Annotated in this window: 38 protein-coding genes and 6 tRNA genes; 21 read left to right on the forward strand and 23 right to left on the reverse strand. The window is 47.9% G+C overall.

Annotated elements, in window-relative coordinates; all coding sequences use genetic code 11:
- The first annotated feature begins 383 nt into the window (after nucleotides 1-383).
- On the forward strand, nucleotides 384-1,712 hold the full coding sequence (hcp, locus tag Q0198_RS06845; protein WP_297896387.1) for a hydroxylamine reductase: 1,329 nt from the start codon (nucleotides 384-386) through the stop codon (nucleotides 1,710-1,712).
- Nucleotides 1,713-2,601: 889 nt separating this feature from the next.
- Here the strand turns inward: hcp and Q0198_RS06850 are convergent.
- A complete protein-coding gene (locus Q0198_RS06850; protein WP_297896388.1) occupies nucleotides 2,602-3,432 on the reverse strand; it encodes a pyridoxamine kinase in 831 nt (276 codons plus the stop codon).
- Nucleotides 3,433-3,604: 172 nt separating this feature from the next.
- On the opposite strand from Q0198_RS06850, the gene menA reads away from it, so the two are divergent.
- A complete protein-coding gene (gene menA, locus Q0198_RS06855) occupies nucleotides 3,605-4,507 on the forward strand; it encodes a 1,4-dihydroxy-2-naphthoate octaprenyltransferase (RefSeq protein ID WP_297896389.1) in 903 nt (300 codons plus the stop codon).
- A gap of 419 nt (nucleotides 4,508-4,926) precedes the next feature.
- Here the strand turns inward: menA and maeA are convergent, their stop codons facing one another.
- The 4 genes from maeA to Q0198_RS06875 all read right to left on the reverse strand — a co-directional run bounded on the left by maeA (nucleotide 4,927) and on the right by Q0198_RS06875 (nucleotide 8,630).
- The gene (maeA, locus tag Q0198_RS06860; RefSeq protein ID WP_297896391.1) at nucleotides 4,927-5,796 is read right to left on the reverse strand and encodes an oxaloacetate-decarboxylating malate dehydrogenase; all 870 of its coding nucleotides are present in this window, start codon (nucleotides 5,794-5,796) and stop codon (nucleotides 4,927-4,929) included.
- A gap of 9 nt (nucleotides 5,797-5,805) precedes the next feature.
- Complete coding sequence (locus Q0198_RS06865; protein WP_297896393.1) at nucleotides 5,806-6,357, reverse strand: hypothetical protein; 552 nt, start codon at nucleotides 6,355-6,357, stop codon at nucleotides 5,806-5,808.
- Nucleotides 6,311-6,556: a hypothetical protein gene (locus tag Q0198_RS06870; protein WP_297896395.1), complete on the reverse strand. Its 246-nt coding sequence runs from the start codon at nucleotides 6,554-6,556 to the stop codon at nucleotides 6,311-6,313. Before Q0198_RS06870 ends, Q0198_RS06865 begins: the two co-directional genes overlap by 47 nt.
- A gap of 226 nt (nucleotides 6,557-6,782) precedes the next feature.
- Nucleotides 6,783-8,630 carry an aryl-sulfate sulfotransferase gene (locus tag Q0198_RS06875; protein WP_297896397.1) on the reverse strand — a complete coding sequence of 616 codons (1,848 nt, stop codon included), beginning with the start codon at nucleotides 8,628-8,630 and terminating at the stop codon, nucleotides 6,783-6,785.
- Nucleotides 8,631-8,864: 234 nt separating this feature from the next.
- Between Q0198_RS06875 and Q0198_RS06880 the strand changes: the two genes are divergently transcribed.
- Genes Q0198_RS06880 through Q0198_RS06895 form a run of 4 tightly spaced genes read left to right on the forward strand, consistent with a single transcriptional unit; the run spans nucleotide 8,865 to nucleotide 12,524 of the window.
- On the forward strand, nucleotides 8,865-9,521 hold the full coding sequence (locus Q0198_RS06880; protein WP_297896398.1) for a thiol:disulfide interchange protein DsbA/DsbL: 657 nt from the start codon (nucleotides 8,865-8,867) through the stop codon (nucleotides 9,519-9,521).
- Between the two features lie 8 nt (nucleotides 9,522-9,529).
- Nucleotides 9,530-10,153 carry a protein-disulfide oxidoreductase DsbI gene (gene dsbI / locus Q0198_RS06885; protein WP_297896400.1) on the forward strand — a complete coding sequence of 208 codons (624 nt, stop codon included), beginning with the start codon at nucleotides 9,530-9,532 and terminating at the stop codon, nucleotides 10,151-10,153.
- Between the two features lie 39 nt (nucleotides 10,154-10,192).
- The gene (locus Q0198_RS06890; protein WP_297896401.1) at nucleotides 10,193-11,842 is read left to right on the forward strand and encodes a sensor histidine kinase; all 1,650 of its coding nucleotides are present in this window, start codon (nucleotides 10,193-10,195) and stop codon (nucleotides 11,840-11,842) included.
- Nucleotide 11,843: 1 nt separating this feature from the next.
- Nucleotides 11,844-12,524, forward strand: a complete 681-nt coding sequence (locus Q0198_RS06895; protein ID WP_297896403.1) for a response regulator — start codon at nucleotides 11,844-11,846, stop codon at nucleotides 12,522-12,524.
- Between the two features lie 337 nt (nucleotides 12,525-12,861).
- Here the strand turns inward: Q0198_RS06895 and Q0198_RS06900 are convergent, their stop codons facing one another.
- The 3 genes from Q0198_RS06900 to Q0198_RS06910 form a co-directional block, all read right to left on the reverse strand.
- Nucleotides 12,862-13,512, reverse strand: a complete 651-nt coding sequence (locus Q0198_RS06900; RefSeq protein ID WP_297896404.1) for a thiol:disulfide interchange protein DsbA/DsbL — start codon at nucleotides 13,510-13,512, stop codon at nucleotides 12,862-12,864.
- Nucleotides 13,513-13,767: 255 nt separating this feature from the next.
- The gene (locus Q0198_RS06905) at nucleotides 13,768-14,622 is read right to left on the reverse strand and encodes an aldo/keto reductase (protein WP_297896405.1); all 855 of its coding nucleotides are present in this window, start codon (nucleotides 14,620-14,622) and stop codon (nucleotides 13,768-13,770) included.
- Between the two features lie 128 nt (nucleotides 14,623-14,750).
- The gene (locus tag Q0198_RS06910; RefSeq protein ID WP_297896406.1) at nucleotides 14,751-16,523 is read right to left on the reverse strand and encodes an aryl-sulfate sulfotransferase; all 1,773 of its coding nucleotides are present in this window, start codon (nucleotides 16,521-16,523) and stop codon (nucleotides 14,751-14,753) included.
- A gap of 188 nt (nucleotides 16,524-16,711) precedes the next feature.
- On the opposite strand from Q0198_RS06910, the gene Q0198_RS06915 reads away from it, so the two are divergent.
- Nucleotides 16,712-16,921: a 4-oxalocrotonate tautomerase family protein gene (locus tag Q0198_RS06915; RefSeq protein ID WP_005872687.1), complete on the forward strand. Its 210-nt coding sequence runs from the start codon at nucleotides 16,712-16,714 to the stop codon at nucleotides 16,919-16,921.
- Between the two features lie 8 nt (nucleotides 16,922-16,929).
- On the opposite strand, the gene Q0198_RS06920 is transcribed toward Q0198_RS06915, so the two are convergent.
- From Q0198_RS06920 to thiD, 8 genes are all read right to left on the reverse strand, one after another.
- On the reverse strand, nucleotides 16,930-17,529 hold the full coding sequence (locus Q0198_RS06920) for an NAD(P)H-binding protein (protein ID WP_297896408.1): 600 nt from the start codon (nucleotides 17,527-17,529) through the stop codon (nucleotides 16,930-16,932).
- Nucleotides 17,530-17,641: 112 nt separating this feature from the next.
- Nucleotides 17,642-18,400 (reverse strand): SDR family NAD(P)-dependent oxidoreductase, encoded by a 759-nt coding sequence (locus Q0198_RS06925; RefSeq protein ID WP_297896410.1) that lies wholly within the window; start codon nucleotides 18,398-18,400, stop codon nucleotides 17,642-17,644.
- A 196-nt stretch (nucleotides 18,401-18,596) separates the two neighbouring features.
- The gene (locus Q0198_RS06930) at nucleotides 18,597-18,992 is read right to left on the reverse strand and encodes a hypothetical protein (protein WP_297896412.1); all 396 of its coding nucleotides are present in this window, start codon (nucleotides 18,990-18,992) and stop codon (nucleotides 18,597-18,599) included.
- 270 nt (nucleotides 18,993-19,262) lie between these two features.
- Complete coding sequence (locus Q0198_RS06935; protein ID WP_297896413.1) at nucleotides 19,263-19,730, reverse strand: hypothetical protein; 468 nt, start codon at nucleotides 19,728-19,730, stop codon at nucleotides 19,263-19,265.
- 21 nt (nucleotides 19,731-19,751) lie between these two features.
- Entirely contained in the window at nucleotides 19,752-21,335 is a 1,584-nt protein-coding gene (locus Q0198_RS06940) for a tannase/feruloyl esterase family alpha/beta hydrolase (RefSeq protein WP_297896414.1), read from the reverse strand.
- Nucleotides 21,336-21,455: 120 nt separating this feature from the next.
- Nucleotides 21,456-21,647: a DUF1440 domain-containing protein gene (locus tag Q0198_RS06945; protein ID WP_297896415.1), complete on the reverse strand. Its 192-nt coding sequence runs from the start codon at nucleotides 21,645-21,647 to the stop codon at nucleotides 21,456-21,458.
- A 109-nt stretch (nucleotides 21,648-21,756) separates the two neighbouring features.
- The gene (locus tag Q0198_RS06950) at nucleotides 21,757-22,908 is read right to left on the reverse strand and encodes an MFS transporter (protein ID WP_297896416.1); all 1,152 of its coding nucleotides are present in this window, start codon (nucleotides 22,906-22,908) and stop codon (nucleotides 21,757-21,759) included.
- 584 nt (nucleotides 22,909-23,492) lie between these two features.
- Nucleotides 23,493-24,608, reverse strand: a complete 1,116-nt coding sequence (thiD, locus tag Q0198_RS06955) for a bifunctional hydroxymethylpyrimidine kinase/phosphomethylpyrimidine kinase (protein WP_297896417.1) — start codon at nucleotides 24,606-24,608, stop codon at nucleotides 23,493-23,495.
- A gap of 173 nt (nucleotides 24,609-24,781) precedes the next feature.
- On the opposite strand from thiD, the gene Q0198_RS06960 reads away from it, so the two are divergent.
- From Q0198_RS06960 to Q0198_RS07005, 10 genes are all read left to right on the forward strand, one after another.
- Entirely contained in the window at nucleotides 24,782-25,915 is a 1,134-nt protein-coding gene (locus Q0198_RS06960) for an efflux RND transporter periplasmic adaptor subunit (RefSeq protein WP_297896419.1), read from the forward strand.
- A complete protein-coding gene (locus tag Q0198_RS06965; RefSeq protein ID WP_297896421.1) occupies nucleotides 25,915-29,073 on the forward strand; it encodes a multidrug efflux RND transporter permease subunit in 3,159 nt (1,052 codons plus the stop codon). The genes Q0198_RS06960 and Q0198_RS06965 overlap by 1 nt, the downstream gene beginning before the upstream one ends.
- Entirely contained in the window at nucleotides 29,060-30,517 is a 1,458-nt protein-coding gene (locus tag Q0198_RS06970) for a TolC family protein (protein WP_297896423.1), read from the forward strand. The genes Q0198_RS06965 and Q0198_RS06970 overlap by 14 nt, the downstream gene beginning before the upstream one ends.
- Before the next feature lie 397 nt (nucleotides 30,518-30,914).
- Nucleotides 30,915-31,002, forward strand: a tRNA-Ser gene (locus tag Q0198_RS06975).
- A 231-nt stretch (nucleotides 31,003-31,233) separates the two neighbouring features.
- A complete protein-coding gene (locus tag Q0198_RS06980) occupies nucleotides 31,234-32,187 on the forward strand; it encodes a Dyp-type peroxidase (RefSeq protein WP_297896425.1) in 954 nt (317 codons plus the stop codon).
- A gap of 27 nt (nucleotides 32,188-32,214) precedes the next feature.
- Nucleotides 32,215-32,829, forward strand: a complete 615-nt coding sequence (locus Q0198_RS06985) for a hypothetical protein (RefSeq protein WP_297896427.1) — start codon at nucleotides 32,215-32,217, stop codon at nucleotides 32,827-32,829.
- Between the two features lie 79 nt (nucleotides 32,830-32,908).
- A complete protein-coding gene (locus Q0198_RS06990) occupies nucleotides 32,909-33,154 on the forward strand; it encodes a hypothetical protein (protein WP_297896429.1) in 246 nt (81 codons plus the stop codon).
- A 163-nt stretch (nucleotides 33,155-33,317) separates the two neighbouring features.
- The gene (locus tag Q0198_RS06995) at nucleotides 33,318-34,007 is read left to right on the forward strand and encodes a nucleotide-binding protein (protein WP_297896430.1); all 690 of its coding nucleotides are present in this window, start codon (nucleotides 33,318-33,320) and stop codon (nucleotides 34,005-34,007) included.
- Between the two features lie 516 nt (nucleotides 34,008-34,523).
- Nucleotides 34,524-34,754 carry a hypothetical protein gene (locus Q0198_RS07000; protein ID WP_297896432.1) on the forward strand — a complete coding sequence of 77 codons (231 nt, stop codon included), beginning with the start codon at nucleotides 34,524-34,526 and terminating at the stop codon, nucleotides 34,752-34,754.
- A gap of 2 nt (nucleotides 34,755-34,756) precedes the next feature.
- Nucleotides 34,757-34,972 carry a hypothetical protein gene (locus Q0198_RS07005; RefSeq protein ID WP_297896434.1) on the forward strand — a complete coding sequence of 72 codons (216 nt, stop codon included), beginning with the start codon at nucleotides 34,757-34,759 and terminating at the stop codon, nucleotides 34,970-34,972.
- 290 nt (nucleotides 34,973-35,262) lie between these two features.
- Here Q0198_RS07005 and Q0198_RS07010 read toward each other — a convergent pair whose 3' ends face one another.
- From Q0198_RS07010 to Q0198_RS07040, 7 genes are all read right to left on the reverse strand, one after another.
- Nucleotides 35,263-37,989 (reverse strand): TonB-dependent receptor plug domain-containing protein, encoded by a 2,727-nt coding sequence (locus tag Q0198_RS07010; protein ID WP_297896436.1) that lies wholly within the window; start codon nucleotides 37,987-37,989, stop codon nucleotides 35,263-35,265.
- A 327-nt stretch (nucleotides 37,990-38,316) separates the two neighbouring features.
- Nucleotides 38,317-41,058, reverse strand: coding sequence for an insulinase family protein (locus Q0198_RS07015; RefSeq protein WP_297896438.1), 2,742 nt, complete (start codon nucleotides 41,056-41,058; stop codon nucleotides 38,317-38,319).
- Between the two features lie 724 nt (nucleotides 41,059-41,782).
- Nucleotides 41,783-41,870 (reverse strand) — tRNA-Ser (locus Q0198_RS07020).
- A 58-nt stretch (nucleotides 41,871-41,928) separates the two neighbouring features.
- The gene (locus tag Q0198_RS07025; RefSeq protein WP_177387338.1) at nucleotides 41,929-42,084 is read right to left on the reverse strand and encodes a hypothetical protein; all 156 of its coding nucleotides are present in this window, start codon (nucleotides 42,082-42,084) and stop codon (nucleotides 41,929-41,931) included.
- A 20-nt stretch (nucleotides 42,085-42,104) separates the two neighbouring features.
- A tRNA-Cys gene (locus tag Q0198_RS07030) sits at nucleotides 42,105-42,178 on the reverse strand.
- Nucleotides 42,179-42,194: 16 nt separating this feature from the next.
- A tRNA-Leu gene (locus Q0198_RS07035) sits at nucleotides 42,195-42,281 on the reverse strand.
- Between the two features lie 28 nt (nucleotides 42,282-42,309).
- Nucleotides 42,310-42,384 (reverse strand) — tRNA-Gly (locus Q0198_RS07040).
- Nucleotides 42,385-42,519: 135 nt separating this feature from the next.
- Here Q0198_RS07040 and Q0198_RS07045 point away from each other — a divergent pair.
- The 4 genes from Q0198_RS07045 to Q0198_RS07060 all read left to right on the forward strand — a co-directional run.
- Nucleotides 42,520-42,595: transfer RNA gene (locus Q0198_RS07045), tRNA-Ala, on the forward strand.
- A 449-nt stretch (nucleotides 42,596-43,044) separates the two neighbouring features.
- On the forward strand, nucleotides 43,045-43,413 hold the full coding sequence (gene imm40 / locus Q0198_RS07050; RefSeq protein ID WP_297896440.1) for an Imm40 family immunity protein: 369 nt from the start codon (nucleotides 43,045-43,047) through the stop codon (nucleotides 43,411-43,413).
- 259 nt (nucleotides 43,414-43,672) lie between these two features.
- Nucleotides 43,673-44,047 (forward strand): hypothetical protein, encoded by a 375-nt coding sequence (locus Q0198_RS07055; RefSeq protein WP_297896442.1) that lies wholly within the window; start codon nucleotides 43,673-43,675, stop codon nucleotides 44,045-44,047.
- A 40-nt stretch (nucleotides 44,048-44,087) separates the two neighbouring features.
- The coding region (locus Q0198_RS07060; protein WP_297896444.1) for a hypothetical protein at nucleotides 44,088-44,777 on the forward strand (690 nt) is incomplete at its 3' end.

The raw sequence follows: 44,777 nt of genomic DNA on the forward strand, positions 1-44,777 counted from the left end.
AATAATTTACTTATATTTAAACCCATATCGCAGGTTCCGATTAAGTGCTAGGATATAATGCGGAGCCGCGTTTAGGTTGGCTTAGATACGATTTAACTCAAGACACTTGACTAGAGGAGAACGTCTCGTCGCGAAATCGCGTGCTCGACAGCGGTTTGGTCTTAAGCGCTTATTTCGTGATAGTGCCCAGCCGCAGGCGTTTGCTTCACAGCAGCACGCTCGTTGCGCTATTCGCACCGCACGCCGCATAGATTTAAATTTCAAATCGTTCTCATTTTAGAAGCAACTTTGATAAAATTTAGCCATTTATTGATTATAATCAATTTTTTTGCCTAAATAAAATCTTAAAATTACCAACTAAATTTTTTTACAAAGGATTTTCTATGAGCGACAATCTAGAGATGTTCTGTCATCAGTGCCAAATGAGCGCGCCCGAGGGCTGCGGCGCAAAGGGCCAAGACAAAGGCACCTGCGGCAAAACCTCGACGCTGGCGTTACTTCAGGACACTATGGTTTTCGGACTTAAAGGCCTTAGCGCCTACCGCCACCACGCGCACGAGCTCGGCGCCGATACTAGCGCGGTCGATACCGTTATGGCGGACACGCTGTATTTTACGCTGACGAACTCAAATTTTAACTTTGACGAGCATATCGCGCAGCTGATGGCTGTCGGAAGCGCGGGCGTGCAGATTATGGATATCTTAAGCGAGGCGCATACCGCAAAATTCGGCGTACCGACCCCGGTTAAAGTTAGTCAAAACAAGGTCGAAGGCAAAGCGATTTTGGTTAGCGGACACAACCTGCATGCTCTTGAGGCGCTGCTAAAAGCGACCGAGGGCAAGGGCATCAATATCTACACCCACTCCGAGATGCTTCCTGCGCACGGCTATCCGCAGCTTCGCAAGTATCCGCACCTAAAGGGCAACGTCGGCAAGGCGTGGTTCGATCAGACCAAGCTTTTCAACGAATTTAAAGGCGCGATTTTGATGACCACGAACTGCATCGTGCCGCTTCGCTCGTCCTGTAGCTACGCAGACAGGCTGTTCGGCTACTCTATCGCTGGCACAGACGGGATCAAACATATCCAAAACGACGATTTTACGCCGCTCATCGAGTGCGCGCTTGCGTGCGGCGACGTGAGCATGGACAGCGACGAGAGCTTGGTGACGGGCGGACACTACAAGACGATTTTAAGCCTCGCGCCGCAAATTTTAGACGCGATCAAATCTGGCAAAATCCGCCGCTTTTTCGTCATCGCAGGCTGTGACGCACCCGGCAAGGGACGCGAGTATTACCGCGAGCTAGCGCTTAGCCTGCCTAAGGACTGCGTGATTTTGACCTCCAGCTGCGGCAAATTCCGCTTCAATGACGTGGATTTTGGAACCGTGCCCGGTACCGAGCTTCCGCGCTACATCGATCTAGGTCAGTGCAACGACAGCAACGGCGCGGTCAAGATCGCTCTGGCGCTTAGCGAGGCTACGGGCATCGCGGTAAACGATCTGCCGGTCTCGATCGTTCTGATGTGGATGGAGCAAAAGGCGGTCATCATTCTGCTTGCGCTGTTTAGCCTAGGCGTTAAGAATATCAACGTGGGACCAACCGTGCCTGAGTTTTTCAACGACGAAATTTTGGGCTTTTTGGTGCAAAATTTCGGACTTCGCCTAATCAGCGGCGACGCGCAGGCGGATCTGAAATACTTCCTGGGCGAATAAATTTCATAGCGAGGCAAATCGGGTAAATTTAAAATTCGGCAAAGCTTAGATTTTAAATTTACCCTTTATACGTATACGGCGGTTTTAATAGATCTAGCCGATCCGCGGCTATTTTGCGCCGACGCTCATATTTAAATTTCACGACTATGCCGTCCTTCTTAATTTAAATTTTAAAATCATATAATCTCAACTAAATGCTTCGAAAAATTTAATTAAGTGCTTTTTTACACATTCAAATTCCAATCGTCTTTGCTATTACAATCCCTCTTTTTCTGTGTAAGTATTTATCTTATCCGTATCGCTGCCGCTTATAGTAACCGCTATAGTGTAGCCGTCTTGATTGCTTGGTATCTCATAAAATTTTCCGTATCATCTCATTTTTCGCTATCAGATATTGCAATTTAGTGCCGTTAAAATTTTAAATAAATATAGTATTTTCACAGGATTTTTAATCGGAATTTAAATACGGATTTTAATCTAAATTTTACTCATAAATTTTGAGATTATTTTATAAGTGCATAGCGCACGACTCGCAGGAATAAAATTTTAAGCAGATTTTGTACGAAATTTCAAAATGCAGCTCAGCTCACAAGCAGATAAATTCGCTGTAGCCTTGCGTTTAGAATTCAGCGCTAGTGATAAATTTCGCATCTTTACTTCGGTGCAAATTTTAAAATTCTATACAGGAGATAAAATTATAAGCCCGCGCAATGCATGAATTCTAAAATTCCACATCGCCTATAGAATTCCATGCCGCACGACACATAAATTTTGAAATTTTAAAATTTCACGCCGCAGATAAAATTTAAGAATTTCCTTTTGCGGTAAAATTTTAAAGCTCTACCACAAATCCTCTGTCCGCGCGGCGAGTTCCAAATCCGTCTAGAACTTAGATTTTCCTCACCAGCTCAGGGATTATCGCTTCGAAATCTACCCCCTCGTAGTCCTTACGCTCCTCGTCGCTCATCGTCTCTTTGATCGTGCTGACGACGAAATCTGCAGCGATGCGAACCGCCGTTTCCAGCGACTTGCCGCGCATTATTGCGCCGAAGGCTACGGCTGCGAAAATATCGCCGGTGCCGTTAAATTTAACCGGCAGCAGCTCGTGAAAATACTCGTTCGTTCTGCCCGTGCGCGCATCGTAGCTGAAAACCCCGCACTGATCGGCGATGTAGCCGATACCCTTTAAAATAACCTGTCTAGCGCCCAGCTCTCGAAGCCTTGCAAGCAGATCCATGATGAAATCCCTATCCGCATCCTCTCGGTACGGCACGCCTGTAATCGCGCAGGCCTCGGTGATATTGGGCGTGATGACGTCGGCCTGAGCGCACAGAAGCGCCATCATACGGGCAAAATCCTCGTTAAAGCCAGGATAAAATACGCCGTTATCGCCCATGCAAGGATCTACCAAAATAGTTTTGCCCGCGCCGCCGAAGCTCGCAAATAGCTCGCCCATAATCTCGATCTGCGCTGCCGAGCCCAAAAAGCCCGTGTAGATGCCGTCAAATACCACTCCGCGGTCTTTCCAATGCGCCATGATCGCGCGTATTTGAGAGCTTAGATCGCAAAAGGTGTAGCCCGAAAAGCCCGTATGCATTGATAAAACCGCCGTAGGGATCACGCTCGTACTGATCCCCATCGCGCTTAGTATCGGCAAGGCGACGGTCAGCGAAACCTTGCCCACGCAGGATATATCTTGAACGGTAAGAACTTTTTTCATCACAATTCCTAAAATTTTTGGCTCTATTTTACCGCTATTTATATTAAAAAGGCGAATTTAAATAAAATTTACTCTACGAATAGTCTAAATTTATGATATTTTTGGCGTTTTTCCGCTAAATTTTAAGTTGAGTTCGCCGCAAATTCGGCGTATAAATTTAAAAAGGCAAAAAATGATAACCGCAAAAGCTCTCTATGCATCCGCGCGCCTTAGATCGCTGCCGCTTAGCGTCTCGGGCGTACTGCTCGGCAGCGGCGCGGCATACGGTGCGGGCGTATTTAGAGCGGATATTTTCGCGCTGGCGCTGCTTACGACGCTGCTGTTTCAGGTGCTAAGCGACTACGCTAACGACTACGGCGACGCGGTAAAGGGCACCGACGACGAGGGCAGGCTGGGACCACGTCGCGCGATACAAACGGGACAGATGAGCGCGGAGCAGATGAAGCGCGTCATCGTCGCTACGGCGCTACTTGCGGCATTTTCTAGCCTCGCGCTAAGCGTTTTGGCATTCGGCGAGCGGTTTTATCTCGTGGCTCTATTTTTGACGCTTGGCGGCGCGTCGATATACGCCGCGATCCGCTACACCGTGGGCGCCGGCGCATACGGCTATAAGGGGCTTGGCGACGTTTTCGTGTTTTTGTTTTTTGGGCTTTTGAGCGTACTGGGCTCGTATTTTTTATATGCCCGCTCGCTTGATGCGGCGCTACTGCTGCCTGCGTGCGCGTGCGGGATGCTAAGCACCGCCGTGCTAAATCTAAACAACATGCGCGACATCCAAAACGACGCGCTCAAGGGCAAGCGCACGATCCCCGTTCGTATCGGACTGCGCGCAGCCAAACGTTACCACTACGCGCTGATCGCGGGCGGAGCGGGATTGATGCTTTGCTACTCGCTTTTGCGCGGCGGCTCGGGCGTGAGATTGCTCTACGCGCTGAGCTTCGCGCCGCTACTTCGGCATCTCTTTTTCGTCTCGCGCGTGTGGGAGTGCTGCCACTTCGACGGGCAGCTCAAGGTCGTCGCGCTCTGCACGTTTGCTATGTCGGCGCTATTTTTCGTCGGGGAGATTTTGGGCTAAATTTGAATTAAATTTAAAATCAAGCGCGCCTCTCGGCCCGTTTCGAGGCGCTTAACCGAGATAAAATTGAAAACACACGCACATTAAACCTACGCCCGATCACTTAGTACTCCAAATTTGATTGAGTTTTGAGCGAATTTGCGCGAAGCGACCCCTAAGAATCATGCGACAAAGCGCCGCGCCACCCGAGCTTTCAATGTATCAAATTTCAGCGATCTCGCGTCAAAATTCGCGCACGTTTATGCTGCTTTGACCGCATTTTGCTCTGCGCGAGTTTGCGCCGCCTCGTTTTGTGATAGCTCCCGCCATTCATCGAAGCGGCGCTTAAGGATTGTGAGCGCGTAGAATACTTGCCAATAGAATCGCTTGCTGAGCGTATTGTTACCAGCCGCCATTTCTATTATCGGCTTTTCCGTGCTTTAGTACTCCGGTTTCCAGATACAGTTTTTGACCGTTTTTTCCACATCATCCGTTGCAACGCGGTTTAATTTTTGACGGACGGCACAAGAGGCGACTGCGACGGCAACCGCTTCGGAAAATTCCGTCAGCTGTGCTACCGGCGGTAAAACCACTTCTCCGGGTTTTCCAGTTTCAAGAAAGGCTCCAAGCGAATGTGCAGCTGCCGAGATCATTTCATCCGTCACGAGCTTTGAATTTACCACGATACTGCCTAATCCCAATCCCGGATAAATCAGCGCGTTATTTGCCTGCCCGATTGTGTACGTGACGCCCTTGTATTCCACCGGATCGGCAGGAATTCCCGTTGCCACCATTGCGCGGCCATCCGACCAATGAATTAAGTCTGAAGCCGTAGCTTCAGCCAGCTCTGTAGGATTACTGAGCGGAAAAATAATCGGGTGCTCGCACCATGACGCCATAGCGCGAACGATCTCTTCCGTAAAGGTTTTCGGCGCTGTCGATGTTCCCACAAGGATCGTCGGACGTATCGCCATAACCGCTTTTGTAAGAGAGACGGGCTCTCTCACATTACCAAATTCGCTACGTTTTCGCGCAAACGGTTTTTGTTCGGGCGTCAGGTCGTCCATGTCGTCAAACAGCAGCCCCTGCTTATCCACCATATAAAAACGGCTGCGGGCTTCGTCTTCGGAAAGACCTTGCGCGACCATTTCTCTGAATATGCGATCCGTGATTCCCGCTCCTGCCGTTCCCGCGCCGAAGCACAGATATACCTGCTCCGTAAGCTTTTGCCCGTTGATTTTCATAGCGCCGAGAATTCCCGCAAGTGTAATAATTCCGGTTCCTTGACAGTCGTCGTTGAATACAGGCAAAGTTTTCTGTTATGTTTGTAAAACCTTTGCGGCATTCGATCTGCCGAAGTCTTCAAAGTGAAGGTATAAGTCGGGGGAAAGTTTTTCCGCCGTCGTTACAAATTGATCGATGAAGCGGTAATATCTATCGCCGTATATTCTCTTGTGGCGATTTCCGAGATAGAGCGGATCATTCAGCAGCGCCTCTCTATTTGTTCCGCAATCCAGCACGACCGGCAGTACCGATTTCGGGTCAATTCCAGCGGCGGCAGTATAGACCATCAGTTTTCCTACGGAGATATCAACGCCGTTCGTTCCCCAGTCGCCGATACCGAGAATTTCTTCCGCGTCGGTCGCAACGATAAGTCTGATGTGTCTGTCACCGGCGGCATGACGGAGCACATCTTCAATTTGCTCAGGAGCATCGATTGACAAAAATGCCGCACCCTGCGTATCGACAAACTGCTCACTATATTGCTCGATACTTTCCGCGATAACCGGATCATAAACAATCGGCATCAACTCTACAATATGTTCATGGAATACGTTGATAGAAAAGCGTTCGGTTGTGATTGAAAACATCCATGAGGAATCTTCTTTTTTCTATTTTGGAAGTTTTCCGTTCCATCTGGCGGTAAATTCTATCGGCTTGCGTTTCAATATCGTCAATACACGGAGGAAGCAGTCCTTCCAGATGATACTTTTTCCTTTCTTCGGCGGAGAATGCCGTTCCCTTGTTCAAAAACGCATCATTGATGCGGTCATAGCCATACTTTTCCATACGCGCTCCTTTGTTTTATTTGAGTCTTGCTTTTCGACTTGAATAAATTATACTGCTTCAGTCTAAATTTATATACAATCAAAATTTTACCGCGCGAAGGTGTTTTGTATGGATAAATTCAATCAATCGAGCGAAATTTTACCATAAGCAGAGATGATGAAAATGCAGCAACAGGCAATGCAAATTTACAAGCGGCTCTGCCAAACAGAGCCGCTCAATTTAAATTTTACTTCTCAAACGCCTTTTCTAGGCTAAACGGAAACGCCTGATAGCCCATCGCGTTAGTCATTTTGATTTCGATTGACGGCTCTTTTGCGCCCCACTCAAACTCGTTGATGTGAGGGCTAGGCACGCCGACCGGGCGGCCTTTGGCGATGTCAAACTGCATGCCGGCAACCGCGGAGTAAACCATCACGCTATCTAGGTCGTCTTGATACTGCGCGAGCGATGTGACCGAGCTGTACCACTCGCTGCCGCGCTGTTTGCCGTACTCCCAGACCTGCTCGACGGTTTTAGCTTTTTCGTCGATTTTATAGACGACCGCGCGGGAGTATTTCATACCCGCCATCGCAGGCTGCTCCATGCCGCGCGTATCGCCGTTGTCAAAGACAGTGAGATACACTACGCCTTTTTTGGACTTGCTGTCGATTCTAAATGCCGTGTGCTGCGTCCACTGCCAGTCAAATCCGCCCTTCTCGCTCTCATATCCCGGGCATTTTGAGTACTCGTCCTCGCAGACGATTTTTTTGCCGTCTTTATCTACAGGCTGGAGCAAGTAGCCCTTAAACTGATCTTTCCAGCCTTTGTGCGCACCCATTATCCATTTGACTTTTTTGTCGCGGCCGATCTTTATGACGGCGTCTTGGTGGCGACTGGAGATGATGATGCTATCGTCGCTTGGATCATAATCCACGCTATTTACGTGCGCCCAGTTGCGTCCCGGGCCCGAGCCCACGATGTCGCCCCATTTTTCGTTCGTATCCATCGCGGCTAGTTCGTCCGTGCTCGCGGTGTGGCCCGCCTTGCTAGCGTCGATGTTTAGGCACACTGCGCCCTGATCGAGCGTTTTTAGCACGATGTCGCGGTACGGATCTAAAATTTCATACAGCCTAAAATCATCCACGACGTTGCCGTCTCTATCGACTTCGACGATTACGTCGCGCACGGTGCGGACGTTTTTACCGTCGGCGCGTTTATAGTTGGCGTTTGCCGCGCGCAGGAAATAGTGTCCGTTTTGCGCTACGTCCATGGAGTGCGAGAAGTCGTTGTAGCCGGCCGGTAGCTCGCGGTTAAAGATTTCGCGGCCCATTATGTCGTATTTGGCATATCGCTGGCCATATCCCCACGTCATCGCGCCGTCGTCGTTTTGCTTAAAGCCCATCATGACGCCCGCGCTAAACGGCTGTTTGAGGTCGTAAATTTTACTCGGCTCCAGATACCAGCGCACTTCGCCTTTGGTGTCTAGGATGAAGTTGTTCGGGCTGTAGTTCCACTCGATCGCGCCGCCGGCCGGGTTGTTCCACACGACTTTTGTGCCTTTGCCGGTTTTGTTTACGAAGTTATTTACGTAGTAGAGGCGGTTAGCAAATTTCGCGCTCGGAGCCTTTACAACCTCGATTTTATCAAACAGCGCGCCCTTTTGAGACGGCATGCCCGAGCTCTCTAGATAAATCGCCGGAGCGTAAATTTTATAGCTTTCTTTTATGTGCTCGGTCCCACCCTTATAAATTTTATCATACTCGACCTCGACGGTGTTTTGATAGTCGGGATATAGTCCGAAAACAGGGATTCCGCCGTGAGTGCGCAGGTGTTTATCGGCAACTTTATAGCTGATAACCTGACCACCCGGCTTCGGCACGATGGTGACTTTTGCATTTGCTAGCGTGTAGCCGCCGTTTTTGATGACCGCCGTTAGTGGCGCGATGTCGTATGGATTTACGACTACTTCGCCGATCTTGCCCGGGATGCCGTAGTCTATGTGCGCGCCGCTAGGTCCGCCGATAGCCAGCGCCGCCGTGTTTAAACCGCCTAAAAGCGCCGCAGCTAGCGCAAATGAAGAAAGAGTTCGCTTCATCTTATTCTCCTTTGAATTGGTTTGATACCGTAATTTTAATCAACCTCGCTAACGTAGAAATCACGCGTTTATTAAAACTTGCTTAATTATAAAAAATAATTTCAAATTTTGGCTTTTGTGCCAAAATTTAGTCGAAATTTTATAAATTTAATCTAAAATTTATCTTAGCGTGAGTTTTGCGGCGGCGAGAGAATATAAAATTAACGCAAACAAAATCATTTTAAGGAGCACTCTATGAACCTACTTTCTAAATTTAGCAAAGGCTTTCTAGCCGTAGCGATGTTCGGCGCAATGAGCGCAGCCGCGTTTACCGAGGGTGAGGACTACGTAAAGCTCGAAAAGCCGTTATCAGTGGAGCAAAACACGCTAGTTAAGGTCTTTAGCTACGCATGCCCGTTTTGCTACAAATACGACAAAACCGTCACGCCGAAGGTCGTAGAAAAAGTCGCGGGGCTAAAATACGTGCCGTTTCATCTAAAAACCAAGGGCGAATACGGCGAGGCGGCGAGTAAAATTTTTGCCGTTTTAGCCGTGATGGACGAGGAAAAGGGCGTGAGCCTGCTAGATGAAAACTCGCTGTTTAAAAAAGCAAAATTTGCCTACTACAAGGCCTATCACGATCAAAAGCAGCGCTGGAGCGACGGCAAGGACGAGGCTGCGTTTTTAAAGACTGGGCTTGATGCAGCGGGCATCAGCGAAGCGGACTATCAAAAAAAACTAGAGGATCCAAAAGTCGCCGAACTGCTTAAAAAATGGGACGAGAGCTACGACGTAGCCAAGATCCAAGGCGTGCCGGCGTTTGTCGTAAACGGCAAATACCTCATCATGACGAAGTCCATCAGCTCTATCGACGGCATGGCGCAGCTAATTGAAGAGCTGCTTAAAAAATAGGGCGCGGCATGAAATTTGCGGAAAAAATAGCAAAATTCGCAGACAGCCGCCTGCCGTGGGCGATCCTTATAGCGGTGAGCGTCGGGCTTGTTATCCTAGCGCACTCGCTGTTTCAAAACTACGTCTATATGCCGCCTTGCGAGCAGTGCGTCTATATCCGCTTTGCATTTTTGTGCATGGCGCTAGGAGGCCTGGTCGCGATCATAAATCCTAAAAATTTACTCCTAGCCGCGCTTGGCTACCTGCTAGCCTTTTGGGGCGCGATTCAGGGCATAATGTATAGCGTCAAGCTCGCCAAGATCCACGACGCCGTCCACGGAGACGATCCGTTTGGCGTGCAGGGCTGCTCGACCGAGCCGCACTATCCGTTTGGTTTGCCGCTTGAGCGGTGGGCGCCCGATTGGTTCTTGCCTACGGGCGACTGCGGCTACGATAATCCGATGGTTCCGGACGGCGTCACGCTAAGCGGATTTCAAAAATATCTCGTCGATCTTTACGAGGACGGCTGGTACCTGATCCCATCAAGCAAATTTATGTCGATGGCCGACTGCACGCTCATCGGCTTTGGCGTCTGCTTCGTCGTGCTCGCCGCGATGTTTATTTGCAAAATTTTAACTCTGAAAAAAGCTTAAATCGGTCTAAATTTAGGCCGATTTTGCTATACTCGCCGCATGAGAGCCTTACGCGAGCATAATTTTAAAATTTACTTCATCATCATTTTCGCAAGCCTTTTCGTGGTGCTTTTGGGCGTGAAAAACTACGAGGACGCCAAGGCGCAGATCATCGCTCTCGCGGATAAAAACAAGATCGCCGCGAGCGAAAATATGGTCGGGAATTTCTCGTTTTGGCTGGATGAGCGACTGCACTCGCTGGTGCGCGCGGCTAAATTTATGCAAAACGCAGGCGCGATACGAGACGACGAAAAGCTCGGCGGTTTCATACGGCTTTTTAAAGAAAACTCCGCGGAATTTGACGCTTTGCAGTTTTTGCGCGAGGACGGGGAGATCTTCGTAGACGGCAAAGAGCTAGCAGACGACGAAGCGATGCCAAAGAGCCTGCGCACGGGGCTTGTTTGGTTCGAGGAGACCAAAAGCACGCTGGCGCCCACGGTAAATTTTATGCAGCGCCATAAAATTTTAGGCGAGCCAACGCTAAATTTATGCGTGCCGGTGCTGGACGGCGGCTCGTTTGCGGGGGTGTTTTGCGGCGTGGTGAAGCTGCAAAATATACTAAAAAATATGGAAAAATTTAAGCTAGCGCCGGATACCTACGCCTTCATCGTCACGCACGGCGGCGAAATTTTAACCCCGATGAAGGATGCAGCGCTAAAAAAGCAGATCGAGGATAAATTTAAAGAGCTTTTCCTGCGGAGCGAGGATATCACTAGCATAAATATCGGATCAAATTTCATCTCCGTCGCCGAGATCCCCACGCTAAACTGGTTCATCGGCGCAGGCACCGATAACGAAAAGGAGCTCGCAGCGCTGCTTAACTCCGTGCTAAAAAACGCCCTCATCCTGCTTTTTGCGTTCGCGGCGCTGGCGCTCGTGGCAAATTTCCTCCATACCTTTATGTACTCAAAAATCAAAAACCTGCAAGACGACTACGAGGCCCTGCTCAAGCACAAAGCCCGCATGAGCGAGGCGGGCGAGCTAATCAGCGGCATAAATCATCAGTTTATCCAGCCTGTAAATTCGCTAAATTTGATGATCTCAAGCCTGCTCATGCTGCAAAAAGACGGCAAACTAGACGCCGCGACGCTAGAGCATATGCTGCAAAAGGGGCAGGCTGCGACCGTGCTTTTAAGCGATACGATCGAGATTTTTAGAAATTTTTACAAAAGCAGCGACAGCCCGCAAAAATTTAGCGTGCAGCGCTGCATAAAAGACCTGCTAAAGCTCATGCACACCGAGCTTAGCAAGGCAAACGTCGCGGTAAGCTTGCGCGAGTTTAAAGACGAAGAGGCCACGCAGCGGATGGGCATCGTACAGCAAATTTTACTCATCCTCATTCACAACGCCAAAGACGCGGTCGTGGAGCGATACAAAGACGAGATTGCCAAACGGCAAGTTTTTATCGATGTCAAATTTGAAAACGGAATGTGCAAAATATCCGTCACGGACTACGGCAGCGGCGTGAGCAGAGCGGCTCGGGATAAAATTTTGACCCAGCCAAAAACCACCAAAAAGCAAGGAAGCGGCATCGGGCTGTATTTCGGCAAAAAGCTAGCAAACGAAAAGCTTTCAGGCGACGTCAAGCTGCTAAGCGCGGGCGATCCGACGACGTTTGAGCTCGGCTTTGAGATAAATTTAAAGGAGTGAGATGCAAGAGCACTTAAAGCTGCTTAAAGACCTGAGCGTCCTCATCGTCGAGGACGACGAGATCGCAAGGGAGCTGCTAATAAGCGGGCTAAAGCCCTACTGCCTAAGCGTCTGGGGCGCGGCGGACGGGCTAGAGGGGCTGGAGCGCTTTAAAAAGCTAGCCCCAGCCGTCGTCATCACCGATATCCACATGCCCGCGATGAACGGCTTTGAGATGATGAAGGAGATGATACGCATCAAGCCCGTGCAAAAATTTATCGTCTTTACCTCCTACGACACCGACGACAACCTCATCAAAAGCATCGAGCACGGCGCGGCGTCTTTTCTAAAAAAGCCGGTCGATATCACCGCGCTGCGCCGCCTACTCGTGGCTCTGACCTACGAAAAGGACGAGAAGCTCGTGCGCTTAAGCCCGCAAACGAGCATAAATCTCGCCAAAGAAAAGATCTACAAAAACGGTAGAGAAATTTATCTCTCGTTTTTGCAAAACAAGCTCTTTTGGCTCTTTGCGTATAACCTAAACAAGCTCGTGAGCTACGAGATGATCGAGGAGTTCGTATATGAAAACGAGCTTTCGAGCAAGGGCGCGATACAAAACGTCGTGCTGAGGCTGAAGCGGGAGCTGGGGGTTAAATTTAAAAACATTAGCGAGAGTGGGTATATCCTACTAAGCGGCGAATAGTCTAAATTTGGCGGCTTGCCTTTTTGCCCTATACTTCGTTGGATCTCGCTGCGGGCTGCAGTCACGTATTATATATACGCTCCTTTGCCCTTGCTTATCCGCCTTGTCTATGACAAAAATACTTCACCTTGAAATTTTACATTTAAATTTAAAGTCAAATTTGTAAATTTTGGCTCAAATTTTACCCGCCGAAACCCGCGCTTTGAAAACATAAAATTTAGTCGCTATCGTGCCGCAGGGCTTAGCGATAAAATTTACTGGAAGCCCCGCGGCCAAATTTAACGCTACGCATAAAACAAAGTTTGCTTTGGCGCGACTAAATTTAATGCGACAAGGCCTATTTCGCCAGCAGCTCCTTTACCGCGGCGACCATTTCATCTAGCGAGCCGAACGAAGCCGTGTTTAAGAGATACTTGCCGCCCACGACGAAGGCAGGCACGCCCGAAATCACCGCGACTTCGTAGCCTCCGTCCCACTGCGTAAGCAGAGCCTGCGCCTTTTTGCTGGCAAGCGCCGCTTCGTATTCGCTCATGCTCACGCCCGCGGCATCCAGCGCGGTTTTGATGAATCTTTGTTTATCGCTACCGCCGCCAAAATCATCCTTTTTGTCGTGGACCGCTTTGTAAATCGCAAATTTCGCCTTTTTAAATTTCGACTCGTCGCTTAGCGGGCCGACGTCATCCTTTTCATCAAGCACGATAAGGGCTGCGAATATACCGCTTGCGGTCTGCCCAAACACGCCTTTGGTCTTTAGATGCCACGGCAAAAACTCCGTCCCTTCGAGCTTTTTCATCAGCTGCGGCGTGACCGTCCTGTCGAACGCATAGCAGTGCGGGCACTCGTAGTTAAAAATTTTAACGACGCTGTTTTTCGGCACATTTAGCGGCTTTTGCAACACTTGATAATTAACGCCCTCCTCTAGCGCGTTTACACCTACGCTAAGCAAGCAAACGGCGGCTAGAGCTTTAAAAATTTTAGCGATTTTCATAAAATTCCTTTGCGGTAAATTTCAAAGATTGTATAAAATAAAGGGTAAATTTGAGATTAAAGCGGACAAAGGCAAGGTGGCTTCCCACAGAAAATATATAAATAGCAGGCTACGCCATCACGCCGCTTGAGCAAGTAAGTTAATTTATCGCCACAAGCACTATCTCTGATCTCGCTCAAGCTCAAATTTAATAGCAAGGATTGCACGCTCGCGGCTTAATTTTAAAGCATGCAATCCGCTTTAATTTAATAAATTTTACTTATCAAAGGCATGGATTATCCACTTTACGCGCTCAGGATCTGCGTGATCGAAAAATAGCGTCTTGCCTGTATCCAGCGCAGCGATAGCAGCCATATCATCGGGCGTAAGCGCAAAATCAAAAATGTCGAAATTTTGCTTCATTCGCTCTATTTTTACACTCTTTGGAATGACGATGATGTCGCGCTGAATTAACCAGCGCAAAATAACCTGAGCTGAGCTTTTGCTGTATTTTTCACCGATACCGCTTAGCACGGCGTTTTTAAATATATCGTTTTTACCCTCGGCGAAGCTAGCCCACGACTCAAATGTTATGCCGTAGCCCTCAAGTACGCATTTTAACGCTTCACGCTGATAAAACGGATGGCACTCAAGCTGATTTACCGCAGGGATCACGCCGCTGTTTTCGCACAGATCGACGATCCGATCGGCGTAGAAGTTGCTAACGCCGATAGAACGAACAAGGCCCTCATCGCGCAAACGTTTCATCGCTCGCCACGAGCCGTAAATATCGCCATATGGCTGATGAATGAGATAAAGGTCGAGGTAGTCAAGTCCTAGCTTTTTCATCGACGCATCAAAGGCCTTTAGCGCGCGCTCCTCACCTGCGTCGCTGATCCAAAGCTTAGTAGTGATAAACAGCTCCTCGCGCTTTAACCCACCTGTGAGAGCCGTCTTAATTGCTGCACCTACGCTTTCTTCATTAAAATACGCCTTTGCCGTATCGATGCTGCGGTAGCCGACCGAGATCGCATCCTCAACGCATCTTTGCGTCTCTTTCGGATATACCTGAAATACGCCAAATCCCAAAATCGGCATCTTGTTGCCGTCGTTTAAGCTTACAAATTCCATTTTTGCTCCTTTGCTAAAAAATTCATCTTATATAAAAATTTAAAATTTCGCGCTTAATTTGCAAAATTCTATCCACACCAAAGCAGTAGGTGAAATTTAAAAGCTAAATTCCAACCTATCGCGAAATTTTAATAATCAAAGATATTCGGATCGATCACCATCGCGCGGTAGGCCACGTCGTCTCTCGAGGCAGACTCCACGTCCATCTCAAATTTGATGTCGTTTGTCTTCGGGTCGATCTCGACGAGTACCATTTTGATCGTCTTATCAGGCTTTAGCAGATAGACGTTCGAGCTTGAGATGAAATACGTGCTTTTATCCTTTTGCCACTCCACGACGCTAGTAACCGCGCTGTAAAAGTCAAATCCGCGTTCCTTGCCAAACTCCCACGTCTGCTCGACGGTACCTTTTTTCTCGTCGATCTTGTACTCGACCGCGCGAGAGTATTTTTCCTCTTTTAACGCAGGCTGCTCCATGCCGCGGCCGTCGCCGTTGTCAAATACGCTGATGTGCTTTACAGTGCCCTTGTTATCGTAGCGCGGAGTGAGCCATGCGGTGTGCTGCGTCCACGACCAGTCGAAGTCGCCCTCGCATTTTGAGTTTTCGCATTTGATCTTGTTGCCGTTTTTATCCACGGGTATTAGCACTTTTTCTTTAAAGTCCGCGCTCCAGCCTTCAGGAGACGCTAGGATCCATTTTACCTTTTTGTCGCGGCCGATCTTGACGATGCCTTGGTGGCGAAGCGAGAGGATGATGCCGTCGTCGCTAGGATCGTATGAGATCGAGTTTACGTGCGCCCAGTTGCGTCCAGTGCCGGTCGAGGTCACGTCGCCAAAAGGAAGATCGTCGCTGATTTTGATCTCTTTGGCGTCCATATCGATATTTAGGCACACGGCACGAGCGTCAAGAGCCTTGATGAGGTTGCTGCGATAAACGTTTTTGCCGAAAATTTCATTCAGATCCCACTCGTCCACGACCTTGCCGCTGCCGTCCACTTCGATGATGTGATCTCTGATCGTGTGCGAGAGCCTGCCGTCTGCGTGGTGGTAGTTGTATTTGCCGACGCGAAGCAGCAGATGATCGCCCTTTAGCGGCATCACCTCGTGGCTAAGATCGATGTAGCCGCGCGGCAGCTCGCGATTATACACCTCCTTACCCATCATATCGTAGCGCATATATCGCTGCGCCATGCCCCAGCTCAGATCGCCGTTTGGCAGCTGATGAAAGCCCATCATCATGCCGCCGTCCATCACTCTGCGCTCGCTGCGGTCGTAAAATTTCTGATAATCCAGATACCATCTGACCTCGCCTTGGGTATCGACGACGAAATTTTCGGTGAAGTCGTTCCAGCTAGCGGCACCCCCGTTTTTCCAATCAAGCGGCTTATGGACGCTCGTGATCGTGTTGTTGATGAGATAGAGCCTGTTTTTAAACGCTGGATCGACCTTTTTAACCTTCATCTTTTGCATATGGCTAAATCTATAATCTCGGCTATACGTCACGATCGGCTGAGCGTAAATTTTATACTTTTCGACCTTCTTTTCGCCGTTAAAAACGTAGCTTACTTCGACCTCGTTTAGATAGTCTGGATACAGTCCCCAGATCGGCACACCGTCGTGCGTCAGCAGCGCATGCTCGGAGACGTTATAGGCGATGTCGATGCCGCCGTTCGGCTTACCGAGCACCCGCACGTGGATATCCTTGATGTCCTTGCCCGCCCTATCGATGATCGCAGTCAGAGGCGCTACGTCGTAGGGGTTGATAAACACCGAGCCGAGCTCGCCTTGGGTTTTTACCTGATGCGCCAAAACGCCCGCACTCGCAGCCTGCGGCACCACTATAAACGCGCCGCTTGCCAAGGCCGCAGCCAAAACGATAGAACCGAAAAAATTCTTACGCATATTTGCTCCTTTTGGGTAAATTTATAAAATTTTACTACTACCGAATCACATAATAATCATACTAGCTTTAAATCAAATTTAAAGTTAAATTCTAATATATCTACTTAAATTTTAGAACGCAAACGAGACGGGTAACAGGCTAAAATTTGATATAATTAGCCCTGCTTTATCAAATTTAAGGAGAGAAAATGCCATTCGTAAATATAAAAGTAGCCGCTCCGGAGCCTACAAAAGAGCAAAAAAAGCAAATCATCGCCGAGATTACGAATACGCTAGCACGCGTATTAGGCAAAGACCCAGCCGCAATACTCGTGATGATCGAAACGCTCGGTATGGACAGCATCGGTAAAAGCGGTCTAAGTCTTGAGGAGATCAAACAAAATAAAGAGAAAAAATGAGTGAATTTTTATAGGATTTGAAGCCAAAAATCACGCTCGCAGCGCACACTACTTGCGCCGCTAAGCGGTCTAAATTTGCCGAACACGCAGGCGGGCAGCAGTTTAAAAACCGCCGCCGCGAGCCGTTCTATCGGGCGAGTATCCGATCTCTCGCCCAAGATTGTCGGCGGACGGACGATCTGAAGGCTGTCAAAGCCAAGCTTGCTCACGCGCCGCTCGATACGTCCTTTAGCGCGCAGATAAAAGCTTAGCGAATCCTCGCTCGCACCCGGAGCTGATACGAGCACGAAGCGCCGTACGCCCGCTGCTTTGCCCCACTTCGCCGCTGCATAGACATAGTCCACATCCACGCGTAAAAACGCCTCGTGCGAGCCCGCCTGCTTCATCGTCGTGCCCAGCGCGCAAAAAATTTCGTCAAATTTATGCGGCGCGATATCCGAGATACCCTCAAAATCAATGATCCGCGCGCGAAACTTAGGGTGGCAAAAGCCTATCTCGCGGCGCACCCATACCTCTACCTCATCGTAACCGGGACTCTCGCAAAGCTCGCGTACCAGCTCCCTGCCCACGACGCCCGTAGCGCCCAGCACCAAGGCGGATTTACCCATTTTCGCTCCTTGAATTTCTTTAAATTTTATCGCGCTTTGCGGTCAAATTTAACTCCGGCGCTACGTTACTCAAAATTTTACGCTTCGTCGCGCGGCGCGTAATGCATAAATTTTAGCGTTTGTCCGCGTAATCAAATCGCGCAGCTTGCAGGCTAAACTCGAAGTTGTTTCGATCCACCGCACCCACGCACGCGTCGCTATCGTAAAGCGTAAGCAGGAATTCCGCCATCTCCTCGCTTGAGTGATAGCGCTTAAAAGCCGCGTCGTAGTCGTAGTCCGCGTCATCCGTCGCCACGGGACCGAACTCCGTCCTAGTCGCGGCAGGCGCTAGGACTTTAGCCTGCATTTTGGCCTCTTTATCCTGCACCAGCTCTCGGTGCAAGCCCTCCGTAAAGGCGCTTACGAAAAACTTGCTCGCGCAGTAGGTGACGGCGTTTGGCACCATGCTGTAGCCGCCTGCGGAGGAGATATTGATGAGTTGGGCGGGCTTGCGCTTGTAGTCGCGTACGAAGAGGTGGCTTAACAGCGTAAGCGAAATGATGTTGAGCTCCAGCATCTGCGAGACTTTGGATAGATCGCGCTCGCCGACCGCGCCGTAATCTCCAAAGCCCGCGTTGTTTATGAGCGTCTTTAGCTCATAGCTTTTTAGCTCGTCCCAAAGCGCTAAGACGTTCTCGCTGCGCGCAAGGTCGCAAATTTTAACGACTACGTCCGATTCGGGCGCGATCTGCGCGATCTCGTCCTTTAAACTTTGCAGAAGCTCCGCTCTGCGCGCGATTAGGATCAAATTTTCTCCGAGCCTAGCAAACGCCTTTGCCGCGGCTGCTCCGATACCAGAACTTGCGCCGGTGATGACGATATATTTTTTCATTTTCTATCCTTTTTTAGATTCTTTAGTTTGAAATTTTACCGAAGCCCGCCGCGTATTCACGCGTGCGCTCGTCTTAAATTTACAAATTTGCCGGCATTTTGTGAGGCGGCTTACTCGCCGCTTATGGGCGTGCGTTTGGTGTCTACCGCTTTGCCGTCTAGATAGTACCGAACGCCGGCGACGTAGTGAAGCGTTTTTAGCTCGTCAGGGATCTTTTCAAACAGCCAGTGCCCGCTGTCAAAGATCCTCTCGTCCGCATACGCCGCGACGACCTCGCCGATGAAAAGATCATAACTCTGCTCGTTATGAGGCTCGGGGGTACGCTTGCAAACGAGCCATCCGCGCAGCCCGCGATCAGCGGTACGCGGAAGTCATCTTTATAAAAAATTTCCACGTTTTTCATTTTATCCGCGTTATCAAAGCGCGAGTTGTTTTCGGCGCCCATCTCGCTAACTAGCTCCGCCTGCGCTGCCGTGGGGATCTGCACGGCGAAATACCCACTCTTTTCGATGAGCGTCCTCGTGTATGAACTGTTGTGCGGCACAATAGTAACCTTGTCGTAGTCAAGCGCCTGTGCCCACGTTATCGCCATCGCATTGACGTCGCCATCGTATTTGGCCGATACGAGCGTGGTCGCGCCCGGGTTTGGGATATGATTTTTGTAGACCTACTTTTATGACCTCAATTTTTGCTCCTTTGATTAAATTTTTATAGACGGCAGATACCGCGAATAATCGAATCAGCTTGGTATTGATTTGCTCTAAATTTACGTCTTAGCCTGCTGAGCAGGCCTAAGCCTTGGCGCGCTTGGATTAAATTTCTCCGCAGCGCGCGAAATTTGGCGGGCTTAAAATTTCACCCGCTATTTTCTACGGATCTTATAGCCCTTGCCGCTTTTTAGCAGCGAAATTTTTCCGTTCTTCGAGACGTAGCAGCCACCCTTAACTTTGCTTAAAATTTCGCTCTGCGGCAAGCTCGCCCAAAAAATTTCGACCCTGCTTTTATCCGCGGAAAATATCCCGTAGATCGCGAGCGTAGCGTTATCAGGGTCGTGCAGCCTCACGTCCGCGACGTCAAAGACCTGCATGCAACCATTCTTGATCTTTGAAAAGCTCTGCCCCGCGGCAACCAAGCAGCCGTGCTCATCCGTGCCGCCGCCTACCATCGGCCCCTGCACGGCGGGCACCTTGCAGACGCCCTCGCTCGTGCCGCAGTCCGCAGCCACGCTTTCGCCCCTATTATCCGCCTCCCTGCCCAGCTTTGCATCGTGCGCCGCGCAGCCGCACAAAAGCGCCGCTGTAAAGGCCGCGGTTAAAATTTTGCCTCTCATATTTACTCCTTTAAATAAATTTTATCTGCACTCAAAGCTACTCGCGCTATTTTCGTCGCCGCCTACGTAGGTAGCCACTTTTGGATACGCGCAGATAGGGATCTGCTTGCCCGCGCGGCTCGTGCTTTTGCCTAGCAGGCTAGATGGAGCCGTTCCCTGCTCGCGCCACGCCTCAAGCGCGCTTAGCGGATCGACGTCATCGATGCCGTTACCGCCGCCGCAGTGATTCATCCCCGGCAAGGCAAAAAATCGCGCAAATTCGTCCGCATTCGCGTTGGTTTCCACTAGCTTTTTAAACCAATCGCGCTGATCCATCGCCGAAAATACGGGATCGGAAACGCCCGTTACAATGATGAGCTTACCGCCGTTAGCGCGGAAGCTATCTAGCTTGGTCGAAATCGCATCGTTTATCGCCGCGGTTTCGAATGTTCGCTGCACGTCTTTATCAAAATCAAAGCTCATCAGATCAAACTCCGGTTGCGGCGGCGTCAAGAAATAATAATTCATCGAACCCTTTGAGAGCACGATATTTCTAGCATTTGGCTCTGCCGTTTGCGAGTCGCCAAGCTTCCACATGCGCCAGCCGGGCTGATTTACTCCGGCATCGTAAAACCAGCCGCTGTAAATTTGCTCGCCCTTGCTGTTTTTTGCGCCCTCAAATATCGCTTTTATCGCGGAAATTTTATCTTTTGGCAGATCAAGGCCGCTAGGATCAAATTTACAACTCTCCCAAGCGCCAATAATGCCGTCTTTTAGGCCATCCAGCGCATCACATTTATCAAGCACCGCCCTACTTAGCTTATCCAGATCCTCCTGCGTAAGGGCGTTTGCAAAAATTTTCTCTCCAGCAGCGTTTTTAGGCGCGATATTCATCAACTGCTTATTATCCCACTGCTCTGCGATCGCCGCGCGCGAAAGCCTAAAGCCAGGATTTGCCGCAATCACGCCGTCAAATTCCAGTGGATACCTCTGCGCCGCCATCAGAGCCGAGCGCCCGCCGTTTGAGCAACCCATAAAATAGCTGTGCGCGGGCTCTTTTTTATACGCCGCAAAAACCAGCTGCTTTGAGACGCTCGCGACCTTGCCGATAGCCTGATACGCGTAATCTAACCGCGCCTGTTGCTCGAGCCCAAACTCCGGCGTCGGCGTCGGATGACCAGAATCGGTCGTAACGACCGCGTAGCCCCTCATTAAAGCGGGCGTTGCGCTGCTCGCGCGGATAGGTACGGCGCCAAGAGCCGGCGCGACGAAGCCGTCCAGACCGCCGCCGCCCTGAAATAGCAGTTTGCCGTTCCAAACTCCCGGCAGGCGTAGCTCAAATTTTATACCGTAATGTTTGCCGTCCGAGCCCGTGCGCGAGGCTATCTCACCGCGGACTATGCAGTGCGGTGCGGCTTTTAGCGTCTTTTTCGCTCCGCCGGTTAGCGCGGACATCCTATCGGCGCTGATTTCGCCGCTTTGATTCCAGATCGCTTCACTGATCTTTGTATCGTAAATTTTCGTGCTCTTTAGCGCCGCGCAAGCTTGCTCGCCAAAATCGCTCGCAAACGCGCCATGTAAGCCCAAAGCAGCCGTAAAGGTTGCAACTAAAATTTTATATTTCATTGCCGCTCCTTTTGAAATTTTATTAATCATAATTTTAACATAAAAATTTATCGTGAATTTCAAGCGTATTTGAGAAATTATGGAATTCCTAGCGGAGCCATGCGGAATTTCAAATTTTAATTAAAGGGACGAAGCACTTGGGCGATCCGCAGAATCTGGCTCGTCGGTTAAGCGGTTTCGTGGATCGCGACGAAATACTTCGATCGCCCAAAACCAAACCGCGTGCCCGAAAAATTCCGAAACGTGTTCATACCACGGAAGCTGAAAAATCGGTGGTGTAAGTCCTAAAAGCGGCAGCGTGATGCAATGCACTGCGATATTTACGACGATGCCAATGCGACGCCCTGAAATAGCGTAATTTTAGGAAATTTTTCGGTAGCGAAGTGTGCTTAATTTTAAATTTTGCTATTGTTGCGGAGCATTAAATTTCACGCGTGCCCTTAAAGCTTGCACGGTAAAAAATCAGCAGCGCGGCGGCTAACGCAGCAAAGCCGCAAAATAGCCCTTGGTAGCTTAAATATTCAAGCGCCTTGCCACCTACGGCAGTACCGATACCACCTCCGAAAAATATCGCCGTGCCTATGATCCCAGAGGATAGACCTTTGGCGGAGCCGCAACGAAGCGCTGCGCTTGCTAGGACCGACTGCGCACAAACATAGCCAAATCCCAGCAAAAACGTCCCTACATATGCAGTGGCAGCGAAGCAACTCGCCAAAAGGCACAGCGCCGAAGCGGACGCCAAAAAGCCGAGGGATAGAATTTCTTTTGGCGGCAACTTCTCTTTTAAATATCTAGCAGCGTTTCCTGCCAAAAAGCAAGCGACGCCGTAAAGCATAAGGCAGACTCCGGCGAAATTTGAACTCAAGCCTAGCTTTTTAAGTAGATAAGCGCCTATGAATGAGTACGCCCCAAGCACGATTACGCCATTACATAAAGCCAAAAAATAGCTTCTCAAAAGCGTAGCATCGCCGCGCAAGCTAGCTAGGGATTTTACGAAACTTTCGCCTCCGCTTTTCGGAGCGTCTTTGAAATTTAGCGTAAATAGTGATACGAAAGATACTGCAGACAGCGCAGAAAAGGCTAAAAATATCTCCCTCCAAGAAAATCTAGCCACTGCCCATCCGCCTAAAGCCGCACTCAGCCCCTGCCCTAAAAATACCGAACCCAGAAATATCGCTACGATTTTTTGTCTATCCTTCTCGTCATATGCATCGCCTATAACGCCGAGGCAGACAGCGATTATACCCGCTGCCGCGCATCCCGTGCAAAAGCGAAATAAAACAAGCCACGCTAAACTTTTTGCAGTGGAACAAAGAAGCGTAAATATCGCCAAAAAGAGCATTAGCGAGATTAAAATTTTACCTCTGCCGTAGCGATCGCTAAGATGTCCGTAAACCGGCTGAAGTAAGCCATAGGGGATCAGATATGCCGTCAAAACTGCGGAGGCGGCGCTTACCTGCACCCCAAACGTATCTGCGATGCTAGGTAGCAGTAGCGATGCGATCCAGTTATCTGCGGCAGAGATTGTCCCTGAGGCGATGATTAAGAGTAGTAGTCCTTTTTTGCAGCGCATTTTAAATTCCTAAATTTACGTAATTTTAGCCATTATAACTCTTTTGCTAGAAAATTTGGAATTTTAGCGAACTCAGCAAATATGAGACGAAAGGAATGGATCGCGAATTCGCAGCGGTGTCGCAATGCTGCGGCAAGTATAGCGCAATGGTCGGCATACAATGATGCATCTACCTTGAAGGGGCGAAGGCAGGTAGTAACGTGAGCAGTGAGTGCATGACTAGCTTATATTTATAATCCACTTTTTTCGCGTATAAAGACCTATAAGAAATAACGCAAATTTAACAATGCCACGAAGCAGGGCTATAGCATAAGGCAAATAAGGAAAGCCCTAACTTGCAACGCGAACCCTACAATAAAATTCAAAAATTCTTTAAAATTCTACGCGGATTATGATGCCTAAAAATCAACTAAAATTTTAAGTACGCATATCCCCGTAGCGCACGCTTTTTAGCCGCGCAATCCCGCCGTTTATCACAAGTCGCGACAAGCCATTCGGACGATCTCGTGCCGCTAGGTTAAATTTAATAGCAGCGGAGCTTTGAAATTTTACGAATGCAGGGATCTAGGCGAGCGCTTGAAATTTTAATCCGGGGCGATGATTTTGATTTCATTCGCGCAAGATCTGCCAAAGTCCGCGCTGAAGGGATCGCGTACCGTAAAATAATGATCTATCGCGCCGCATCCGTGCCCTATCTGCTCACCCCAGCCAAGCGCCCTGCGCACGAAGCCCTTGGCATGGGAAACAGCTGCGGGCAGGCTAAGCCCCGCTGCCAGCGCGCATGCGATCGCGCTTGAGAGCGTGCAGCCCGTGCCGTGGGTGTTACGCGTAGCAATTTTCAGCGCGGAAAACTCGTAAAATTTGCCGTTTTCATACAAAATATCGACTGCTAAATTTCTCAAATCCGCGTCCTCACTATTTGATTCAAAACCTGCATCTAAAGGCGCTGCGGATAAATTTTGCCCAAAAGAAGGCTCCGCACCCGCCGTTAAATTTCCGTCTTCGCTGGTAAAATTTTCATCCGCAGAATTTGCGCTCTTAGTCGAACCGGCGAAATTTTCGCATGCGCCATTTTCGCCTGTCTCGCGCTGCGAAGCATTAAAATTTCGCGCCGCATTCATTTTAGCTGCGCCCGCTTCCGCCGCAATGCAAGACGCGCTCGCAGCCGTCAGATCGCCACCTTTTATCAAAATCGCGCCGCCGAAAAACTGCGAAATTTTAACCGCAGCGGCGCGCATGTCGGCTAAACTTGAAATTTTTATCTCCGCCAAGACCTCGGCTTCGCGCACGTTGGGCGTGATGATATCCGCGGCGGGGGCGAGCTTGTATTTTAGCGCATGCAGCGCGCTTTGTTTCATCAAAACTCCGCCACTGGTGGCGACCATCACGGGATCTAAGACGACGTTTTTCGCGCCGTGCTTGCTCAGGCTCTTTGCGATGGCCTCGGCAACCCCCTTATTGGAGATCATTCCGATTTTAACGGCGTCCGGAAAGATGTCGCTAAAAATCGCATCTAGCTGCGCCTCCACAAAATCTGGTGAAACGTCCAGCACGCCGAATACGCCGCGCGAATTTTGCGCCGTAAGCGCCGTAATAGCGCTCATTGCAAACATCTTGTGCGCGCTAATCGTCTTGATATCGGCCTGGATGCCGGCACCGCCGCCGCTATCAGAACCCGCAATAGTAAGAATTTTTCTCATAAAAAGCCTTTAAAATTTTAGCGCGATTATATCGAAATTCCGCTATAATTCCCCAGATATATTATTTTACGGGCTAAATTTAAGTTTTATTTATATAGTTTTTATTATAATTTATAATTTATTCGTAATAACTATTACAAATACAAAATTTTAACCCAAATAGAGGAATTTACATGAAAAAAGTCGCCAGTTTGATTTTCGCAGCGTTTTTAGTTTCGGGCTGCTCCTATTTCGAAAAAAAGAAGGAAAGCGGCGCGAAGCAAGGCGGCGAGACCCCCGCGCTGCCGGTAGGTGTATTTATCGCCAAATCCGCCGACGTGCCAATAATTTTGAAATTTAACGGACAGACCGTGAGTGAGCTTGAGATAATGCTGAAGCCGCAGGTTTCGGGCACCATCGAAAAGCAGCTTTTCGAGCCTGGCCACAGCGTCAAAAAAGGCGACGTGCTCTACGAGATCGACCGCTCGCGCTACCAAGCGGCGTTTGACAGCGCAAACGCTAATCTGCAAAACGCCTCGGCGGACTACAAAAGAGCTAAAGCGCTAAAAGCTAGCAACACGATCTCTCAAAAGGACTTCGACACCGCAAAAGCCGCATTTATGGTAGCCGAAGCAAATTTTAAAAGCGCCAAGATCGATCTTGATCACTCGCTCGTGACCGCGCCTTTTGACGGCATGGCGGGCGATACGCAAAAAGACGTAGGCGCATACGTAAACGTGGGCGAGGATCTGGTGCGTCTTAGCAAATTTGATCCGATCGACGTGGAATTCGGCATCGCAGACGTCGATAGACTGGAACTTGATGCAAATTTAAGAAACGGGCAGTGGAAGCAGCTGGGACGTCAGGTAAGCATAAATCTCGGCGGCAAGGACTACAATGGCACGCTAAGCTTCATCGATAGCGTCATCAATACAAACACAGCGTCAGTCAGCGCCAAAGCTCAAATTCCAAATCCAAGCTTGGAAATTCGCCCGGGGGTTTTTACCAAAATAAGCGTCGATGGCTTTTATCAGAAAAACGGCTTTAAAATTCCGCAAGTTGCGCTCAAACAGGATCTTAGCAACACCATAGTCTACGTCGTGCAAGACGGCAAGGTCGCTAAAAAGGTGGTCAAAATCGCAGCGCAAGATACCCGCACGGCGACGATCTCAAGCGGACTGCAAGACGGCGATCAGATCATTTTGGATAATTTTAAAAAGATCAACGTGGGCTCCAAGGTCACTCCCGTACCAGCAAGCACCGATCCTTACGTAGCGGGGCAGCCTAACGAGCAACCGTCTCAGAGCAATGCGGAAAGCGGGAAATAATGTTTTCTAAATTTTTCATCAACCGTCCCGTTTTTGCCTGCGTCGTTTCGATCATAATCGTAATCGCGGGCGTTTTGGCTCTTAAAAATTCCTCCGTCGAGGAGTATCCGCAACTCACGCCGCCGCAAATCGTCGTAAGCGCTACGTATAGCGGCGCGGATGCGCAGACGATCGCCGACGTCGTCGCAGCCCCTCTTGAAAACGCAATCAATGGCGTTGAAAATATGATCTATATGGAAAGCTCAGCAAGCTCCTCCGGCGACGTTCGTATCAACGTATATTTTCAAATCGGCACAAATCCAGCAGATGCGAAAGTCAATGTAAACAACCGCGTCACGCCAGCTCTTACGCTACTTCCCGACGAAGTGCGCCGCTATGGCGTAACCGTTACCGAGCGTAGCAGCACGATGCTGGAAGTGCTTGCGTTTTACGATCCTAGCGAGCAGATGGATGTCGTAGAGATGCAAAACTACGTAGCTATCAACGTCGTAGATGAGCTAAAGCGTGTGCCAGGCGTCGGAGAGGCTCAGGCGCTGGGCACGAAAGATTATGCGATGAGGATCTGGGTTAAGCCTGAGCTGCTTAAGAAATTTAACGTTACGACCGCCGAGATAATCGCCGCAATAAGCGAGCAAAACAGCCAATACGCCGCGGGTAAGATGGGCGAGCAGCCGATGAACTTAGGCAATCCCTACGTCTATGCGATCAAGCCTGAGGGTCGTTTAAAAACCGTCGAAGAGTTTGAAAATATCATCATACGCGCGCAAAAAGATGGGAATTTCTTGCGCGTAAAAGATGTCGCCGAGGTCAAACTTGGCGGCGCAAGCTACAATATCTCGGCGAAATTTAACGGTAAAGAGATGGTGCCTGTGCTTATCTTTATGCAAAGCGGTGCCAACGCCCTAGCCGTAGTTGAAGCGGTAAATAAGCGCATAGACGAGCTTAAACCAAATTTCCCAGGCGAGCTGACCTACGACGTCGCCTACGATACGACGAGCTTCGTAAAAGTCTCGATCGAAGAGGTCATTCATACTTTCATTGAAGCGCTAATCCTCGTCATCATCGTTATGTATATGTTCTTAGGCAATCTTAGAGCGACGATCATTCCGACGCTTGCTGCGCCTGTATCGATCTGCGGAGCGTTTATCGGAATTTACGCCTTCGGATTTTCTATAAATTTAATTACCCTTTTTGCGCTTATTTTAGCTATCGGCATCGTCGTGGACGACGCGATCATAGTAATCGAAAACGTGGAGAGAATTTTGCACGAGGAGCCGGATCTTAGCGTCAAAGAAGCTACCACGAAAGCGATGGGCGAGATCGTAGCGCCCGTAATCTCCATCGTGCTCGTGCTTTCGGCGGTTTTCGTGCCGGTTGCGTTTATGGAGGGCTTTACCGGGGTTATGCAGAGGCAATTTGCATTAACGCTCGTAGCCTCGGTATGTTTTTCAGGCTTCGTAGCCCTTACACTAACACCCGCACTTTGCGCTCTAATCTTGCAAAAAAAGGAATCTGAGCCTTTTTTCTTTATAAGATGGTTTAATAATCTTTTTAGCATCTCAACTAAAATTTACGCCGCAGGCGTCGGTATGGTTCTTCGCCACGTACTAATCAGCCTCGTTTTTGTAGGCATCATCATCTATGCGATGGTGAAGCTTCTTGTGCTCACTCCTAGCGGCCTAGTGCCTAACGAGGACAAAGGCTCGATTGTGGCGATGACTACGCTTCCGTCTGCATCTACTCTACCTAGGACGGAAGCCGATCAGGATTTCATCGCAAGCATCGCTAAAAAGTATCCAAACGTAAAAGATATAACCCAAATCACGGGATACGATATGCTAGCCGGAGCGCTTAGAGAAAATGCGGGAGCTTTTTTTATGAAGCTAAAAGACTGGAAAGATCGCCCGGGCGATGAAAATTCCAACTTCGCCTTAGCTGCCGCGCTAAACGGGCAGCTCTACGGCGCCGATCGCAACTCGATGACCTACGTCGTCACGCCGCCGCCTATTATGGGTCTTTCGCTTACGGGTGGATTTGAGCTCTACGCGCAAAGCACGACGGGCAAAAGCTACGATGAAATTCGCGCCGATATGGATCGCGTAACTGCCAAAGCCAATCAACACCCCGCTTTAAAGCTCGTTCGAACGACACTGGATACCGATTTCCCGCAGTATAAGCTCTATATAGATAAAGAGAAGGTAAAAATGCTAGGCGTTAAGATAGCCGACATTTTCACCGTGCTAAATTCCACCATCGGGCAGTATTATATCAACGACTTTAACCTTATGGGGCGCACGTTCAAGGTCTATATCCGCGCTACGCAAGACTACAGAGACGATCCTAACGATCTAAAATCGCTCTACGTCCGCAGCGCTAGTGGCGATCTGATACCGTTAAATTCTTTAATGAGACTTGAGCGCTCGCTGGGTCCTGATTCCGTTAATAGATTTAACGCCTTCCCGGCTGCGCAAATTATGGGCGAGCCAAATACGGGTTATACCTCGGGTCAGGCGATTGCAGCGATCCAAGAGGTTATAAAAGAGGAGCTTCCTAGCGGATATTCTATCGGCTGGGCGGGCTCCGCGTATCAAGAGGTCAGCGAGACCGGCAAAGGCTCGCAGGCGTTTGTATTTGGAATGATCTTCGTGTTTTTGATCCTGGCGGCTCAATACGAAAGGTGGCTCATGCCGCTTGCCGTACTTACCGCCGTGCCGTTTTCGGTATTCGGAGCGCTCGTATTTACATATTTCCGCGGGCTGAATAATGACATATATTTTCAGATCGGACTTTTGCTTCTAATCGGTCTGGCGGCGAAAAACGCGATTTTGATCGTAGAATTTGCGATGAACGAGCACCTAAATAATCATCGCTCTATCGCCGATGCCGCCATAGAAGCCGCCAAGATGAGGTTCCGCCCTATCGTGATGACGAGCCTTGCGTTCGGTCTTGGCGTGCTTCCGATGGTTATCGCCACCGGCGCTGGCGCTGCTAGCCGCCACGCGCTGGGAACCGGCGTAGTAGGCGGAATGCTCGCGGCATCTACGATCGCGATCTTTTTCGTGCCGCTGTTTTTCTACCTGCTCGAAAGCTTCAACGCTTGGCTTGATAGACGCGGTAAAAAAGTCCAAACTAACGAGGTGAACGATGAAAATAAATAATGCTCTTTTAAGCGCCTTGACGCTTGGAATTTTACTCTGCGGTTGCAACTTCAAGCCCGTTACGCCGCAAAAGCAGACCGACTTTAAGGCGGATTACGCGAGCACGAATGTTAGCACGCAGTGGTGGAAAAGCTTTAACGATCCGCAGCTAAACGCCCTTATCCAAAGCGCGCTGGAGCAAAATTCCGACCTGCAAACCGCATTGAATAACGTCGAGTATGCGCGGGTAAATTTAGGGCTGAACAAGCTCGAATATCTGCCGAACGTAAATTTAAGCGGCAGCGCGGTGCGTCAAAATAATTTCGGCAACCAACCCGATCGCAACTCCCACGGTTCGTATCAGATCGGCGCCGTGCTAAGCTACGAGGTCGATTTTTGGGGGCGCGTGCGCAACAGCGTAGATTCAGCGCAGGCGAAATTTAACGCTACGAAATACGACTACGAAACCGCCAAAAATACGATTACTAGCACGGTTGCGACGACCTATTTTACGCTACTAGCACTAAAGCAGCAGGAGAAAATTTTAAAAGACAGCCTAAAAAGCTATCAAGATACGCAAAACTACCGCAAAAAGCAGCTCGATGCGGGCGCGGTTAGCGAGATCGTATTTTATCAGGCCAAAGCCGCGGTCCAAAGCGCCGAGGCAAGCCTGATAAGCGTGCAAAATCAGCTCTCTGCGGCGCAAACCTCGCTAAATATCCTAACTGGCAAGAGCTACGATGAAATTTTACGCGGCACGCCGCAGACCGCCGCGAAAATGCCTAGCGCTCCGCAGATTCCAAGCGGAATCCCAAGCGACGTGATCTTGCACCGCCCGGACGTCGCAAGCTCGCTCGAAAATCTGCGCTCGAGCAACTTCTTAGTAGGCGTCGCCAAGGCGGGCTACTTCCCTACCTTCTCGCTTACGGGCTCGGCGGGATACGCAAGCGGCGAGTTTGACAGGCTGTTTACAGCAAGCGCAAGCACGTGGAATATAGGCGGCTCGCTCGTAGGACCGCTACTTGACTTCGGCCGCCAAAAAAGGCGCGTAGAGCTTGCGAATTTAGAGCAAAACGCGAGCTTCATCGCATACGACAAGGCGCTTAAAACCGCTTTCGGAGACGTTCGCGACGCGCTTGTAGGCGTGCAAAACGCCAAACTAAGGCAGGCAAGCCTCGCCGATCTCGTCGCTTCGCAGAGCAAAATTTATTCAAACGCCTCAAGCAGGTATCAGGCGGGCTACAGCGACCATCTGGAGTTTTTGGATTCACAGCGAAACCTGCTTAGCGCGCAGCTAAATAAAGTGCAGGCAGATCTTGACGTGCTAAGCGCGACGGTAAACGCCTACAAGGCGCTCGGCGGCGGCTTTAGCATAGAAGATAGCGAAATAAAGGCGCTTATCGGCGCGGAGAAGGACGTGCTGCCCGATATGTCCGCTTTCCCGAAGGATAGAATTTTTAATTAGCTTTAAATTTACGGGCGGCGCGAAATTTTAAAATACCCGTAAATTTAAAGCGCAGCTCGGCTTTTACGGCGCAAGCGGATCGTTAAAAAATCTGCTTGCGCTTTTTAAATTTAGCCCTGCGGCGGGCGACAAATCCAAATTTCAAAGATAATCTAAATTTTAAAATATCCGTAGCAAGGTAAAATCGCCGTTCGGCTAGGAAGCGCAAAGCGGCTTGGCTTAGTGGCGCGGTAGAATTTTAGGCACGCGGCGAAATTTCTAGGCAGCACGGCGAAATTACAAGCAGCGCGATAAAATTCCAAACGCTGCGTTTTAAATTTAAAGGCAAAACGGATTGCGCGCCGAAACGGAATTTGGCAAAATTTTAGATTTTCGCTATAATCGCGACTTTTAATTTAGATGGGTGTCCGAGCGGTTGAAGGAGCACGCCTGGAACGCGTGTAAAGTGCAAGCTTTCGAGGGTTCGAATCCCTTCCCATCTGCCACTGTCTTAAAATTTCATCCCCGTAAAGCTATGAAATTTCGCTTTTCAACTCGGCGCAAATTTTATAAATTTAAAGCCAAAATTCCATCGCCGTCGCAAATTTAACGATCAAAGATAAAATTTCCTCTGCCAAAAATCAAACACGAAAACCGCCTAAATTCTATCTCTGCGCCCGCCGTTTACCGATATTGCGCTAAAATTCCTTTTAAATTTTACTTTGAAGGAGAGAAAAATGAGTGAAGAAAAAAGTTGCGCCTGTGCGCATGTCAAATCCCAAAACGTAACCGACGCGCCCGGCAACAACACCGTATTTATGATCTGGCGTTTTAACGCAGACAAAGCCGCCTGCAAAAAGACTTTCGAGGGCCTTTGCGCTCTGGTGATAAATTTAAACAAAACCGCCGTTACGAGATTCGGCGCGGCTAGCGAAACAAGCTGTGTGCTCGGCGTGGGCTTTGAGGCATGGAAAATGCTAGACCTGCCTAAGCCTTTGCCGAAGGAGCTGAAAAATTTCGAAGAGATTAGAGGTGACAAGCACACTGCGCCCGCTACCGGCGGCGATATTCATATCCACATCAGAGCAGGGAATCAGGCCGTTTGCTACGATATGGCAAGCGAGATCAGAGCCGCGCTAAAGGATGTCGCGACGTGCGAGGAGGAGATCTGCGGCTTTAAATACTACGACGGGCGCGCTATCATCGGCTTTGTGGACGGCACCGAAAATCCGCAAGGCGCAGATCGCGACTTTTTCGCCAAGGTAGGCGACGAGGATGCGGCGTACAAGGGCGGCAGCTACCTTTTCGTGCAGAAATATATCCACGATATGAGCGCATGGAACGCCGCGGGCGTCGCCGAACAGGAGCGCGTCATCGGGCGCAGCAAACAAAACGACATCGAAATGAGCGAGGAGACAAAACCTAGCAACTCGCACTCCGCCGCAGCCAACGTCGGCGACGATAAAAAGGTCGTGCGCGACAATATGCCGTTTATGCAAGACGGCGAGACGGGAACCTACTTCATCGCCTACGCAAGCACCTTTAGCACGCTGGAACTGATGCTTGAGAGTATGTTTGTCGGCCGCCCACGAGGCAACTACGACCGCCTGCTAGATTTCAGCGTCGCAAAGACGGGCGCGCTCTTTTTCGCTCCGACCTTCGATATGCTGCAGGCTTATAGCGCAGAGTAAATTTAGCTTTAAATTTAAAGGCGCGCGATGTTTTGCAACCTAAGCCCGTATCAGAGCAGGCGCTGCAAAGAGATCATAGAGGGCAAAGTCAAAAATAGTGAAAACGTCAGGGGCCTGATAGAGTTCATAGACGCTAAATTTAAAACTCGAGCGATCAGCGCGTTTTACGGCGCGGGCAAGAACTCGGCGTGGCTTAAGATCGTGCTTCGCTTCGATAAAGACGCCGCAAAAATCACCGATAAAAAGTGCATCGAGCGCTATCTCGCCCGCACGCCGCTTTACGCGAAGCTAAACGGACTTAAGAATTTTTATATCTCGATTGAGTCCTTCGAGTCGCAGATCCGCACCGATCTGATCCAAGGCGCGGTAGAGGAGCTGCTGCGAAACCGAAACGAGCTTTTAGCGCCGCTTAAAATTTGGTATATCGCAGCGGTGTCCGACGCGCCCGTAGTTTTTTATTTCACGAGGCAGGACGCGGCGCGCCGCGAAGGTGGCGGAAAGATAGAGCGGCTGATAAGAAATTTGGTAGAGAAAGCGCAAGACGCCAAATACCTGAGCCACATGAAATTTAAGCTCTATTTTGACAGCAAGGAGTCCGTGGATCTTGAGTACGGCGGAAATTTGTTCTATTATTTCAAATGAAATTTAGCTAAGGAGCGAAAATGGATGCGAAGCTTTACAGAAGGTAACGCAGCTCTCGCGGGGGCTTGAGGAGGGCGGCGTGCAGAGCCTAAAAGCAGCACTTGAGGGCGACGGCGACGAGGTTAGCAAGATGCAAGCTCGCGTGATCTTAGGCGAATACTTCGTGATGAAAGGGGATTTCGCGCAGGCTAGGGAGTATCTGGGGCCCGTAGCGCAAGACGCCGAGCGACTACAAGATCAATACGACGATCTGCTAGACGATGAAATTTGCAGAGCCGATATGCTTTTGGATATGATCGAGCGCTTCGGGTTTTTGGCGGAATAAAACGGCTCGTGATATTAATGCATATAAAAAATTAATATAAGATTCTCAACGAAGAGTAACTTTAGTATATTTTGAGGTATAATGTCCTGCAATATTATTTCTTTTAAAAATTAACAATATAGTAATTGAATATCTCAAGATATAAATATATAAGGAGAAAGCAATGACACAAGATGAAGTGCTAGACAAATTAAAGAATTATGCAAATTTTGAGCAAGGCGGAAATAATAATTTTGTAGCCAAAAAAGAAGGAGCTACAATAACAATATATACAAACGGAAACCATCAGGTTCAATGTAAAGATACAATAGTAAAAGAAAAAATAAAACAAGAGATTAGTGAATTACTTGATAAGGATTTCGTAGATAACTCAAAAAAGCAACTTTTTATAGTTTATGGACACGATCAGAATTCTAGGGAGCAACTAGAGAGAGTTCTTGAGAAGCTAAATATAGCTTCTAGCAAAGTTACAAATAATTCTGGAATGACTATAATAGAAGCTTTGGAGCAAGGTATTTCAAAAATACATGCAGGAATAGTTTTATTAACTCCTGACGATATGGCAATTTCGGTTAAAGATTTCGAAAAACATAAAGATAATTTAAACGAAAAACTTGGATATAGGGCTAGACAAAATGTAATTTTAGAAATGGGTATGGTAATGTCAAAATTAGGCAGAGATAAGACTATAATTCTAAAAAAAGGGAATTTGGAATACCCATCTGATATAAATGGCGTATTTTATATAGACTTCAATGAACACGTTAAAGAAACAATACCCAAACTAGTAGAAAGACTTAAAAAATGCGGTTTTAATATTGATGAGAGCAAAGCACTTGAACTTTGTCAATAGGTATAGTATAAATTTACTATTACCACGCCCGCATAGATCCCTTCTTGGCTACGCCAAAATAGAAGTACTGATGATAAAAGGTGAAGTAATGCGCACGGTCACGATATGCAAAAGCGCGTAATATTAAATACCAATACGCGCTAACCACATCGAACCTAATAAATAGTTAGTTTTTCTGCCTAAATTAGCCAAAGCGAAATAAAATTTGTAATAGCCAATAAGAATGCTGCGCAACGAGGTAAATTTAATGCGAAATTTAAAAGATGGATCGCAGAGGTCGCAGCAGCCCGAACAAAACGGCGCCGAGCGCCTAAATCCGCCGCAATTTGACAATAACCCCCTCGTCGTAAAAGACTACAACATAATAGTATTCTTTATTTATAATCTATTCTTCGCTCCCTTGGCGGTACCGGTGTTTCTGTATATAGGGGATATTTCCCATACTATACGCCGTTTGTTCCTGTAGTATTCGCCGTTGTGTCTTATCTCAACAGCGCCCATACGCGCTTTGTTCATTTGACGAACAGGAGCATCAACTACGTCAATAAAGGCAAAATCACGAAATCTATAAAATTTGATGAGATATCGCTCATAAAGCTCACCGCCACACCGCTATTCGGACATATCGTGCCGGCTAGAAATTCCGCAGGCATTGTATTTTCGTTCATCGTGATAGGCATCGCGTTTGCCGGATTTTTACAAAGCCTTAGAGGATTTATAATTTTTATTATGAGCGTGGGGCATTGATTTTGCCGTTTTTCACCTCTAAACTGATTTTTTCAAAGATCACGGATGGGAAATTTAGCTTTCGTGCGATCAATACTTTGATCATCTATGACGGCAAGGGCGAATTTATCAGTTTTATGATGAGCGCGGCGGATTTTGAAAGGGTTTGCCGCTACATGCTAAAAGAGCGGCAGATCAGCCCGTCAAAATTTCAAAAGCAGTTTGTGATATTTCAATGAAAGAGCCTATTAAGCGATATCGGCGTTAAAATTTAAAAAGCCGTTTCGGCTCCTTAAATTAGTTGCAAGTTAAATTTGTGCGTAAATTTTATAATTTCGCATACGTTAAAATTTTACGGCGTGCACGTTAAATCATACGATGCGCACGCTAAAAATTTTACAGCGCGGTACGAAATTTTAAGGAGCATGGCGTGAAATTTGAAACTTCGCAAAACGCCGCAAATTTTAAAAAATTTCACGAAACTTTGCGGAGCCCTGGAATTTCAAAAGCTCCGCAAATTTAACTTTCGCTACCACCGAATGCCCGCTTCCAGCCAAAACTGCCTGCCCGCCTCATAGACCAGATCGAGAGAGGTATCGCTGCTAAGTCTTGCTTTGTTGCGCTTATTTAGGACGTTGTAGATGTCTAAATTCGTAAAAAATTCCACCTCGCCCGCCATCTTTTTAGCATATCCGATGCGCGCATCCCAGCTGTAGCTTTTGCCGAGATTTACCTTTTCGTATTTATCGTATCTGGCAGGATACTTGCCCGCAGGCGTCCTGCCGGTGCGAGCGATCGCTTCTTGCGAGCCTTTAAACGAGAGGAAGTTATTCACGCTGATACCGTAGCTTGGAATTTTCGTGATGATGTTTAGGCTCGCAGTCCAAGGCCTAGCATAGTCCTGCGCCGGAAGCTCCGATAGCCTCATCAGCCTGCCGTCGTATTCGACGATCTTTTCATCTTCGAGCGTTTCTCTATCAAGCGATATGTCATAAAGGGTGTTGTTCGTTTTCATCTTGATGTGCTCAAAGCCCAGCTCAAAGCCATTTAGCGTACCGAAGGCCTCATAATCATCGATCGTTTTAACGCCGAAGGTTAAAATTTTACTCTCGCTTCTGCCGTCGTTGGTGAAGGTCTGGTAGTTGCTTTGGTAGTTCGGATCCGGCGTCAGGCCTAGATTTCTTCGCGTGGATTTGATGATCTGATCCCTGCCCTTGCGGCTTACGTATTTGCCGAAAAACTCGAAATTTCCAAGCTTTTGTTTTGCCCCAAATACCAGCTCATCCTCATAAGGCACCCTTAGCTCGTTAAATTTAGTTAGAGACGGGTCTTTTGGCAGTTGCGTCCAGTTTTGCGTATAGGCATTGCGCGGGCGCGTGTAGGTAGTGGCGAGTCCCTCTCGCCCCTCTCTTAATTTGTAGGTAAAGAGATTGCGTCCGTAGTAGCGGTTTGCACCGAAGCTAAGAATCGAATCGCCGTCGCCAAAAATATCGTAGTAGCTGTTAAATCTCGGCGCCGCAGTCGTTTGCTTCATATAATCGTCCCTATTTAATCTTACGCCCGGTCGCAAGGTAAGATCACCGATTTTTATCTCATCCTCTAGATAAACCGCCAAGCTCTTCATATCTACCTTAGTATTGCCCTTGTAATAGCTTTTTCGCGTAAAAAACTGGCCGCTTCTACCACGCCTCGCAAAAGAATCGTCTATCGAGCAGAGCTCGTCATTCGGATCGCAAGCATTTACACCCGCAGGTAGCGGTGCTATTCCGCCAGCGGTCATAAACTCTTTTTTTACATTAAATTTAGCCTCTTGCTTTTTAAACTCAAAGCCTGTGATAAATCTATGCTTGCTGCCGCCGAGATCAAATTCATTAAACTCCAGATCCGCGTTGTATGAAAAGCTCTTTTGAGTCTGATCGAGATCCCCAAAGCCACCCTCTATCGCCGAAGCAGATAAAATTTTACTGCCCCAATTCTTTACGTTTGAGTATTGCCAAGCCCTGTAATATTCATTCTCGGCATCGCGCGAACTCTCCAGCTTGCTATAGGATAAAATTTGATTAAATCTAGCAAAATCGCCATCGTAGTCGGTTTTAAGCGCTAAATTTAAACCGCCCGATTTCATATCGGCGTATGAATCCTTGACGTGGTCGTTAAACATCTTGTTTCGCTCGGGCGCGTAGGTTACGCTCGGCGTGATAGTTAAGCGGTCGCTTGCATACCAAAGCGCTTTTAGGAAATAGTTGTCTATATTTCGCCTCTGAACTCGCTCGGTGATGGTCGTATCTGCGTTGTATCTTCTGTCGTAGGCCTTGAGCGGAATTTTACTTCTAGTGTTGGTGTAGCCGAACATCAAGCCCAAATCCTCGGTAACGGTGCCCTCTAAATTTAACCTAGTGATCCACTTATCGAATCTCGGCTGATTTAGCGGAGTAGCGGAGTTTTCAAAGCTCTGTTCATCGCCGTAGATATGGTATCTAGTCCAGCTATCCTCGGTGTGCTGCATCGAAAACTTGCCGTGAAAGCCAGCGCGCGGATCTCGCGTCTTAGCCTCCACCACACCGCCGGTAAATCCGCCGTATTTGGCGGAGACGCCGCTATCGTGCACCTCGACGCTCCGTAAAAAATCGCTATCGATCGCCATACCTTGCGAGACGGAATTCATCGTATCAAACGCCGAAAAACGCGTAGGATTGCCGCCAGGATTTCTAGCGGGATCGAGATCGTTATTCATATTCGCGCCGTCAAGCATAAAGTTGTTTTGCCAATACTTCGCGCCGTTGATACTGATGTTTGCGGGGCTGATCTCGCCCAGCGTCGTGCTCTGGCGGTTTGTGGAGCTGAATTGCACGTTTGGATTGGTACGCAAAAGCTGCACGAAATCGCCGTTACCGCTAGGCATCGACTCGATCATCGTCCTGCTAATTTTTTGCGTACCGCCGTAGCTATCGCCGACGCTCGTAAGGCTCGAGTCGATGTTGCCGACGACTACTATTTCGGGGAATTTATAACTATTTGTCGTCGCAGCCGAGCTCTGCGCACTTGTGTTTTCTTTGGTAGCAACGCTTCTTGTTGCGTTATTTTCAGACGAATCCTGCGCGGCGCCTAGGCCGCAAAGACACGCCGCGACTATTAAGGAGCGTGCAAGCCCCCCCCCGCAGCGATTTTGAGTGGATTTCTCGCCTTTTACGGAAGCGGAATAATTGCGGCCTGCGCCGCTTTTACATGGCTTACAGGCCCAAAAACCGACAATCATCTTTTCTCCTTTTTTGAAAATAAAAATTAAAACTGTGGAAATTTAGCCAATAATATTTTAAATTTCAATAAAAGTGATAACAATTATACGACTTATGCAATCAATAGAAAAAATGTAACAAAATAGCGATATATCGGCGAGATAAATCTATTTCAAAATAAAATTTATCTAAAATCTACGCACGGTACAGATGGGCTTAATTGAGCTTTATTCTTGAGTTCATTTTTAAACCGCAAAATTTACGAAGCCGAAATTTGCCGTGCAAGCGCCGTTAATTTAAACGCGCCGAATAAATTTAACGAGCAAAATTTAGATGCGCCGAGCCGGTTAAAATTTCGGCGCGTTTATCCTCACGGTTTCATCGGTATCAAAAATATAGGTCTGTGCCGCCTCCGCGATATCCTTCGGCGAGATGGAATTTACGATCGTTTCAAAGGTCTTAAAATCGGCGATCTCCTCATTCCAAAGCGCGTATTTTACGAGCGCATCGTTCCAAAACTCGGGGCTTTCGCGAGCGATGCGAGCCGTGATTATCTGAGATTTTTTAAAATTTTCAAGATACCGCGCTACGTCCGATCCGCCGCCTGCGATTTCTGCAAAAATTTCCCTGATTGCGGATAAAATTTGATCCGTATTTTGCGGCGCGCAGGAAAACGAAATATGAAGGCTCGAGTGCTCGTAGGGGATACGGCTTAGGCTCGAAGCGACCGAAAAGCCGTAGGTGCGCCCCTCATCCTCCCTGATACGCTCTCTAAGGGCTTCCTGAAGCACCGAAGCCAGGGCTGAAATTTTAATTGCATTTTCAAGCGAGTACGGAGCGGATCTGTTTATCGCGGTAAGTGCGACGTCGCTTCTAGGGGAGTTCTGATAGTTGCGCACAAAAACGTGCCGTCCGCTTAAGCTGCGAATTCCGTCGTCTTTAAAATCCTCGCGCTCGCCGCGAGCAGGCAAGCTCGCCAGATACTTTTTTATTAGCTCTTCGGCGTCTTTTAATTCAAAATCGCCGCTAAGCACGAAGGTGTAGGACGCGACGTTGCTAAATTTATCATAGACGATCTTTTTTAGCTCCTCCGCGTTGAGCGCTTTGATCTGCGCGGCGCTTAGAGGGCGCATTCGCGCATTGCCGCCGTAGAAAAACTCGCCAAATTCCCTGCTAAATTTATACCCGGGCAGCTTCTCGTTCCGCGCAAGCTCGTCGAGCGATTTTATCTTTAAATTTTGCAGCGCCTTCTCGTCCGTGCGTGGGGAGCTAAGCTCCAAGTTTATCGCTTCCAGCAGCCATTTGAGATCCTGCGAGCCGCAGTTTCCATAAAATCCGTGCGAGAATGCGGAGATATTTTTGCGGTAATTCATCTGCCGCCCGCTTAAAATTTGCGAAATTTCATAATTGTTAAACTCGCCCGCGCCGCTTTCGTTTGCAAGCATCGCGGCAAAACTGCCAAGCCCGGGGTGCGCTAGATTGGACATTCCGCCTCTGCTTACCGCGGCGAACGAGATGAAATCCTTGCGCGTCTTAAGCGGCTTTAAGATCACGGTCGCGTTATTTTCAAGCAGGTAAGTATAAAATTTAAATCGCGGCTCAAAGCTTTTGCTTAAAATTTTGCCCTCCGGCAGGTTTTCAGAAACCAAGCTATCCGGTAGCTTGTTATACGCGGCATGCGTATTTATCGCCTTAGCGCCGCTTCGCAGCTTTTTAAATTTGGCCTCATTAAGATTATATCCGGAGCCGCTAAAGACGCTTGCGTGCACCTCGCCCAGATCCGTAAGGCGCCTAAATTCTAAATTTAGCTCCTCCAGGCTGATCTCGCGCAGCAGCTTTACGTCCAAATCACGCTGTTTTGCGGCGCTAGGCAGGACGGCCCCTGATTTTACGGCATGAAGAATCTCTCTTGCAAAAAACGCGGAATTCGCGCTTTTTTTGCGCTCGAAGGCGCTGTGCCGCGAGCCGATCAAAGCATCCTTTGCGTGGGCAAAATCGCGCGCATCAAAGCCGCTATCTCGCAAGCCTTTGATTAGCCCGAGCGCCTGCGAGATCGCGCCGTCAAAATCTCCGCCCAAAACGGCGACGTCAAAGCTATAGATCGTTTTTTGAAACTGCAAATTCGATCTGGAAAAATTAACGCGCAACAGCGCGCCCTCGCTAGCTTTCGCTCGCTCGTAAATCGTAGAAATAAGGCTTGAGATAAGCTCGCTTTTTAAAATTTTTCTCTCATTCGCCTCACTATTTGGTGGCGCGAATTCCTCCCAAAACGAAATTTTGACGGAATTTAGCGATGTTTCGTTCGTATCGTAATTGTAAATTTTCAAACCTTGCCTCGCCGGAATGCCCATATCCGGGCGGGCGTAGGAGCTTGTATTTTTAAGAGGCGAAAAATTTTGCTTTAGCAGTTTTAAAATTTTGTCCCTTTTAAAATCGCCCACGGCTATAAATTTCATAGATCTGGGCTGGTAAATTTTTTGATAAAGCTCCTTGATTCGCTGCGCGCTTACGGATTTTACGACCGCCATATCGCCGATCGGCGCACGATTAAAATACGCGCTGCCGCCGTAAAGCTCCTCATCCATCCGCTCGTAAAGCCTCGCAATCGGCGTATCGCGACTGCGCGCCTCCTCGATTATGACGCCTCTTTCTTTTACGAGCTCGAGCGGATTAAACTCCACTCCGTCCGCAATCGAAGCAAAAATTTTAAAAACGTCCTTTAAATTTTCTTCGCTAACGGCGATGTTAAGCGTGTAAATCGTGCTGTCGTAGCCCGTCTGCGCATTTACGTCGGCGCCGAATTTCACGCCCAGGCTCTGTAGCTTTTTGATAAGCTCGTTTTTGCTAAAATCGCGACTTCCGTTAAAGGACATATGCTCTATGAAATGCGCAAGCCCGCGCTCATTAGGGGTCTCATCGATCGAGCCCGCATCCACGATGAGATAGAAAACGGCGGAATTTTTAGGCACGGAATTTTCTAAAATATAGTACTTAAGTCCGTTTGGCAGCGCCCCTCGCAGGACGGCTTCGTCCCAATCAAGCGCAAAAGCTCCCGCACAAAGCAGTAAAAATAGTAAAATTTTTCGCATTTAAGCCTTTCATTTATTTCTAGTAAAATTCCGCCTCGCAGATATTTCGGCGAGCTTTTCTCTTTCGGCTTATCAAGCTGCCCGTCTGCGCCATTCTGCGCTATTTTTTAGATTTATTCGCTTTGACCCGTCAGCCTGCGATATTTCTTAAATTTGCCAACTTTTAAGCCGCATGCTCGCGCGCCGATCTTTGGTCCGCTTCGCGAGTTTACCGACTCTAACTCCATACCACGCGGCTGCTCTCGTTTGGCGCATCACCCAAATCGGCAAATGCATTGATATTTATCTGCGCGGCGGCGCGACAGCATAGCGGCGCGGACGCAAATTTTAAAATTTACTTGCACCAGGGCTAAATTTAAAAAGCGCGAATCGGTAAATTTTAAAATTTTACGCCAAGCGCGGCGGGCTACTAAGCTTTGAAATTCTATAGCCAAATTCCGCAACAGAGCCCACACGCTTTCATAGCGAGACGGACGAACATTTAATTTTACATCGCCCTATTCTCGCTACGCGCTGTTTTAGCGCGTAGCGATCAAACAAGCCACTAACGCGCAATCTTGGCATCTTCGCCGTATGCTATTCTGTTTCTCATCTATAAAGGCACCGCCGCAAACTGCCGTTTGCTGCAAGATAAAATTTTAGCCTAAAGAGCATTAAATGAAAATTAGTATAAATAAAATGTGAATTTTTTGAAGTTAAAAGGGAATTTCAGATTAGATTAAAATGGCCGGGAGATAGGGATTCGAACCCCAGGAGGCTTTCACCTCAACGGTTTTCAAGACCGCCGCTTTCGACCGCTCAGCCATCTCCCGATTAAGGGCGGGTGGACCCCGCCGAAAGTTCGCGCAGGTTGGGACCTACGCGTAGAATTTATTCGGTTTTTTCTCCGACCCACTCGGCGCCGTTGTGAACCTTTTCTTTGGTCCATTGAGCCGCATTGTGTGAGTCCTCTTTTACGCCGTGCCAAGTATTAGAGCACCCGCTAAAAACCATCAATGCCAAAAGAGCTGCTAGTATGTATCTCATAATAACTCCTTTTTAGGATCTGGAGGCGACACCCGGATTCGAACCGGGGATCAAAGCTTTGCAGGCTCATGCCTTACCACTTGGCTATGTCGCCACGCCAGCTTATTAGGTGGTGCCCGGAGCCGGACTTGAACCGGCACGGAAAAAATTCCGAGGGATTTTAAGTCCCTTGCGTCTACCGATTCCGCCATCCGGGCACGTTTAATACAAAAACAGAATGTAAAATGGAGCGGGAAACGAGAGTCGAACTCGCGACATCAACCATGGCAAGGTTGCGCTCTACCACTGAGCTATTCCCGCGCAAAGAAATGAAATATTACCCAATGCAAGCTTAAAATTTCATTTTATAGCGGCCTTTGCGGAGAAAATTTTGGCACAGCGCCTGAATTTAAAAATTTTGTAAGTAAAATAATGTAAAATTACAAAATCTTTATTGGGGTTATAGCTCAGCTGGGAGAGCGCTTGAATGGCATTCAAGAGGTCGGCGGTTCGATCCCGCTTAACTCCACCATTTAAGCTATTTTAAAGCTTTAATCACTTCTTTTAAATCTCTTTTACTTCTTTTAAATACCGATATCTAGGGCTTTTAGTAATTTTAATTATTTTTGTTTCTTTTTATGTTATAATTGTTTTAAAATAATTCAGTTAGTTATTAGGTTAGTTAAAAACCTATTTACAGAAAGAGCGATAAATATCGCCCAAAAGCCCTTTGGCACATATATCGCACAAAAACGAAAAATGGTATAAGCGAGAGCTATATCGCAAAAATCATTAAGATGAACGAAAAATATATACCTCCATCTTTTGACGAGCGCTATATAAAGACGATGAAATATAGCGATATTTTAGAATTTTGAACCAAAATAATCCGAGTTCTAGTCGTCTCAAAGCGCTTCATCACCTAATAAACGATATAGAAAAGTCTTTGCAATAAATTAAATTTTAATGGAAGGAGAGATTATGTCATTTATAGATGAAGATTACGTAAATATCGTGCCGCAGGATCTGCTAGAGCGCGGTATTCGCTTAAGAGAGGAACTCGGTTTTTATGAAATCGCTTGGAAATTCGACGATGTAATGGAGGTGCTTAAAATCACAAAAAGTAAAGATATGGTTATCCTCGGAGGAGACGTATATCGCTTAAGCGGTAATAAGCCCATAATCACAGGCGATGGCTGGTACACGAACAAGGGAGATGACGATGCATTCGAAGTGGCGATCGAATATATCACTAAGTATCGCGCTAGAAATGGAGATGACTTTGCATACTGCCCGACTATTTGTCCATATACAATCCTACAGGAGCCAAATGAACAAACAGAAAAATGATCAATAGCTGGGATACCAAAGCGGAAGACGACAAAGCATTCGAAGTGGCGATCCAATATATCACCAATTATCGCGCTAGAAACGGAGATGATTTTGTATATTGCCCAGCCATTGGCCCTGGGCGGGTGTCTAAATGAAAATTTCATAAGGATTTAGCAAATATAACGAAGCATAAAAGTACGCCGCCGCATGGATGAAATTTGGCGAATAGCTACGGCGGGTTTTATTCAAGTCATATTTTAAAACAATAAGGAGCTGTATGCCTAAACATGAATTTTTACTCAAAAAGACAAAAGAAAATATTTTCTCTAAAGGGCATAGTGTAGTAATTAGCGATGATCTGATACTTCATATTTCGTACTCTCTTGAGTGGGTGCAAACCACATGGAACGATGAGGTAAATTTGAAAAAAGGTCTAAATTACTATGGCTATAGCTGGATAGAAGATAAAGCTAAATTTAGAGATATAATATGCTGTTGGAGGTCGCTTTTCTTGGGCGCAGATGAGCAGATTGTTTTTGATAAAAACTGCGCGCTAAATAAATTCTCGGTTATCGAGCAATTAGACGGCCTACTGGAACTAATCGATTCGGCAATTAAAAATGATTTATATATTTTGCATTTAGGGATTTAGCGAGTGCGCGGCGATTTAATAATAAAACAGAAGAAAGACCATGAAAAGAAATTATAAAAAGATAATACCCGTAAGAGGTAGAAGGAAATTTTCGATTAATAATTTTAGAGAAATTTTCGCGGAGGGCGATATATTGCAGATCGATCAAAGGCGGTTTTTATTTTGTAACTGGAATAACTTGCTGCGTATAAACGGCGATAAATTAGGCGAATTCATAATATTGCCGCCGGAAGCTAATGTGAAAAATAATAATGGTTTGATTTCTAAAAAGTGGGTATTGGAGAATTTAGATTTTATATGTGATACCGAGCCATCCAGAAATATAAGCATATTTTCTTATTACGATAGCTCTGTGACCGAATACAAAAGGATAAATGATAAAATTCCCGCAAAATTTACTTATAAATTTTTAGAATTCAAAGACGATCTAAAAAATGGAGATATTATAGAGTGTCACAAGGCTTTTCGTCCATATGATCGAAAGATAAAATTTATCGTCGCAACCGATACGGAAGGATGCCCGAGACTACCCTATCTGGAGGGGTTTTATTCAGGTCTATTTGCGCCTATTGGCTATAGCGATAAAATGCGCTCGAATAAAGGACGGGAATATGCGATAAGCTCAAGTTGGCTAATTAAGAACTGGGAAGCCGCCTTTGTCGGTAATTGCGATATAAGGCACACTTATGTAAATTTACAAAACCGAAAAGAGGTTTTAAATTTTACCGAT

Source organism: uncultured Campylobacter sp. (genome assembly GCF_938045205.1).
GTDB lineage: Bacteria > Campylobacterota > Campylobacteria > Campylobacterales > Campylobacteraceae > Campylobacter_B.

Excerpts from the sequence above, each read along its gene's own strand:
- Q0198_RS06920 (WP_297896408.1), bottom strand. The coding sequence starts at position 17,529 with ATGGGTAAATCCGCCTTGGTGCTGGGCGCTACGGGCGTCGTGGGCAGG.
- Q0198_RS06995 (WP_297896430.1), top strand. The coding sequence starts at position 33,318 with ATGACACAAGATGAAGTGCTAGACAAATTAAAGAATTATGCAAATTTT.
- Q0198_RS06930 (WP_297896412.1), bottom strand. The coding sequence starts at position 18,992 with ATGGCGATAACGTGGGCACAGGCGCTTGACTACGACAAGGTTACTATT.
- imm40 (WP_297896440.1), top strand. The coding sequence starts at position 43,045 with ATGTCATTTATAGATGAAGATTACGTAAATATCGTGCCGCAGGATCTG.
- Q0198_RS06965 (WP_297896421.1), top strand. The coding sequence starts at position 25,915 with ATGTTTTCTAAATTTTTCATCAACCGTCCCGTTTTTGCCTGCGTCGTT.
- Q0198_RS06960 (WP_297896419.1), top strand. The coding sequence starts at position 24,782 with ATGAAAAAAGTCGCCAGTTTGATTTTCGCAGCGTTTTTAGTTTCGGGC.
- Q0198_RS06910 (WP_297896406.1), bottom strand. The coding sequence starts at position 16,523 with ATGCGTAAGAATTTTTTCGGTTCTATCGTTTTGGCTGCGGCCTTGGCA.
- Q0198_RS07015 (WP_297896438.1), bottom strand. The coding sequence starts at position 41,058 with ATGCGAAAAATTTTACTATTTTTACTGCTTTGTGCGGGAGCTTTTGCG.
- Q0198_RS06900 (WP_297896404.1), bottom strand. The coding sequence starts at position 13,512 with ATGAAAATCGCTAAAATTTTTAAAGCTCTAGCCGCCGTTTGCTTGCTT.
- Q0198_RS06950 (WP_297896416.1), bottom strand. The coding sequence starts at position 22,908 with ATGCGCTGCAAAAAAGGACTACTACTCTTAATCATCGCCTCAGGGACA.
- Q0198_RS06850 (WP_297896388.1), bottom strand. The coding sequence starts at position 3,432 with ATGAAAAAAGTTCTTACCGTTCAAGATATATCCTGCGTGGGCAAGGTT.
- Q0198_RS06870 (WP_297896395.1), bottom strand. The coding sequence starts at position 6,556 with ATGGAAAAGTATGGCTATGACCGCATCAATGATGCGTTTTTGAACAAG.
- thiD (WP_297896417.1), bottom strand. The coding sequence starts at position 24,608 with ATGAGAAAAATTCTTACTATTGCGGGTTCTGATAGCGGCGGCGGTGCC.
- Q0198_RS06890 (WP_297896401.1), top strand. The coding sequence starts at position 10,193 with ATGAGAGCCTTACGCGAGCATAATTTTAAAATTTACTTCATCATCATT.
- Q0198_RS06895 (WP_297896403.1), top strand. The coding sequence starts at position 11,844 with ATGCAAGAGCACTTAAAGCTGCTTAAAGACCTGAGCGTCCTCATCGTC.
- Q0198_RS06980 (WP_297896425.1), top strand. The coding sequence starts at position 31,234 with ATGAGTGAAGAAAAAAGTTGCGCCTGTGCGCATGTCAAATCCCAAAAC.
- Q0198_RS06865 (WP_297896393.1), bottom strand. The coding sequence starts at position 6,357 with ATGTTTTCAATCACAACCGAACGCTTTTCTATCAACGTATTCCATGAA.
- Q0198_RS07010 (WP_297896436.1), bottom strand. The coding sequence starts at position 37,989 with ATGATTGTCGGTTTTTGGGCCTGTAAGCCATGTAAAAGCGGCGCAGGC.
- Q0198_RS06915 (WP_005872687.1), top strand. The coding sequence starts at position 16,712 with ATGCCATTCGTAAATATAAAAGTAGCCGCTCCGGAGCCTACAAAAGAG.
- Q0198_RS06985 (WP_297896427.1), top strand. The coding sequence starts at position 32,215 with ATGTTTTGCAACCTAAGCCCGTATCAGAGCAGGCGCTGCAAAGAGATC.
- Q0198_RS06925 (WP_297896410.1), bottom strand. The coding sequence starts at position 18,400 with ATGAAAAAATATATCGTCATCACCGGCGCAAGTTCTGGTATCGGAGCA.
- Q0198_RS06940 (WP_297896414.1), bottom strand. The coding sequence starts at position 21,335 with ATGAAATATAAAATTTTAGTTGCAACCTTTACGGCTGCTTTGGGCTTA.
- Q0198_RS07025 (WP_177387338.1), bottom strand. The coding sequence starts at position 42,084 with ATGAGATACATACTAGCAGCTCTTTTGGCATTGATGGTTTTTAGCGGG.
- menA (WP_297896389.1), top strand. The coding sequence starts at position 3,605 with ATGATAACCGCAAAAGCTCTCTATGCATCCGCGCGCCTTAGATCGCTG.
- Q0198_RS06880 (WP_297896398.1), top strand. The coding sequence starts at position 8,865 with ATGAACCTACTTTCTAAATTTAGCAAAGGCTTTCTAGCCGTAGCGATG.
- Q0198_RS06935 (WP_297896413.1), bottom strand. The coding sequence starts at position 19,730 with ATGAGAGGCAAAATTTTAACCGCGGCCTTTACAGCGGCGCTTTTGTGC.
- hcp (WP_297896387.1), top strand. The coding sequence starts at position 384 with ATGAGCGACAATCTAGAGATGTTCTGTCATCAGTGCCAAATGAGCGCG.
- Q0198_RS07055 (WP_297896442.1), top strand. The coding sequence starts at position 43,673 with ATGCCTAAACATGAATTTTTACTCAAAAAGACAAAAGAAAATATTTTC.
- Q0198_RS06905 (WP_297896405.1), bottom strand. The coding sequence starts at position 14,622 with ATGGAATTTGTAAGCTTAAACGACGGCAACAAGATGCCGATTTTGGGA.
- dsbI (WP_297896400.1), top strand. The coding sequence starts at position 9,530 with ATGAAATTTGCGGAAAAAATAGCAAAATTCGCAGACAGCCGCCTGCCG.
- Q0198_RS06875 (WP_297896397.1), bottom strand. The coding sequence starts at position 8,630 with ATGAAGCGAACTCTTTCTTCATTTGCGCTAGCTGCGGCGCTTTTAGGC.
- Q0198_RS06970 (WP_297896423.1), top strand. The coding sequence starts at position 29,060 with ATGAAAATAAATAATGCTCTTTTAAGCGCCTTGACGCTTGGAATTTTA.